The organism is Streptomyces violascens, from assembly GCF_014649955.1.
Lineage (GTDB): Bacteria > Actinomycetota > Actinomycetes > Streptomycetales > Streptomycetaceae > Streptomyces > Streptomyces violascens.
In genome coordinates this window covers 56,735-113,906 of sequence record NZ_BMUA01000014.1, presented here as the reverse complement: position 1 = coordinate 113,906, position 57,172 = coordinate 56,735, and the positions used below count along the sequence as shown (strand labels likewise).

Genomic DNA, 57,172 nt, shown 5'->3' with positions numbered 1-57,172 from the left:
GCGAAATCTCCCGGCCCAGCTGCGTCCCCACCGACCTCGCGAGCGAGCGAAAGATCCCGCTCCCCACCACCTGCTCCGCCAGCGACGCATCGCGCTTCCCGGGGCGCGCCGAACCCTTTGCGGACGGGGCGTCCAGTGCGGCCTCCACCGATGCCGCCTCCCTCGCCCGTTCCGCCTCCGAGAGCTTCTCGAAGGCCGATTCCCGGTCCACCGGTTCCGCGTAACGGGCGTACAGGAGGGAGGAGTTGACGGCCGCCTCCAGAGCGGCCGCATCAAGGGGGGCCATCAAGGACTGCGGGGCCCTCAGGCGCGTCGCCGCGACCGGGGTCGGCGCGCCGTTCTCGCTCAGTACGGTGACGACCGCCTCGCCCGTGCCGAGCCCGGTCAGGAGGTCCTCCAGGTCGTACGGAGAGTTCGGAAAGGTCCGCACCGTCGCCTTCAGGGCCTTCGCGTCGTCCGGCGTGAAGGCCCTCAGCGCGTGCTGGATGCGGTTGCCGAGCTGGGCGAGGACGTCGCCGGGGACGTCTTTGGGGGTCTGGGTCACGAAGAAGATGCCCACCCCCTTGGAGCGGATCAGCCGTACCGTCTGCGTGATCGACTCCAGGAACGCCTTCGACGCGCCGCTGAAGAGCAGATGCGCCTCGTCGAAGAAGAAGACGAGCTTGGGCCGGTCCACGTCCCCGACCTCGGGCAGCTTCTGGAAGAGGTCGGCGAGCAGCCACATCAGGAACGTGGAGAAGAGCTGGGGTTTGTCCTGGACGGCCGGCAGCTCCAGTACCGATACCAGGCCCCTCCCGTCCGGGGCCGACCGCAGCAGCTCGCTCGTGTCGAATTCCGGCTCTCCGAAGAACGATTCCGCCCCCTGCTGCTCGAACGCCGTGATCGAACGGAGGATCACCCCGGTGGTGGCGGATGACAGGCCGCCGATTCCTTTCAGTTCCGCCTTTCCCGTGTCCGAGACCAGGAAGCCGGCCACCGCCTTCAGGTCTTTCAGGTCGTACAGCTCCAGGCCCTTGCTGTCCGCGTAATGAAAGATCAGGCCCAGCGACTGCTCCTGGGTCTGATTGAGCTGCAGCACTTTCGACAGGAGAACCGGGCCGAAGCTCGTGACCGTCGCGCGCAGCGGGATGCCGGGGCCGATGCCGCCGAGGCCGTAGAACTCGCAGGGGAAGCCGGCCGCCTCCCAGTCCTGGCCGACCTGCGCGGACCGTTCGGCCACCTTGTCGCCGGGCTTGCCGGGGGCCGAGATGCCCGATACGTCACCCTTCACGTCGGCGAGGAAGACGGGCACGCCGTTGGCGGAGAGCTGCTCGGCGATGAGCTGGAGGGTCTTGGTCTTGCCGGTGCCGGTGGCCCCGGCGACCAGGCCGTGCCGGTTGAGCATGGAGAGGGGGATGCGGATCGGCGCGTCCGGGAGGCACTGGCCGTCCCAGAGCAACGCGCCCAGCTCCATTGCGGGGCCGCTGAAGGCGTATCCGGCGGCGATGTCGGCGGCGGGCTGCGGCAACGAGGCCGGGGCCGGCGGCACCGAGAGGGAGTCCTGAGGGGGCGCGGACGAGTCGGCGGGCGCCGGGTTCCGATCCCGCGCTCCGGTTTCATCCGGCCCGTCGGCGCCCACGGGCTCGGGCGCGGCCGCCGTCCGGTCGCTGTCGGTCATGACGGCCCCCCGCGTCGGGTTGCATCTGATTTGCCAGGTCTTGCCCAGGATTGCACTCGCGCTCCATGGCTGCGCCCGGAGCCGCTGGCCCGGTAGGCTTTCCGTGTGATCTTCAAGCGCATCGGAAGCGGGCGGCCCTACCCCGACCACGGCCGGGAAAGCACCCGGCAGTGGGCGGACGTCGCGCCGCGCCCGGTCCGGCTCGATCAGCTCGTGACCACCAAGGGGCAGCTCGACCTGGAGACCCTCCTCGCGGAGGACTCCACGTTCTACGGCGACCTCTTCGCGCACGTCGTGAAGTGGCAGGGCGACCTCTACCTGGAGGACGGGCTTCACCGGGCGGTTCGGGCGGCGCTCCAGCAGCGCCAGGTTCTGCACGCCCGCGTACTCGAAATGGACTGAGTCCGACAGCCGGGTGAGCCTTTCGGACCCTTTGAGGCGCATACGGGCGCACACGCGCGTCAACCGTTGATCATTTAGTAGGCATCATCACGGGTCGGCACTACCCTGCGCCTATGAGCATGCTCACTCCCCCCGGCATGGGCGGAAAGTACCGCATCAAGGGTGACGCTTACCCGCGGATGCGACGTCCCCGAAAGCGCGGCCGGCTGATCCTCGCGCTGGTGGGCGCGATCGTGGCCCTCGGCCTGATCGGCTGGGGAACGCTCCAGCTCATCGACGTGTTCGGTGGCGGCGGGAAGTCGCATGCTGCCGCTGACCACAAGAAGGACTGCCCGTCGCCCGGCACCTCGGGCGCCCCCCAGGCGCTGCCGAAGCCCGCTCAGATCACCGTCAACGTCTACAACGCGACCCCGCGCGCGGGCCTGGCCAAGACGGTCGCCGACGAGCTGAAGAAGCGCGGCTTCGCGATCGGCAAGGTCGGCAACGCGCCCGGGGAGTACGACAAGAAGGTCCCGGGCAACGGAATACTGCTCGGCGCCCCCGCGGCCACCCGCGGCCCCTTCTCCGTACTCGGCACCCAGCTCAAGGGCGCCGCGCAGAAGACCGACACGCGCGACACGCCGGACGTCGATCTGATTCTGGGGACGACGTTTGCCGACCTGAACACGCCGAAGGACGCGGACACGGCCCTGGCCGCCCTGGCCAAGCCCGCACCCGCGCCCTCGGGGAAGTGCTGAGAACCCTGCAAGGGCCCTTGGGAGGGACCTAGTCGGCGGTCCCGTACATGCGGTCGCCCGCGTCGCCCAGGCCCGGCACGATGTAGCCGTGCTCGTTCAGGCGCTCGTCGACCGAGGCGGTCACCACGGTCACCGGCGTGCCCGCCAGCTCGCGCTCCATGACCTCGACGCCCTCGGGGGCGGCGAGCAGCACCACGGCGGTGACGTCGTCGGCGCCCCGCTTGATCAGTTCACGGATGGCCGCCACCAGCGTGCCGCCGGTCGCCAGCATCGGGTCCAGGACGTACACCTGGCGGCCCGAGAGGTCCTCGGGCATGCGGGTCGCGTACGTGGAGGCCTCCAGGGTCTCCTCGTTGCGGATCATGCCGAGGAAGCCCACCTCGGCGGTCGGCAGCAGGCGCACCATGCCGTCGAGCATGCCGAGGCCGGCCCGCAGGATCGGGACCACCAGGGGACGCGGGTACGAGAGCTTCACGCCCGTCGTCGGCGTCACCGGGGTCTCGATGTCCACCTGCTCGGTGCGCACGTCCCGGGTGGCTTCGTAGGCGAGCAGGGTGACCAGCTCGTCGGCGAGCCGCCGGAAGGTCGGGGAGTCGGTGCGCTTGTCGCGCAGCGTGGTGAGCTTGTGCGCCACGAGAGGGTGGTCGACAACATGGATCCGCATGACGTCCACAGTAACCGGGGCACAGCGGCCCCGCGTCCCACCTGCTGCTCTTCGGCGCTGGCGTCAAGCACCCGAACGGGGGGAAGGTGGGAGGCAGGAAACGACCCCGGGGCGGTGTGAGCCAATGCCGGACGAGCACGACGACGAGCGGCAACCGGAGAGCGACGCGGATCGCCGGCGGCGGCGCGCCCAGTTCCTGCGCGAACTGCACGAGGCGAAAGCGCTGCGCGACCGGGTCCAGCCCCGGCGCGCCCGCGCCGCCCGGATGCGCCAGGCCATGCGCATGCGGACCTTCCGCTGGTGACGCCCGAAACGGCGCCCCGGGCCCGTGATCGCGGCGATCGGGACCCCTTGGCCGTGGCGGCCCGCAGGCCGTGATCCCGGCGCGTCGCGCCTCGTGATCACGGTGCGTCAGACCCCGTGATCACGAGGGGTCGAACCCCGCGTTCGCGACGACCGGAAAAACGCAACCGCGGAAGAACTCTCGCAACCGCGGTGTTTTCTGCCACGATTCCGAATGAAGCCACAGCCGGGGGGACCCCCAACCGGCACGCCTATGACCAGTGGGAGAGTCACGGTGTACTTCGCCGCACTGCTCGCGCGCACCGAAGACGGGTGGGAAGCGAGCGACACAGAGCTCGACGATGTGGAGACGCTGTCCGATCTGGCCGACCTGGCCCGGGAAGCAGCAGCCGACGGGGCCGACGACACGGTGCTCGTCTTCATCGAGCAGGAGGACGCCTGGTTCGGCGTCGTCCGCGTCGACGGCGAGGAGGACCCGCGCGTCTTCGTCTCGAACGCCGCCGTCGCCGCCCGCTCCTCGTACGGGGCCATGCTCACCGACGAACTGCTCGGCCACGACCAGGACGACGAGGAGGACGAGCTGGACACCCTTGACCTCGACGGCACGGAGGACGGCTACGAGGACGACGCGTCCGGGGCCGCGGACGAGGCGGACGGCGACGACCCGTCGGACGGCGCCGCACCGGCCGGGCCGCTCGGCGAAAGCGCGATCCTCGCCGACCTCGGGGTGAGCGAGCGCCGCCTCCTGGCACTCGACGGCGACGCCCTCGTGACGATCGCGGACGCGCTGGGCGCGGCCGAGGTCCTGGAGGCCGTCCGCTAGTGCTCCGCCCGCACGATCCCGTACGCGAACGGTGGGCGGAGCCGATGCGCTCCGCCCTGGCCGGGGCCGCGCAGGCCGAGTCGGCCGGCGATGTGCCGGTCGGCGCGGTCCTGCTCGCCCCGGACGGCGCCTTTCTCGCGGCCGGGCACAACGAGCGCGAGGCGACCGGCGATCCGACCGCGCACGCGGAGGTCCTCGCGATCCGGCGCGCGGCGCAGAAGACCGGCGAGTGGCGGCTGACCGGCTGCACGCTCGTCGTCACCCTGGAGCCGTGCGTGATGTGCGCGGGCGCCATCGTGCAGTCCCGGATCGAGAGGGTCGTCTACGGGGCCCGCGACGAGAAGGCGGGCGCGGCCGGTTCGCTGTGGGACCTCATACGCGACCAGCGCCTCAACCACCGTCCCGAGGTGATCGCGGGCGTCCTCGAGGAGGAGTGCTCGGCGCAGCTGACGGCCTTCTTCCGGCAGCGGTGACCCAGGTCTCGCAGAACCGATTTCAAACCACGGCCCACCTTGGGCTAAGCTCTCTCTCGGTAGCGTGTCCGAGCGGCCGAAGGAGCTCGCCTCGAAAGCGAGTGTGGGGAAACTCACCGAGGGTTCAAATCCCTCCGCTACCGCTTCTGAAGGGCCCCGACAGTGTCGGGGCCCTTCTTGCGTGCCCGGTCCCGCGCCCCCGCCCCCCCGGCATACGGACGCGAAGAAGCCCCGGTCGGGGGAAGTGACCGGGGCTTCGACGTTGGGACGGGGGAAGCGGCATCGGGGGGACAAGCCGCTCCCCCCGACGAGAACAGAACCTGCAAGTCCTGCGCCGCAGTCAGGGGGAAGCGCGCGGCGCGGACCCCGCAGTGAGGTCCTGTTCCTCGCCCGCCGCATTCCTGCCAGATGGGGCGGGCTCAAGAACCATCCTGCTCTCCCGTCACGTCCTTACCGTCGGGCAAAGGGCCCCGATCACCAGGCCCTTGGTCCTTAAAGGCCGGGTGAGTACCGGCCAGGTGGCGGTTAGACTCACCCGACCGAACAGGGGTACGCCGTCGCCGGGGAGGGGCAAGGCACAGTGGACGTCAAGAAGGTCCTGCTCTATATCGCCGTGGTGTTCGTGCTGTACACGATCATCACGTCGCCGGTGCAGGCCGCAGGGATGGTCCAGACCGGGTTCGAGGGCATATCCAGCGCGGCCAAGGGCGTCGGAGAGTTCATGACCAACCTGGTCCGTTGAGCCCGTCCAACCTGTCGCTACAGACGCAGCCGTAGGAGAACTCATGATCCGCCACCTGGTCCTGTTCAAGCTCAACGAGGGCGTCGAGCGCGACGACGAGCGTGTGGTCGCCGGCGTGAAGGCCTTCCAGGAGCTCGACGGGATCGTGCCCGAGATCGAGTTCTGGGAGTGCGCCTGGAACATCACCGACCGGCCGATCGCGTACGACTTCGCCATCAACTGCGCCGTGGCGGACGCGGACGCGCTGAAGCGGTACCTCGAGCACCCCGCCCACCAGGCCGCGGCCGGCCAGTGGCGCGAGTTCGCCACCTGGGTGATCGCCGACTACCCGTTCTGAGCGGGCACCCCGTCCTCTGACGGGTCCGGTACGCAGCCCGGCCCCGCGCCTGAGAGGTGCGGGGCTTCTTCGTGCTCGCGTCACCCTCAGGCGGGGGCCATCTGCCCCAACTTGCCCTCAACACGTGGTTATACGGTGCTTGCACACAGTGGACATGTCTTGTGATGCTATGACCGCTTTTGACGGATGAGTTGACCGAGGACTAAGGGGTGGCGTGACCGTGCCGGCCAGTACTACGCCTCAAGTGCCGCCCCAGAACGAGCCCCAGGACGCCCCCGAAGTGCCCGCCCAGGACTCCTCGGAGGGCCCCAGGGGCCCTGCCAGAACGTCCACCAGGGGCGCCGACACCCGCGCCCTCACCCAGGTGCTTTTCGGCCAGCTCAAGGAGCTCACGCCGGGCACCGAGGAGCACAGCCGGGTGCGCGGGGCGCTGATCGAGGCCAATCTGCCGCTGGTTCGGTACGCGGCCTCCCGCTTCCGCTCCCGCAACGAGCCCATGGAGGACGTCGTCCAGGTCGGCACGATCGGACTGATCAACGCGATCGACCGGTTCGACCCGGACCGCGGCGTCCAGTTCCCGACCTTCGCGATGCCCACCGTCGTCGGCGAGATCAAGCGGTATTTCCGCGACAACGTCCGCACCGTGCACGTCCCGCGCCGCCTGCACGAGCTCTGGGTGCAGGTGAACGGCGCCACCGAGGACCTCACGACCCTGCACGGACGCTCCCCCACCACCGCCGAGATCGCCGAGCGGCTCAGGATCGGCGAGGACGAGGTGCTCGCCTGCATCGAGGCGGGCCGCTCGTACCACGCGACCTCGCTGGAGGCCGCCCAGGAGGGCGACGGGCTGCCCGGTCTGCTCGACCGGCTCGGTTACGAGGACCCCGCGCTCGCCGGTGTCGAACACCGCGATCTGGTCCGCCACCTTCTCGTACAACTGCCCGAACGCGAACAGCGGATCCTGATGCTCCGCTATTACAGCAATCTGACGCAGTCCCAGATCAGTCAGGAATTGGGAGTGTCGCAGATGCATGTGTCAAGGCTCCTCGCCAGGAGCTTCGCCCGACTTCGATCCGCAAATCGAATCGAGGCATAACCGGTTCGAGTGAGCCGGGTTCCCGTCTCGGGCCGGTAAAAAATTTCTGACCGAAAAACCCCACACCCCCTGTTTCCTGCACGTACTCCGGCCCATCTTGTCGACATGTCACTACAGCGTGTTGCCGACATGTGACATTCTGCGGAAACCGCGTTTGCCGCAGCCCCGCCTCCGGTATTCAGGTGGAGGCTGCTTCCTCCGATGGTCGTGGCCCAACGCGACCGTCCGCGACCTCAAGGGGGTGGCATGTCCGCAGAACAGGGCAGCTCGAAGGTGCTCACGCTCACCAAGAGCGCACCCGCACCGACCGTGCGCCGACACGCCGCAAACACCGCAGCCATCGACACCCGCACGCTGTCCCGCTCCCTGTTCCTGCGCCTCGCCACGCTGGACACCGACAGCCCGGAGCGTACGTATGTGCGCGACACACTCATCGAGCTCAACCTGCCGCTCGTGCGGTACGCGGCGGCTCGTTTCCGCAGCCGCAACGAGCCGATGGAGGACATCGTCCAGGTCGGCACGATCGGCCTGATCAAGGCGATCGACCGTTTCGACTGCGAACGCGGCGTGGAATTCCCGACGTTCGCGATGCCCACCGTCGTCGGTGAGATCAAGCGGTTCTTCCGCGACACCTCGTGGTCGGTACGGGTGCCGCGCCGCCTCCAGGAACTGCGGCTCGCCCTCACCAAGGCCAGCGACGAGCTCGCCCAGAAGCTCGACCGCTCGCCGACCGTCCCCGAACTGGCCGCCGTTCTCGGCGTGTCCGAGGAGGACGTGGTCGACGGGCTCGCGGTCGGCAACGCCTACACCGCCTCCTCGCTCGACTCGCCCGCCACCGAGGACGACGGCGGCGAGGGCTCGCTCGCGGACCGGCTCGGCTACGAGGACACGGCGCTCGAAGGCGTCGAGTACCGCGAGTCGCTGAAGCCGCTGCTCGCCAAACTCCCGCCCAGGGAACGGCAGATCATCATGCTCCGCTTCTTCGCGAACATGACGCAGTCGCAGATCGGCGAGGAGGTCGGCATCTCCCAGATGCACGTCTCACGCCTGCTCACCCGCACCCTGGCCCAGCTCCGCGAGGGCCTCATCTCCGACTGACCCTCCCCGACTCCCGTTCCCCCCTGGTTAATTGACGCTCCGTCAGACACACTGGCGCGATGCGACGACGTGCTGCGCTGATCGGTGTCTCGGCGGTGGTGGTACTGGGCCTGGGCGGCACCCTCGCCGCCTGCGCCGGCGGCGGGGAGCGGGCCGGGTACGTGGCGGTCGGGGCCGCGGGTCCCGGCTCCTCGGCCCCGGATCACGCGGTGCCGCCGCGGGACGGGGTCCAGCTGGTCCCGCTGGACGGTTCGTCCGCGCCGGGACCGTCCGGGCCGGCGGGTTCGGGTCCTGGTGCGAGCCCCGGTAGTGATCCCGGCACTGGTACGCCTTCGACGCCGCCGCGGTCCGGTGCCCCGGCCGGGCGGACGCCTGCGACACCGGTGGTTCCGGATCCCGCCAAGTCGCCGTCAACACCCGGGCGTTCGGGCTCGGGCGGCTCATCGGGCACGCCCACAGCCCCGGGTACTCCTGCCTCCCCGTCCGGTACGCCCTCCGGCTCCGCCGAGCCCGCCGGGCCCGCGGTGCTCAGCCTCGGGGCGCCCAGCCGTTCGGCGGGGGATCACCGGTGGTGCGAGAAGGTCACCGTCCCGTTCCGCAACAGCGGGGGTACGGCGGTGAAGTCGGGCAGCGTCGTATTTGCGACGCACGTTATCGGGATGCTCGGGGTGGACTGGGCGACCATTACCTCCAGCCAGGCTCTGCCGCTGCCGATCCCGGCGGGTGGGGTGGTCTCACATACGTACGGGGTATGTGTGGAGGCGTGGCGGGTGCCGCTGGGGATGCATGTGGAGACGCGGTCGGTTACGGCCAGTTGGGGGTAGGGGGTTCGGATTCCCCACCCGCCTCGCGCAGGCCGGATAGGCTGGATTTGGCCCGCCCCGGCCAAGGCGCCGCAAGGGGCTGGGCTTGTCTAGCCCAGCGCCAGCCAGGCCACCGCCGCGAGGACGACGATCACCGCGACCACTCCGACGATCAGGCCGACGCGCGGGCCTGCCGGAGCCGCCGCCGGGGTTGCCGCCGCCTGGCGGCCCTGCGGGGCGCCCTCGTCGACGAAGGCGCGGAACATCTGCGTGGAGCCCGCCGGGTCGTAGTTGCCCTCGGGACCCTGGGGCGCGTGGGGGTTGTGTGCCATGGGGCAGGACCCTAGCGAAGATGGGGGTCCGGCCCAACCCCCGCCCCCGCGCGAACCCCTCCGGGGGCTGGAATTGGGATAGGAAGCCGGGTTTCCCGGGGCCCCGCCCCGGCCCCGTTCGCACCTATGAGGATGCTCGTCCTCAAATTCCCCCAAGGCCTTGAGGCCAGGGGGACCCCCATGACGGGCTGAAGGTGCTCGGTGCGGGCCGGCATGGACGCAGCCAGGGGCGCGGGGAACTGCGCGAGCACCACGCACGGCCCGCGGCCGAAGGCAGGTTGAGGGGCGCAGGAACCGCGCGACCAAGCCGCATGCGAGCCGCGCCCGAGCACCCCGCACCACCCCCCACCTGCAACTTAACTTTCCGCATGCAAAGGCTTTGCTCACCCTTTGCCGACCTGGAGGGGATTTCGTTTGCCTTCGGCAACCAACAATCTTATGGTTGCCCGAAGCAACAAGATGTCGGGAGGTGTCGTCCATGGCCGCACAGAGCCTTTACGAGGAGCTGGCCCGGCAGCTCAGCGCCATCGGGGCCGTCAAGCGCGGGCTCGCGCGGATCCTGCCGCCCGAGTGCCCGGGCGGGTCCGCCGCCGTACTCACCCTCCTGGAGCGGCACGGCGAGATGCGGATCAGCCGACTCGCCGAACTCCTCGCTGTGGACATGTCGGTGACGAGCCGTCATGTCGCGCACGTCGCGCAGCGCGGCTGGATCGAGCGGTCCGCCGACCCCGCCGACAAGCGCTCGCGGATCCTGCGGCTCACCCCCGCCGGCCAGGTCATGATCGACGATCTCGGGCTGCGCACCACGGAGATGTTCGCGCACACCCTCAAGGACTGGACCGACGACGAGGTCGGGCAGCTCAACACGATGCTGGCCCGCCTGCGCGACTCCTTCGGGGACTGCCGGGCGCCCCACGTCCGGGCACCTGAGCCGCTTCGGGCCCCAGAGTCCCGCACACCCGCTTAGCACCACCAGAACCATCAGCACCACACCCGTACACCTGCCCAACAGACGTACAAGACAAGGAACTTCATGGCTACGACCACACCAGCCGGTGTGCGGGGCGGCCACGCCAGGCACGGCGGGCACGCACCCGCCGGTGACGGCGCGCCGATGACTCACCGGCAGATCATGGAGGCGCTGTCCGGGCTGCTGCTCGGCATGTTCGTCGCCATTCTGTCCTCGACGATCGTCTCCAACGCCCTGCCGCACATCATCAGCGACCTGGGCGGCGGCCAGTCCGCGTACACCTGGGTCGTGACGGCCTCGCTCCTTGCGATGACCGCGACCACCCCGCTCTGGGGCAAGCTGTCCGACCTGTTCAGCAAGAAGCTGCTGGTTCAGATAGCCCTGGTCATCTACGTGTCCGGCTCGATCGTGGCCGGTCTGTCCCAGAGCTCGGGCATGCTCATCGCCTGCCGGGTCGTCCAGGGCATCGGCGTCGGCGGGCTCTCCGCGCTCGCCCAGATCATCATGGCCGCCATGATCTCGCCGCGGGAGCGCGGCCGTTACAGCGGCTACCTCGGCGCCACGTTCGCGGTTGCGACGGTCGGCGGACCGCTGCTCGGCGGCCTGATCACCGACACCGACTGGCTCGGCTGGCGCTGGTGCTTCTACGTCGGTGTGCCGTTCGCGATCATCGCGCTCATCGTCCTGCAGAAGACCCTGAAGCTCCCCGTCGTGAAGCGGGACGTCAAGGTCGACTGGACCGGCGCCTTCCTGATCAGTGCCGCGGTCTCGCTGCTCCTGGTCTGGGTGACCTTCGCGGGCAACAAGTACGACTGGATCTCGTGGCAGACGTACGCCATGGTCGGCGGCTCGATCGTCCTTGGCGCGCTGTTCGTGTTCGCCGAGTCGAGGGCCAGCGAGCCGATCATCCCGCTGCGCCTCTTCCGCAACCGCACCATCACCCTCGCCTCGCTCGCCTCGCTCTTCGTGGGTGTCGCGATGTTCGCCGGCACGGTCTTCTTCTCCCAGTACTTCCAGCTGGCGCGCGGCAAGACGCCGACGATGTCCGGCGTCATGACGATCCCGATGATCGGCGGACTCTTCATCGCGTCCACCGTCTCCGGACAGGTCATCACCAAGACCGGCAAGTGGAAGGCCTGGCTGGTCAGCGGCGGTGTGCTGGTGACCGCGGGCCTCGGTCTGCTCGGCACGATGCGCTACGACACCCCGTACTGGCACCTTGCGATCTACATGGCGCTGATGGGCCTCGGCATCGGCATGATGATGCAGAACCTGGTGCTCTGCACCCAGAACCAGGTCTCCCCCGCCGACCTCGGCTCGGCCTCCTCCGTCGTCGTCTTCTTCCGCTCCCTCGGCGGTGCGGTCGGCGTCTCGGCACTCGGCGCGGTCATGGCCAACCGGGTCACCCACTACGTCACCGACGGCCTCACCGCGCTCGGCCCCCAGGGCGCCGCGGCGGCGAAGAGCGGCGGCGGCTCCGGCACCATCCCGGACCTGGCCACGCTGCCCGCGCCGATCCGCACCGTCATCGAGAGCGCGTACGGGCACGGCGTCGGCGATGTGTTCCTGTACGCGGCGCCGTGCGCGCTGCTCGCGTTCCTGATCACCCTGTTCATCAAGGAGATTCCGCTGCGTACGGCGGTCGGCGCGGCCAAGTCCGAGGCCGAGTCCGGGTCCGAGTCCGGGCAGGCGCCCGCCGCCGCCCCGGCTGCGGCGTCAATTCCCGCCCAGACGACGTCAGTTGAGGCTCCTGTTACGGAACGCCCGCTCGACGGCATTCCCGTGCGCGGTACGGTCCGGGCGGCCGAGGGGGCGCCCGTCGCCTCCGCCGCCGTCACGCTGATCTCGCTCGGCGGCAGCCAGCTCGGCCGCGCGGTGGCGGGGCCCGACGGCGGGTACCTGCTCGCCGCGCCGGGCGCCGGTTCGTACGTCCTGATCGCGGCCGCCGACGGCTTCCAGCCGCAGGCCTCGACCGTGGTCGTGGGCACCGAGGCGCTGGCGTACGACATCCTCCTGTCCGGCACGAGTGGCCTCACGGGTGCGGTGAAGGCGGCCGAGACCGGGGCGCCCGTCGAGGGCGCGATGGTGATCGTGACCGATGTGCGCGGGGATCTGCTTGCCACCGGCAAGTCGGGCGCGGCGGGCGAGTTCACCTTCGGTGAGCTGGTTCCGGGCCAGGTCACGGTGGCGGTCAACGCGGACGGGTTTCGCCCGCTGGCGCTGCCGGTGGAGATCGCGGGGTACGGCGTGACCCGTATCGAGGCCGCGCTCCAGGCCGGCGCGCTGGTCCAGGGCACGATCCGGGGCGGCGGCGACCGGCGTCCGCTGGCGGATGCTCGGGTCACGCTGCTGGACGCGGCGGGCAACGTGGTCGCCGGCGCGACGACGGGCGACGACGGCGCGTACGCCTTCGCCGACCTGAACTCCGGCGAGTACACGCTGATCGCGACCGGCTACCCGCCGGTGGCCGGCTCGCTGACCGTGACCGGCCGCGGCGTGGACGGTCACGACATCGAACTCGCCCACCCGGGCGAGTAGTTCACAGACCCCCGGGTGCGGTGTGTCGCTTCGAGCGGAGGCGGCGTTCGTACCCGGCGCGGAAATGGGCCCCGGGGAAGGGGCGGCGGGCAGGGGACGGCCGGCCGCCCCGCCCCCGGGGCCCGGCCTTTTGCACTTGGCCTTTTGTACTTGAGGAGAGAAAACGGGATGGGACTGCGGGCACAGGTACGGACGCGCGACGGCTGGGCGGTTTCGCACGCCGTGGTGACGATGACCGACATGACCGGCACGCAGGTGCTGCGCGCCTCGGCGGCGGAGGACGGCTCGGTCGCGGCGGACGTGGCGCTCGCGCCGGGCCCGTACACGGTGATCGTGACGGCCGTCGGGTACGCGCCCGCCGCCTCGACCGCGCTGGTCACGGCGAGCGGCCGGGCCGCGGTCGGCACGGTGGTGCTGGCCCGCCAGGGCGGCGTGGAGCTTCCGCCGCCGGGCCCCTGGACGATCGACCCGGCGCACTCGTCGGTCGGCGCGGTCGCCCAGCACCTGGGGATCTCCAGTGTGCACGGGCGGTTCGGGGAGTTCGGCGGGCGGATCGAGATCGCGGAGGACCTGGAGAAGTCCCGGGTCGAGGCGGTCATCGGGGCGGCGTCCATCGACACGGGCAACGCGATGCGCGACGGGCACCTGAAATCCCCCGACTTCCTGGACGTCGAGCGCTTCCCGGAGATCACGTACCGCAGCACGGACCTGGTCCCGGCGGGGCCGGACCGCTGGACGGTACGGGGTTCTCTGTCCCTGCACGGAGTGCTCCGCGAGGTCGACCTCGACCTCACGTACCTGGGTACGGGGCCGGACCCGTGGGGCGGGGTGCGGGCCGCCTACCGGGCGACGGCGGAGCTTCGGCGCGAGGACTTCGCGATGAATTACAACCAGGTTGTGCAGGCGGGGATCTCGGCGATCGGCACGACGCTGCGGGTCGAACTGGACATCCAGACCGTACAGGGTGCGACCCTGCCGAGCGTCTGACCCTGCCGCGCGTCTCACCCTGGCGGGTGGGGGGTGCCTTTCGGCTGCGGGCCGGTGGGGGCTGGTCGCGCAGTTCCCCGCGCCCCTGAACCCGCCTTCGGCCGCGGGCCGTACGTGGTGCTCGCGCAGTTCCCCGCGCCCCTAGCAGCGTGCATGCCGGCCCGCACCGAGCATTTCAGGGGGGTCCGGGGCGGAGCCCCAGGGGTCAGGCGGGATCCTGGGTGGCCAGGGCCTCGATACCCGCCACCAGGAGCGACAGCGCGAAGTCGAAGTCGCGCTGTCGCATCTCCGCCACCGTCTCCCCGCCCCGCGCGGCCATGAGCTCCTCCGCCTCCTCGAACTGCGCCCGGTACTCCGGCCGTTCGGTCAGCGCCCCCATCGCCTGGGCGAAGTACTCGTCCTGCGTGATCCCCGCATCCGCACACCGCTGCACGAACGTGCCCTCGATCGTGCCGAACCCGTACACGAACTGGAAGACCGCGGAGAGCCCGCCCATCTGCCCGTGCGGCGGAAGCCCCGTACGGGCCAGGATGCGCAGGGCCGCGCGCGAGAAGGCCATCGCGTGCGGCCCGATGTTGAGGTAGCGGCCGATCAGCGCGGACGCCCAGGGGTGCCGGACGAAGACCGCGCGGTAGCCGACGGCGATCGAGCGGAGCTGGTCGCGCCAGTCGGCCGCCTCGTCCTGCATGTCGGGCAGCTCGACCTCCGAGAACACCGAGTCGAGGGCGAGTTCGAGGAGGTCGTCCTTGGTGTCGACGTACCAGTAAAGGGACATCGCGGTGACCCCGAGCTCGCCTGCCAGGCGCCGCATGGAGAACTTCACGGCGCCCTCGGCGTCGAGGAGCCGTACGGCCTCGGCGGTGATCCGGTCCCGGTCGAGGGCGGGCTGACCGGCCTCGGGGTCCGCCCGCCGCACCCGGTTCCCCGCCTTGCTGCCGAGCCACACGCTGGTACGCGCCGCATCCTTCGTACGGTCCGCCGCCGACACCATCGCCGCCCTCCTCGGGCCTCGGTCCTGCCGACCCCTGAGGGTCCTGTCCGTAAGGGCCACGCCCCGCAGGGGGGTATGTCCGGAATTCGGGGATCTCACCCCCCTCGATGCTATGCGGCGGGAGCCGCCCCGGCGGGAGCGGGAGCGGTTCGTTCCGCGCGGTGCAGCAGGACCGCCGCGAGCAGGCCGCCCGCGAGCACCGCGACCGCGCCGACCAGCTGGCTGGTCTCCAGGCCGGAGGCGAACGCGTCCGCGATCCGGCCCCGTTCCGCGTCGTCGCGGGCGGCGGCGAGCGCGGCGGGCAGAGAAGCCGCCGCGACCGGCACCAGCGCCGCGAACCGCGAGTTCAGCACCGCGCCGAGCACCGCCACGCCGAGCCCGTTGCCGAACTCGCCAAGGGTGCCGTTCACGCCCGCGCCCACGCCCGCCTTCTCCGGCGGGATCGCGCTCATGATGGCGTTGGCCATGGCCGGCATGGAGAGCGCGATGCCCGCGCCCATCACGACCAGGCCGAGCAGCGTGCCCCCGTAGCTGTGCCCGCCGAGCAACGCGATCGAGGCGAGCCCCGCCGCGTTCGCGGTCATGCCGATGGCTATGGAACGCGGCGTGCCGACCTTGGTGACCAGCTTCGCGCCGACCCCCGACATGTTGAGCACGACGACGCTGAGCGCGAGCGGCGCGGTGCGCACGCCCGCCTCCAACGGGCCGTATCCGAGCACGAACTGGAGGTGCTGGGTCAGCAGGAACAGCGAGCCGCCCATGCCGAACGCGACCAGGATCGAGCCCGCGACCGCGCCGATGAACTTCTGGTTCCGGAAGAAGTGCATGTCCAGCATCGGGTGCTCGATGGACAGCTCCCAGCGTACGAACGCCGCGAGGAACACGAGGCCGACGGCCGCCGAGGCCAGCACATGGCCGGAGAGCCAGCCGTGGCCGGGCCCGGAGATGATCGCGTACACGACACCGGTCATCCCGATGGTGGAGAGCAGCGCCCCGAGCAGGTCGGGCCGGTCGCCCTGAGGGTTCTTCGACTCCGGTACGAGGGCTACGACGGCGACCAGGCCGAGCACCGCGACCGGGATGTTGACCAGGAAGATCGCGCCCCACCAGAAGTGGTCGAGCATGACCCCGCCGATCAGCGGCCCGGCGGCGAAGCCGAGCGAGTTGACGGTGGCCCAGATGCCGATGGCCTTGACCCGGGACTCGTTGTCGAAGATCTGGACGACGACGGCGAGGGTGGTGGTCATGAGCAGCGCCCCGCCGACGCCCATGCCCGCGCGGGCGGCGATGAGCTGTCCGGAGTTCTGCGCGAGGCCCGCGGCCAGCGAGCCGATGCCGAAGAGGGCGAGGCCCGCCGCGAGCATCTTCTTGCGTCCGTAGCGGTCGGACGCGCTGCCCGCGGTGAGCAGCAGGCCCGACTGGACCAGCGAGTACGCGTTGATCATCCACTGGATGTCGGCGGTGGACGCGCCGAGTGAGGTGGTGAGCGAGGGGATGGCTACGTTGAGGACGGTGTTGTCGAGCAGCACCGTCAGCTGGGCCACGCAGATGACGCCGAGGATCAGCCAGCGCTGCGGGTGCCCGGTGGGGGTGGTCGGATTCTCGGCTGTCGTTGCCGTCATTGCGGCTCCCTGGCTCCTTATACGGTGTAAGTGGGCGAGCGATGTACACCGTAAGGGAGTTTCTTCTACGCTGTAAAGCGATTTATGGGCGACGCGGACCGGGTGGGTGTCCGAGCGAGGAGACCACCGCGCCGAGGCGCGCCGGTCCAAACCCTCGAACGCGTCAACTGCCCTCCGCAACAGGCTCGCTGAAGCCTGCGCTCGCGCCCGCAGCGCATGCGACCCCGGTCCGCCGGGAAGCCCCCCAGGCTGCGCTGGGGCTCCGCCCCAGACCCCGTATCGCGCCTTGAGGCCGCTCGCCCTCAAACTCCCCCAAGGCCGTAAGGGCCAGGGGGGACCCCATGACAGGCTAGAAATGCCCCCTGCCAGGGTCGATCGTGCTAGCAGCAACCCTGGCAGGGGCGCGGGGTTGTGACACGTGCGGCTCCGCCGCGTGGGCGCGACCAGCCACGCACGGTCCGCAGGCTGACGGCAGTCGGGGGTACGGGGCACACCCCGGGGAAGCCCGCACCGCAACCCGCCAAGGGGCGCGGGGTTGTGACACGTGCGGCTCCGCCGCGTGGGTGCGACCAGCCACAGACGGCCCGCACCGAACCCCACCACCCGCGGAAGCGCCTAACTCACCCGCGCCGTCAGGTCGTAGAACGTCCCCGTCCCCACCGTCACCTTCTTGAAGGACGACTCCACCCAGCTGCTGATCCCGCTCCCTCCGCCACCCATCATTCCCCCGCCACTGGCGATGAAGTAGTGGACCTTCCCCTCGGCCACGTACCTCTTGAACTGCTCCAGCGTCGGCGACGGGTCGCTGCCGTTGAACCCGCCGATCGCCATCACCGGCTTCCCCGTGGCAAGTTGGTAGCTCGCGGCGTTCTGCGAGCCGATCGCGGCCGCGGCCCAGGTGTACCGGTCCGCGTCCTTCGCCACGAGCGCCTCCGCCTCCGCGCTCACCTTCGCGCCGTCGAGCAGACCGCCCATGTCGCCGCCCATGCCGCCTCGCTCCCCCTGCGCACCGCCGGGCTGCTGCCCCATGCCGCCACCCGGCATGCCCTGAACCGGGCCCTGGCCCGGGCCCGGCCGGCCGCCGTTCTGCCCACCGGTCTGCCCAGCACCCGCGCCCCCGCCGAACCGCATCCGCCCGCCGCCTCCCCCGGGCCCGCCCACGCTCGCCCCGGCGGGACCCGCCGTCACGATCGAGCCGGTGTGGCCGGTGCCGAGCGTGCTCACCGCGTACGCCGCCGGGCCGGCCAGCGCGGCCGCGAGGCCGAGCCCGGCCGCCCCCAGCGCCGCCCTCCGGTCCAGGCGGCCCGCGAGCGCGAGGCCCAGCGCCGCCGCCAGGCCACCGGTCAGTACCGCCCAGCGCAGCCACGGCAGATAGTCCGGGGTGCGTCCGAGCAGTACGTAGGACCAGACGGCCGTGGCCGCCATCGTCACCCCGAGCACGAGAGCCGCCCAGAGACGCCAGCGCTCCTCCCACAGGACCGTGACGCCCATGCCGACGAGCGCCGCGATGTAGGGGGCCAGGGCCACCGTGTAGTACTGGTGGAAGATCCCCGCCATGAAGCTGAAGATCACGGCGGTCATCAGGAGCGCCCCGCCCCAGGCGAGGAACGCGGCGCGCGCGGTGTCGGTGCGCCCAGGGCCTGTCCGGCGGATCTTGCCTGGGACGCGCGGCCCTGGCACGCCCTCCCCCAAGGCCCAATGGGCCAGGGGGGACCCCCACGGCGTTGTCGTCGGTTGCCCACTCCCCCAAGGTCTCGACTCCGCTCGACCAGGGGGGACCCCCATCGCGTCGCCGCCCTCCTCCGCCTCGCAGCTGGACGCACCAGGCCCCCGCTCACCAGCACTGAAGTACTGAGCCGCACTGCGGGCGACCAGATCCGCCGGACAGGCCCTGGTCTTCCAGGTGACGACGAGGCCCGCGATCAGCAGGAGCAGGGCCGCGGGAAGCAGCCACGAGATCTGGCTGCCGATCTCGGAGTTGAACATGCGCCCGAGGCCCGTCTCGCCCCAGCCGCCACCGCCTCCTCCGACACCGCCCCCCGCACGCATGGCGCCCGGAAGTTCCAAGCCGCCCGCCCGCGCGGCGCCGCCGCCGACGCTGCCCGTCTCGTCGCCGTTGATGCGGCCGAGCCCGTTGTAGCCGAAGGTGAGCTCAAGGAAGGAGTTGTGCTGCGAGCCGCCGATGTACGGGCGCGACGACTTGGGCCACAGCTCCACGGCGGCCACCCACCAGCCGCCCGACACCGCCAACACACCGGCGGACAGGGCGAGTTGGCCGATCCGGCGGCGCATGGACGTGGGCGCGCACACCGCGTACAGGACGGCCAGCGGCGGCAGGACCAGGAAGGCCTGCAGGGTCTTGGTCAGGAACGCGAAACCGATCGCGACCCCGGCCCACACCAGCCACTTCGTACGGGCGTCCTCAAGGGCACGCAGCACGCAGCACACCGTGACCGTCATCAGGAGCGCGAGCAGCGCGTCCGGGTTGTTGAAGCGGAACATCAGCGCCGCGACCGGGGTCAGAGCCAGTACCGCGCCCGAGATGAGGCCCGCCGCCGGGCTGAACCGGCGCCGCACCGCCGCGTACAGGACGGCGACCGTGCCCACCCCCATCAGCACCTCGGGCAGCAGGATCTGCCAGGAGCCGAGGCCGAAGAGGCGTACGGACAGGGCCATCGGCCACAGCGAGGCCGGGGGCTTGTCGACGGTGATCGCGTTCGCCGCGTCGAGCGAGCCGAAGAAGAAGGCCTTCCAGCTCTGGCTGCCGGCCTGGACGGCCGCCGAGTAGAAGGAGTTCGCGTACCCGGAGGCGCTGAGGTTCCACAGGTACGCGGCGAAGGTGGCGGCGAGCAGCGCGAGGAGCGCGGGCCGCACCCAGGCGGGGTCGTCGGGGCGGCCGCGCCACAGTCGGCTGCGGGCGGCCCGGTGCCCGACCGCCGCGACCCCCTCGCGCGGATCGGTCCGAGAGGAGGTCGTGGTCATCGCGCGTCGCCCTTCGATTCATCGGGAGAAGTGGTGCGGTCCGGGAAGACCCAGGCGCGGAACAGCAGGAAGCGCAGGACCGTCGCCGCGAGGTTCGCGGCCAGCAGGACGGCCACCTCGGTGGAGTGCGCGGCGTCCGGGTTGGCCGCATCCAGCGCCGCGAGCGAGCCGCTGGTGAGCGCGAGGCCGATGGCGAACACCGCGAGGCCCTGCGCCTGGTGGCGCACCGCCCGGTCCCGGCCGCGCACCCCGAAGGTGAGCCTCCGGTTGGCCGAGGTGTTCGCGACCGCCGACACCAACAGGGCTGCCCCGTTGGCGAGTTGGGGACCCATCGCGGTGCGCGAGAGCGCGTACAGGAGAAGGTAGAAGAGCGTGGAGAGCGCGCCGATCACGCAGAAACCGACGAGCTGACGGGCGAGCCCGCCCGGCACCCCGCTGAGCTGCCGGTCCCTCGGGTCGTCGCCGAACGGCCGCGAGAGCCGGTCGAGCGGCAGCGCCCCGACGGCCAGCGCCCGCCCGACGCGCCACACCCCCTTGAGGTCGTCCATCGCCGTCCTGGCGATGTGCACGGTGCTGGCAGGGTCGTCGACCCAGTCCACCGGCACCTCGTGGATCCTGAGCCCGGCCCGCTCGGCGAGCACCAGCATCTCGGTGTCGAAGAACCACCCGGTGTCCTCGACCATCGGCAGCAGCCGCTGCGCCACATCGCGCCGGATCGCCTTGAACCCGCACTGCGCGTCGGAGAACCGCGCCGCGAGCGAGCCGCGCAGGATCAGGTTGTACGTACGCGAGATGAACTCCCGCTTGGCGCCGCGCACCACTCGCGAGGACCGGGCGAGCCGCGAGCCGATGGCGAGGTCCGAATGCCCGGAGATCAGCGGCGCGACCAGCGGAAGCAGCGCGTTGAGATCGGTGGACAGGTCCACGTCCATGTACGCGAGCACGGGCGCGTCCGAGGCCGACCACACGGTACGCAGCGCCCGCCCGCGCCCCTTCTCCTCCAGGCGGAAGGCCCTCACCTCGGGAAGCTCGCGCTCAAGTCCCGCCGAAATCAAGGGAGTCGAGTCGGTGCTCGCATTGTCGGCGACCGTGATCCGGAAGCCGTACGGGAAGGTCCGCGCGAGGTGGTCGTGCAGCCGCCGCACGCACCGCTCCAGGTCCTGCTCCTCGTTGTGGACGGGGATCGTCACGTCGAGTACGGGGGCGCCGGCCGGCTGGACGGGCAGGTGCCGGCGGGCCGGCAGGGCCACCGGATGCGCCGGGTTCGCCGCGTGCGGCGCGGGCGCGGCGCTCGGGGAGCACACGGCACGGGCCGTACCGGCGGCGCTCGTGGCAGAGGGTTCGGTTCGCATGCCGCGACCCTCGCGAGGGCCGCTGTCACACCTGTGTGGCCGGGCTGTGGCCCGGCTGTGAGAGGCGGGATTCGGCCTTCACGGGGTGGATCGGCGGGCTTTGGGCATCGGGCGCGCCCGGCAGCTCCACCCCGAACACCGTCCGCCCAGGACCGCTTCGCACCGTCACCCGCCCGCCGTGCGCGGCGACGACGGCCTGCACGATGGCGAGGCCGAGGCCGGTGGACCCGGCGTTGCGGGAGCGGGACGCGTCACCACGGGCGAACCGTTCGAAGACGTGCGGGAGCAGCTCGGGCGGGATGCCGGGCCCGGTGTCCTCGATCTCGACGACGACCCGGGGCCCGCGCACCTCGACCCGGGCGGTGACGGTGGTGCCGGGCGGGGTGTGCGTACGGGCGTTGGCGAGCAGATTGACCAGGACCTGCTGCAACCGCTCCCGGTCCCCGCGTACGGCGACGGGCTCGCCGGGCAGTTCGAGCAGCCACTTGTGGCCCTGGCCCGCGGCATGCGCGTCCCCGACCACGTCGACGACCAGCGCGGAGAGATCGGTGCTCTCGTACGAGAGCGGGCGTCCGGCATCGAGGCGGGCGAGCAGCAGCAGGTCCTCGACGAGCCCGGTCATCCGGGCCGCCTCCGACTCGATGCGGCCGAGCGAGTGCCTGGTGTCGGGCCCGACGTCCTCGCGGCCGCGCCGGGTGAGCTCGGCGTAACCGCGGATGGAGGCGAGCGGGGTCCTGAGCTCGTGGCTGGCGTCCGCGACGAACTGCCGCACCCGCGTCTCGCTCTCCTGCCGCGCGCTGAGCGCCTCGTGGACGTGATCGAGCATCCGGTTGAGCGCGGCGCCCACCTGGCCGACCTCCGTGCGGGCATCCGCCTCGGCCCCCGGCACACGTTCGTGCAGCGCGACTTCCCCGCTGTGCAGGGGGAGTTCGGACACCCGGGTCGCGGTGGCGGCGACCCGCCGCAGCGGCCGCAGGGCCACCCCGACGATGGCCGCGCCCGCTATCGCGGCGGCGACGAGCCCGGCGGCGGTCACGCAAATGACCACCAGGACAAGGGTGTTGACGGTGGCGTCGAGCCGGTCGGTGGGGAAGCCGAGCACGAAGGCGCGGTCCGGATCCCACACGGCCCGGTAGTCACCGAGGCCGGGGATCGTGACGGAGTGCACGTGGCCGTCCTTGGGGACGGCGGCCAGGGCCCGGATCTGCCCGTCGGACAGCGGCCCGGTGCGGCTCTCGCCCTCGTGTTCCGGCTGGGTGCTCCGCAGCCCCGACAGCCGCGTCCCGCCGGGCAGCACGCCCGCGCCGACCGTGTGCAGCGGCTGCCCCGGCCTGGACACGATGAAGTCGAGCCGGTCGCCGTCGGGCTTGACCTGCCCCGGGCCGCCGTACCCGAGCCCCCGCACGGGCAGCCCGGCCCGCAGCTGGTCGTCCAGCTGACGCTGGAGGTTGGCGCCCATGGCGAGCACGGTCACCGTGCCGATGACCGCGCCGACCACCGCGAGCAGGGCCACGGCCGACACGACCAGCCGGGTACGGAGCGACCACGGCCGCCGGAACCCGCCCCGGATCCTGCCCACGCGCCGCTACTCGCCGGGCTTGATCAGATACCCCGCGCCGCGCCGCGTGTGGATCATCGGGGAGCGCCCGGCGTCGATCTTCCGCCGCAGGTAGGAGATGTACAGCTCGACGACGTTGGCCTGGCCGCCGAAGTCGTACGACCAGACCCGGTCGAGGATCTGCGCCTTGCTGAGCACCCGGCGCGGGTTGCGCATGAGGAAGCGGAGCAGCTCGAACTCGGTCGCGGTGAGGTGGATGTTGACCCCGCCCCGGGTCACGTCGTGGCTGTCCTCGTCGAGCGTGAGGTCTCCGACGGCCAGCACGGACTCGCTGCGCAGGGCGGCCGTGCCCGAGCGGCGGATGAGCCCGCGGAGCCGGGCCACGACTTCCTCCAGGCTGAACGGCTTGGTCACGTAGTCGTCGCCGCCCGCCGTGAGCCCGGCGATCCGGTCCTCCACGGAGTCCTTGGCGGTGAGGAAGAGCACCGGCACGTCGGGGAGCTCGCGACGCAGCCGCCCGAGGACGGCGAGGCCGTCCATGTCGGGCAGCATGATGTCGAGTACCACCGCGTCGGGCCGGAAGTCCCGGGCGTCGCGCACCGCCCCGGCCCCGTCGCCGGCGCTGCGCACGTCCCAGCCCTCGTAGCGCAGCGCCATGGAGAGCAGCTCGCTGAGCGGTGCCTCGTCGTCCACGACGAGCACTCGGACGGGGCTGCCGTCCGGCCGCAGCATTTCGGTCCGCCCCTGGGGCGAGGAGGTAACGGTCATGGCCCCACCCTGTGAGCGGGCGGTGAGAACATCCTTGCCCGATCCTGTGATTTGCCTGAGAAAGTGGGCGGGGGCCAGAACCCAGGGTGCTCAGCCGGGCAGCGGGTCCGGGCCCGGCAGGGTGCGGCCCGCCAGCCCGAAGAGGCGGGCCCCGTTCCCGTAACAGACGGCCCGAAGCCACTCGTCCCCGAGCCCGAGCCGCTCAAGGGCCTCCAGCTGATGGAGATAGGGGTACGGAATGTTGGGGAAGTCGGACCCGAAGAGAATCCGCTCCCCCAGATCCATCAGCCGCCCCCGCTCGCTCACGGGGAAGGGCGCGGTGCGCTCGCTGAAGTCGGTGAAAGCCATGGTCGTGTCGAGCATGACCGAGCCGTACGTGTCGGCGAGGCCGAGGAAGTCGGCGTACTCCGGCATCCCCATGTGCGCGACGATCAGCCGCAGCCGGGGGTGCCGCGCGAGCACCCGCCCGACGGGGCCGGGCCCGGTGTACTTCCCGGCCGCGGGCCCGGACCCGCAGTGGATGACGACCGGCACGCCGGCCTCGGCGAGCAGTCCCCAGACGGGATCGAGCAGCGGGTCCCCAGGGTCGTAACTCCCCACCTGCACATGGGACTTGAAGACACGAGCACCGGAGTCGAGGGCGTCCCGAACGTATCCGGCGGCCCCGGGCTCGGCAAAAAAGGTAGAGGTGTGAAGACAGCCGGGAGTCCGTCCGGCGAACCCCGTACTCCACCCATTGAGCCACTCGGCCATCCGAGCCTTGTGGGGATAGATCATCGAGGTGAAGGCGAGCACCCCGAACTCCTCCCGGAGCAGCCGCACCCGCTCGGCCTCCTCCTCCCGGTAGGTGATGGGCCACTCGACCCCGCCGACGAGCTCCCCGGCGGAGTCGAAGTACTCCCACACCTTGTCGAGCACGCGCTCGGGCATGAAATGGGTGTGGACGTCGACGAGTCCCGGCAGCCCGAGCCGCCCCCAGAAGGCCCGAACGGCACCCCCGCCACTGCTTCCGCTCACATCCACCACTCCGCTCGACCTTGGCGACCTGGACGCTGGAGCCGCCGTACCACTCGGCCCGCCCGCGCCGCCGCGCCCGCTGCTGCCCGACGCGCCCCGCCAGGGCACGCATCACCCCCGTCCGCGCCCGCCCCCTCAGACTCAGACTCAGACTCAGAACAACTGATCCTGCACCCCCTCCTCCTTGGGCACCTCCCGCACCGGCACACTGACACCACCGCCCTCGCCCGCACCGACCGCGGCAAGATCCCACCCGCTCATGAGCCGCGTGTCCAGTACGAGAACGGCGCCCGACACCTCCAGGTGGAGGTCGGGCCCGGCGGCAGCGACGAGCCGCCCGCCCACGACCCCGCCGTCCACCAGCTCGGTGACCACCCCGGAGGCCGGCGCGAGCCCGGCGAGTCCGAACTCCCGCGCATGGTCGACCACTTGGCACTCGATCCGCTCCAGTGACTCGGGCCAGCCGGTGAGCGCGAGGGCCCGCGCGTGCAGCCGGGCGACCTCCGCGGCCCGCTCGTCCACCCCGGGAAGCCCTGCCCGTACGGCCCGCTTCTCGGCGTACGGGATCCGGTCCGGCACCCCGAGCGCGGCCCTGAGCAGCTCCTCGCAGCGCCGGGCCGCCATCAACGGCCCCCGCCCGAGCCAGCCGAAGGCCACCGCCCCCTGTTCGAGCAGCCGGGCCGAACCCCGCTCCTCGGCGGTGATCCCGACCTTGACCATGCCGCTCCCGAACCAGGCGAGGTAGACGCGATAGGTCCGGGGATCGTCGAGGTACGTATCGGCGGCGACGGAGTGCGCCCGGTCGAGCCGCGCACACTCGGCACACCGCGCCTGAGTACTCCGCGCCGGCACGCCCGCCGCCACCGGACACCGATTCCCCCGAGCCCCCACACAGCTCCGCTCCCCCACCACCCGAAACGTCAGATCCCGCCCATACCCGAGCGGACTGCTCCGCCCCTCCTCCCAAAGCAGCCGGGGCCCCTCTTCGCCCCACCGAACCCCAACACACCGCCACAACCCAGCCACGCCCCGAAGCTACCTCCCGGCACTGACAACGGGCAGCACAGGGAAGGCAGGAAGACCCCGGGATCGCTCAGGGCTCACTGTTCGCAAAATCTGAGCCCGTGGCTCAGGCACCCACGTTGGCCAACACACAGACGTACTGAGGGGGTTGCGCACCGCCATCGTTCGGGAAGTCCAGGACGGCCGGGTAGGTCATCCTGGTGTCCGGGTAGGACTCTGTGCAGTCCGAGGGGATGGCAGAGAAGACGGACGTGCCGTCCGGGTGAACCGCCTGCCCGTCCGCACCGACCAGAGCAGCACCGCACTGGTATCCGGGTGCGTTCATCAGGAGAACGGCGTCCTTCCCCACGCCCTCGCCGCTGCCTGTCCAGGCGAGGCAGAAGCTGGAGCCGGGATCTCCCCCGGTGGGCGGCTCCGAGATGATGTGAACGGCCTGGAGAGGCGCGGGTCCCCCGCACAACGCCTCGATGTCGGCCAAGTACCAGGGCGCCCCTGGGGCGCAGATGTCCGCCTTCGACCGGCAGTCGGCAGGGCCGCCGGGCATCTTGAACCTCACAGGAAGGCAGGACGCAGTTCTGCTGACCGAGGGGGACGGGGCCGCCCTCACTGAAGAGGACCTCGTCGCGGAAGGGGAGGCGACCGCGGCCTTCACCCGCTCGGTCGGTACGGCGCCAGGCGTGCTCCGGGCATGGGCTTCGGCGTCGGCCACCTGCCCGTTCGGCGCTGGGTGGTCCAGGAGCAGCGCGGCGCAAAAGCCTACGACGATCGCGACGGCTCCCATGGCCATCGTGGCCTTCCAGGGGAAGCGCTGAGGCGGAGCCTCCCGTATGACGGGGATGTTCCCCAGCGTGTCGCCGTTGTGGAAGGCGAGCACTTCATCCGGACGCGGCGGCCTCTGCGGCTGGTGCGACGTACCCATGGTGCCCCCCTGCTCGCTGTCCGTGTCGGCCACGGTAGGACACAGCGGTCGCCGACGTGGCAGAACCAGCCGGAAGAGCAACCCTCGCGATGCGGCCGCTGGGGCAGGCATCGCCCCGGTCATGCGGTGTGCCGTCGCCGGCCATGTGCGAGTTGGCCAAAAGGCCTGCTTGTCCGTCTTCCGCGCGCCTCCTCACAATTTCGGCATGGTGTACCGGTGCCGTGCACAGACAGCCGATCGGACGTTGTGCAAGAACCGAGTGACCGGCCCGGACGTACGGTGCCACCTCCACCGGGGCAGGCCTGCGGGCCGTGTGCCAACGCCCCGCAAGCAGCCCGCAAAGCGGCCCCAGATCCCCCGTCAAGCTCGGCGGTCGACCACATCCAGGGCTACGAATCCGCCTCGACAACGCCCCCCGCGCCCCATACAAGGTGCCCGGGAGCGCCTGATGGCGGAGGAGGCCGCAAAGGTGTGCCTGGACGTCATGGAACGCGGTGGCACCGCAGTCATCGCCGACCGCGCGTCCGCATACGTCTCGGACGAGACGTGGAAGAAGCTCGTGAGGCAGCATCGCAGGAGGGACTGCGACGATCTCGCCCGACTGGCTCGCAGCATCCTCGAGGGCAAGGAACGATTGCACGACGTCGTTGCCCGCACCGCAGGCGGCCTCCTTGCGTGGTTGGGGCGCCCCAAGATCGAGCGGGTCTTCGCACAGGAACTGGCTCGCAGCATCCCGCTACCTGTCGACGCACAACTCTCCACAGCCGCACGGGGCTTGCAGATCGCCGGCATATACGTGTGCGTCGTCGGCGGTCGGGACCTCGCCGACTGTGCCTGCCTGCGTGATGTGCTCAGGGTTGAGGGCGAGGAACGTTTACGCCAGCTGCTGCAGGGCGCGATGCAGGACTGGCAGTCGCTTCCCCGACGAATGCGGGACGACGCAGACGGGTGACGGGAGTCTCGGAACGGCTGGGACGTCAGCGTTGAAAGGCGGCCGACCTGGCCGGCCAATCGGTTTGGCCAGTCCCCGCGCCATGGCTGATGCCTTCTCAGTCCGCCGGACGAGGGGCCCAATTGGGCCTCGGAGACCCATATGGCAGCCTCGGTGAGCGGTGTGGGAGATATCGGATTAGCCTCCGAAATGAGCGCAAAGTGGATCTTTTGATGGTGCGCTCCACTGACCCCAGGAGGAAAAATGCGCAAGCTTCACAAGGCCGCTGTCGCGGCCGCCATGCTGGGGACCCTGAGCCTCATAGCCACCGGCACAGCCACCGCTCAGGAAGCGGGCGGGCGTGGGGGCGGCGGTGGCCATGGCCACTGGTGCAAGACCCATGACCTGAACATCGACATCCTTGGCCAGGTCGGGATTCTCAACGGACTGCTGGGCAACGCGCTCAACGGCGAGGGGAATCCAGGCGCACAGTTCGACGGCGTCGGCTCCAGCTGCTGACACCGCCGTTACTGGGCACCAGGGAATCGCGTCACGCAATTCACCGAAATGGGGCTCGGCGCCCGGGACACAAGCCCGGCGCCGGGCCCCTGCTCTGTGCGGGCCGTGATCGGCCACGATCGGCCGGTCGGCCGTAGCCATGCCGGGCGGGCCGGCGGGCGCCCGATTCCGTTCGCCGCCGAAGGCCGCGGGCGCTGATCCGCTTCGGCGTCGTACACCCAACGCAAGAGGCCCCGGACTCTCGTCCGGGGCCTCTTGCCTATGTGCACTCGGCAGGATTCGAACCTGCAACCTTCTGATCCGTAGTCAGATGCTCTATCCGTTAAGCTACGAGTGCTTGTGCTTCCGGGGTTTTTTCTGCCCCGTCGGCGTTGCGAGAACAACATTACATGACCTGCGCCGTGACGCGAAATCCGTTAACCCCACCGCCTCTGACCTGCGGAAATGTCTCTGCGTGAGCAACCACGGGGACGCCGGGCGGGGTCGGGCACAGGGCGAGGACGGCCCCGGAACGAGTCACGGGCGGGGCTGAAACGGCCCGGCGGAGGCCGACGGAGACTCGGCGAGGGCTCGGCGAAGGCGCAGGGAGAACGGCCCGGGGAACGGCCGAAGCCCCGGCCGTGGGGCCGGGGCTTCGGGTCTTGCTGGCGGAGGCGGAGGGATTTGAACCCTCGATGGGCTTTAAGACCCAAACCGCATTAGCAGTGCGGCGCCATAGACCGGACTAGGCGACGCCTCCAGCACACCGTCGCGTGCGCGAGTGGTGCGTGCAGATGATGACACAGCCTTGCGGGCCGTCACCAATCGCACCCCACGGTACTAGGCAGGTGGCCACCAGAGCAAAGCCGTTCTGCGGCGCAACGCCGGGCGTTGACGCGCGTTAGACCGCTGAAGCCTTCAGGGGGCCTCAGGAGCCCCCGGGGCCCGGACCCGTCCGCAGAAAGTCCGCCCGTACGACTGGAGATACGAGACCCATGCTGCGTCGCCTCGCCGTCACCGCCGCCGCCTCCCTCACCGCGCTCGCCGCCGCGCCCGCCGCCTCGGCGGGCCCCCTGCCCGTCCCGCTGTCCCTGCTCGGCGAAGGCCACACCGAGGACCGCCTCACCGTCACCGTCGAGCACAACCCCGGTGTCGAGGGGAAGTACACGCTGGAGTGCCACCCCGCGGGCGGGAGTCATCCGCGCCGCCAGCAGGCCTGCGACAAGCTCGACTCCGTGACGACCTGGGGCAAGGATCCCTTCGCTCCGGTGCCCAGGGACCGGATCTGCACGATGATCTACGGCGGTCCCGCCACCGCCCACATCACCGGCAGCTGGGCCGGGCGGCCCGTCGACGCTACGTACAGCCGTGCCAATGGGTGCGAGGTTTCGCGGTGGGACGACCTGGTGCCGGTGCTGCCGAGCGCCAGGTAGGAGACCCCGTACGCCCACCGCGCGTACCTCTTGGTCACACAACCTTGGTGAGAGCTCCCCCTCATCCGCCGTCGCTCGCGCATCCCCAGCCTTTAGACTCCCTCCCAGTGACAGGCCGCAAGGTGCAGTGGTTCAGGGAGGAAGCGTCGTCGTGAGCAGCAGGCCATCCCGAGGCGCTGCTCGCCTCGCAGCCATACTTGACGCCCTTCCGGACGGGCTCCTGCTCGTCAACTGCAACGGCACGGTCGTCAACGCCAACACCGTCGCGCTGGAAATGCTGGAGGCGCCCGGTACCGGGCTCGTGGGGCGGGGAGTTCTCGATCTGCTGCCCACCTTCGACTCCAAGCTCATCCCCGGCTCCATGCGCCGGCCCGAGAGCGAGGACGACCAGGGCCGCACCAAGCCCACCCGAATGATCGCGCGCCGCACCGACGGCACCGAGTTCCCGGTCGAGGTGACCAGCGCCAACCTGGAGGACGGGCGGGACGCGTACGCCTCCTACGGAAGCGGCGGCGGGCCCGGCTCGTACTCCGGCGACGAACTCCTCATGCTCGTCCTGCGCGACCTCTCCGGCACCGTCGACACCGAGGCGGAGCTCGCCCGTTCGCAGCGGCAGACCGAGATGATCCTGCGCGCGGCGGCCGAGGGCGTCGTCGGCACCGACACCGACGGGCGGGTCGTCCTGGTCAACCCGGCGGCCGCGCAGATCCTCGGCTACCGGGCCAGCGACCTCGGCGGGCAGGAGCTCCACCCGCTGGTGCTGCACTCGCGCGAGGACGGCGAGCCGTTCCCGTACGAGGGGAGTCCGCTCGCCGACACCCTCAAGTCCGGGCGCAAGCACCGGGTGCGCGGGCAGGTCATCTGGACCAAGAGCGGCGCCCAGGTGCCGGTCGACCTCACCACCGCGCCGGTGCGCGACGGCGACCTGCTCGTCGGCGCCGTCATGACCTTCACCGACCGGCGCCCGTTCGAGGAGCAGGCCGCCAAGCACGCGGAGGTCCTGGAGCGCGAGACCGCGCGCTACGACGCGCTCGCCGCCCGGCACCAGCAGCTGCTCTCGGTGCTCGCGGGCTCCCTGCGCGGGCCGCTCGACGAGCTGCGCGCCGAACTCGCGGCCCTCGCCGCCGACGACGCGGGCCAGCTGTGGCCCGAGGCCAACCAGGTCCTGCACCACCTCGCCGCCGGCTACTCCCGCATCACCACGCTCGTCGACAACGTCCTCGGCTACCAGCGGCTCGACGCCGGCAGCGAGGAGCTCAAGAAGACGAAGGTGCTTGTCGATTCGGTGGTCGGCGCCGGTGTCGACGGCGCCGTCGAGCTGATCGGGCCCGGGCGCGCCCAGTTCGCCGTGCACACCCCGCCCATCGAGGCCGAGATCGACGCGCCCCGCCTGGCGACCGCCCTTGCCCACCTGATCGCGGACGTCGCCGGGGTGGACGCGACCGGCAAGGCGCCGGTCGCCGCCGGTGGCTACATGGACTCCACCGTGGTCGTCGCGGCCGCGGTGCGCGGCGAGGTCGTACGCATCGAGGTGCGCGGACCCTACGCGGGCGGCGACCCGGTGCACGGGCCCATCGTGCGCGGCATCGTGAAGGCGCACGGCGGCGTCCTGCAGACCGTGGACGTGCCGGGCATGAGCGGTTCGGCATACGTGCTCGAAGTACCGCTCGGCGCGGGCGCGGGAACCGTCGAGGCGCCCCCCGCGCAACCGCAGCCCGACGAGGCGCTGCTGCCCGCCCAGCAGGACGGCGGCGGGCGGCGGCGGGCCCGGCGGTCGTCCACGGACGCGTTCCTGGAGAGCCCGGTCAGCGAGGAGAAGTCCCCGACCGGTCGTCGGCGGGCCCGGGCCGAGGGCGGGGCTGGGGACGGGGCTGGTGCTGGGTCGGGGGCTGGTTCTGAGGCTGGGGCTGGTGGCGGTTCCGGTCCTGGTGGCGCCGGTGTCGGTTCGCCTGTCGGTTCCGGTTCCGGGGTGCCTTCTGGTTCTGGCTCCGGTGGTGCCGGGGAGAGTGACGGTCCCGGCGGGGAACTGGCCCGGACTCCGGGTCAGCAGAACATCGAGGGTGCGGGCGGACGCGGGGGTGCTTCCGGTTCCGGGGACGCGTCCGGGGCCCCGTCCGGGTCCGGGCGGCGGCGTGGGCGGCCCAGTCCTGCCGAGCAGGCCGTCGAGCGGGCCACCGAACAGGTCTTGGGGCAGGCCGCCGAGGGTTCCGTCGTCACCGGTGCGGAGAGCGCCCGCGAGTCGTCCGGCATGGGCCGGGCCGCGCTGGGCGAGACCGTGCCGCCGCAGGGTGTGCCCACCGAGGCCACGGGACGCCGGGCGCGCCGTGCGCTGCCCGCTACTTCCTCCGCCGAGACACCGGCCGGCTCTTCCTCCGGCTCCCCCGAGAACGCTGCCGAGCCGACCGGGCGCCGGGCCCGGCGCGCGCTGGGTGCCGCGCCGGGCGGGGGCAGCGCTGCGAGCGGTTCCGCGAGTGGTTCTGCGAGCGGGCAGGAGGGCTCGGTGCGGACCGCGTTCGCGCTGCCGCCCGCCGATGCCGACCGGGCGCCACATCCGGCTCCCGTTCCCTCGACCCCGACTCCAGCTCCGGCTCCGGCTCCGGCCCCGGGTGGTGCGGCCGGCGCTGCCGCGCCGGGGCGTCGTGACTCCGTACGTTCCACCGGTTCGGCACGTTCTGCGGAGGAGGCTGGGCAGGTCGGTGCTGGGCATGCGGGTGCGGGGCACATGGATGCTGCTGAGCATGTGGGTGCTGGGGCTGTGGGTGCGGAGGCCATGGGTGGCCGGGCTATGGGTGCCGGGCCTGTAGGCGCTGGGGCCATGGGTGTTGAGCCCACGGGTGCTCAGGCTGTGGGTGCCGGCCATGTGGATGGCGCCGACTCCATGGGTGCTGGCCCTATGGGTGCTGGCCCTATGGGTGGCGGCCACATGGGGGCTGAGCCCACCGGTGCCGGGCACATGGGGGCCGACCCCACTGGCCCCGCCGGGTCCACGGGGGCCAACCCCACCCCGGCCGGGCCGGGCCCGAACCTCCCCGGCCGCACCAACCCCGCCCCCGGCGACCCGCTGGCCGATCAGACCCCGCCTCAGCCGCACCCCGCCGAGCAGCCCGAGTGGGCGGCCCGCGCGGTTCCGGCGCCGGGTGCGGCCGGTCCCGTACCGCCGCACAACCAGAACCAGGCTCAGCCCAGCCAGGCTCAGGGCAACCAGCCCCAGCCCGTACCCCAGCCCTCTCCCGCCAAGCCCGCTCGACAGCCGCTGCCCGCCGAGACTCCGCCCGGGGGCATCCCGGTCGCCGGCGGGGACACACAGGGACGGGCGTTCAGTGTGCGGGCGCTCGGGCAGAACGCGCCGTTCAGCCAGGCGCAGGCCCAGGCATCGGCCCAGACCTCCGGCGGCTCGCTCGGCTCCGGGCGCCGGCGCAAGCTCGGCACGCCCCCCGAGGGCGTCGAGCGCCCAACCGAACCGGCCGCCCGGCCGCACCCCGTACTCCCCTCGCCCCCCTCGGAGGGCCGGGGCCGCGCGTACGCCATCGGGGCGCCCGACGAGGGTGCCGAGGGTCCCGAGCCGCTGGACGGGCCCGGCGGCGCCGTCGAGGTGGCCAACCGGCCGCAGCCGCAGCCCATCGACGACGAGCTGCCCCCCGAGCCGCTCGACAACCCGCGCCGGCTGCTCGTGTGGCCCGCGCCCGACGTCTCCACCCAGCAGGCGCTGAGCGAGCGCGGCTACCGGCCCGTGGTCGTGCACTCCCGCGAAGAGGTCGACGCGCAGATCGCCGCGTTCCCCGCCGCCCTGTTCGTCGACCCGCTGACCGGCCCGATCACCCGTACCGCGCTCCAGTCCCTGCGGCAGGCGGCGGTCGCGGCCGAGGTTCCCGTCCTGGTCACGGCGGGGCTCGGGCAGGCGACGCGGGAGGCGGCGTACGGCGCCGATCCCGCCGTCCTGCTCAAGGCCCTCGCGCCGCGCGACAGCGAGCAGCACCCGTCGCGCGTCCTGCTGATCGAGGAGCACGAGGAGATCGCGCTCGCGCTCACCGCGACCCTTGAGCGGCGCGGCATGCAGGTCGCCCGCGCCGGCACCGACTCCGAGGCCGTCACCCTGGCGGCCCAGATGCGGCCGAACCTCGTGGTGATGGACCTCATGCAGGTACGCCGCCGACGTGCCGGAATCGTCGACTGGCTGCGCGCCAACGGCCAGTTGAACCACACCCCGCTGGTCGTCTACACCTCGGCCGGCATCAACCAGGCGGAACTCCCGAAGCTCTCGTCGGGCGAGACGGTCCTGTTCCTGGCAGAACGCTCCACGAGCAGCGAGGTCCAGGGCCGCATCGTGGACCTTCTGGCGAAGATCGGAACGAACTAGCCTCGCGGTCGGGGGGCTGGCTGAGGCCGGACAGTCGGCCGCGGGTCGGCCGCGGCTGCTCGCGCAGTTCCCCGCGCCCCCAGGGGTTCTGCCAGTCCCGGTCAGCCGCTCAGCCAGCAGCCCATGTCGGCAGGCCGACGGACATCAGGTGCGCTTCAGGGGCGCGGGACCGCGCGACCAGCCGCGGGCGGCCCGCACCCGAACATCCCGCACCCAGCGGAGCGCCTAGCGGAGCAGGGTCACATCCAGCTCCCCATCCGCGTACTGCCGCCGGATCACCTTCTTGTCGAACTTGCCCACGCTCGTCTTCGGCACCGCCTCGATGAGCGCCCAGCGCTCAGGGAGCTGCCACTTGGCGATCTTTTCGGCGAGGAAGGCCTTCAGGACCGCGTAGTCCGCGGTGGCGCCCGGCTTCAACACGACCGTGGCGAGCGGGCGTTCGCCCCATTTGTCGTCCGGGACGGCGACGACCGCCGCCTCGGCGACCTCGGGGTGTGCCATCAGCGCGTTCTCCAGCTCCTGGCTGGAGATCCATTCTCCGCCGGACTTGATGACGTCCTTGGCGCGGTCGGTGAGGGTCAGGTAGCCGTCGGGGCTGATCACGCCGACGTCGCCGGTCCGCAGCCAGCCGTCCGGGCTGAACTTGTCGTCCGGGCGGAAGTCCTCGCCGCCCACACCGCCGAAGTACGCGCCCGCGATCCAGGGGCCGCGCACCTCCAGCTCGCCCGCCGACTCCCCGTCCCAGGGCAGGAATTCGCCGCCGGGCCCGGCAAGGCGCGCCTCGACCCCGGCGGGGAAGCGGCCCTGCGTGATGCGGTACGGCCACTGCTCCTCGGCGCTCAGCCCGGCCGGCGGGTTGGACATCGTGCCGAGCGGCGAGGTCTCGGTCATGCCCCAGGCGTGGCAGAGCCGTACGCCGAGCTTGTCGTACGCCTCCATCAGCGACGGCGGACAGGCCGCGCCGCCGATCGTGACCCGCCGCATCGAGGTGAGGTCGCGCGGACGGGCGGTGACCTCGGCGAGCAGGCCCTGCCAGATGGTGGGCACGGCGGCCGCGTGCGTCGGCTTCTCGCGCTCGATCATGTCGGCGAGCGGCGCGGGCTGCAGGAAGCGGTCGGGCATGAGCATGCTCACGCCGGCCATGAAGGTGGCGTGCGGCAGACCCCAGGCGTTCACATGGAACTGCGGCACCACGACCAGCGTCGTGTCCGCGTCGGTGAGCCCCATCGACTCGGCCATGTTGACCTGCATGGAGTGCAGGTAGATCGAACGGTGGGAGTAGACCACGCCCTTGGGGTCGCCGGTCGTGCCGGAGGTGTAGCACATGGCGGCGGCGCTGCGCTCGTCCAGCTGCGGCCAGTCGTACGTCGTCGGCCGGCCGGCGAGCAGTTCCTCGTACTCGTGCACCTGCGGGCCCGCGCCGTCGATGTCGTCGAGCAGCGAACGGTCGCCGGGCCCGGACACGACGAGGTGCTCCAGCGTCGGCAGGTGCGGGAGCAGCGGGGCGAGCAGCGGCAGCAGCGAACCGTTGACGATCACCACGCGGTCGGCGGCGTGGTTGACGATCCAGATCAACTGCTCGGCGGGCAGCCGCAGGTTGAGGGTGTGCAGCACGGCGCCCATGGACGGGATCGCCAGGTACGCCTCGACGTGCTCCGCGTTGTTCCACATCAGCGTCCCCGCCGCCTGGCCGTCCTCGACGCCGAGCTCGCGCAGGGCGTGGGCCAGCTGAGCGGCCCGGGCACCGATCTCGGCGAAGCTGCGGCGGTGCGGCTCGGCCTCGCCGGTCCAGGTCGTGACCTGGGACGTGCCGTGGATCGTCGACCCGTGGGTCAGGATCCGCGAGATCAGCAGCGGTACGTCCTGCATGGTGCTCAGCACGGCGTCCTCCCGGTGAGCGCTACGGTGCGCTCTGCGGCGATAGGGGTGTGCCGAATTCTGCTCACGTACCGCGCGGTATGTCACTACCCGGGAGTAGTTTCAGCCGCGGATCCGCGAAGTTACCTGCAGAAACCTTGGCCGGGCGCCCGGTCCGTGGCCAAGCCCGTCACACCGCGTCACCGTGAACGCGTCCCACCGACGCCGGGCGGGCGTCAGCGTATGGGCTCCAGCTCCGGGTCCTCGCGGAGCTTGCCGAGCGCGCGCGACACCGCGCTCTTGACCGTGCCGACCGAGACCCCGAGCACCTCGGCGGTCTGCGCCTCGCTCAGGTCCTCGTAATACCTGAGGACGACCATGGCCCGCTGGCGGTCGGGGAGCTTCATGACCGCCCGCCACATCGCGTCGTGCAGCACCTGCCGGTCGGCCGGGTCGGGGCCGGGCACGGCCTCCGGCTCGGGCAGCTCGTCGCAGCAGAACTCGTCGACCTTGCGCTTGCGCCACTGGGAGGTGCGGGTGTTGAGCAGCGCGCGGCGCACATAGCCGTCGAGCGCCCGGTGGTCCTCGATCCGGTCCCAGGCGACGTACGTCTTGGTGAGCGCCGTCTGCAGCAGGTCCTCCGCATCGCTCGGGTTCGCGGTCAGCGAGCGAGCGGTGCGCAGCAGCACGGGGCCCCTGGCGCGGACGTACGACGAGAACGACGAGTACGCGTGGTAGGGCGTCGCCGCTCGGGAGGCGCTGGTGCAGACGGGCGTTGTCATGTCTCCACGCTATGAGCGCCGAGGCCCGCCGGGATCGGCCCCAGGTCCCGAAGCGGTGTCCGCCTCAGGTTGTAGGGGTGGGGGTGGCCACACCTCCTGAAGGTGGAGGACGCATCCCCGGCCCTCAGGGTTCACCCTCCCGGTCGGACGCCGCGCCGGCCCGCGCGCGAGCGGCCGGAACGCCCTCCGGCACAGCCGGTGCGGCGGGCTCCCGACCACCGGTTCAGCCGGTCCGGGCGAGGTGGAGGCACCCCGGCCCCCGGTCCGGCCGAGGTGCAGACCGACGGGCCTCCCTCGGCCCATCCGGTCAGCCGATCCGGACGACTCCGGACGACTCAGCCGATCCGAGCTACTCAGCCGATGCGGGCGACGGGTGCGTCGACCTGGTTGCGGTCCACGACCAGCCGGTATCCGCCGTGCGACTCGGCGGCATCCCCCGCGTACTGGTGGATCCGCATGTGCTGCCAGGCGTTCTTGTGCAGCGACGCCTCCTGGTAGATGGCGGGGCCGGTGTGCCAGCGGGCGAACCAGATCGCCGCCGGAAGGTCCTTCACCCCCGCCAGCCTGGCCTGCTCCATCTGCCGTACGCCGGAACCCGCGCTGCTGTAGAACCCCGGCAGGTAGCCCCGCGCGCGCACCTCCCGGTTCCAGGCCCGCACGAAGTCGAGCGTGGTCCGGGCGCAGGAGGCATTGCCCACGTTGTACGCCTCCAGGTCGAGGTAGAGCGGGCTGCCGGACAGGATGCCGAGCGCCCGCGCCGCCTGGACGGCCTGGCCCCCTTCGGACCTGCCCTGCTTCACCGGCTGCTTGCCGATCCGCACTCCCTTCTTGTTCTGCGCGTACACACACGGAGACTGCGAGCCCACGAACACGGGCAGCACCTGCCAGCCCATCCGGTGCACCTGGGTCACCCAGCTCTTGTTCAGGTTCCGCTGCACCGGGCAGTGCCGGCCGCGGCCCGCGTAATAGACCCCGACGGCGCGGTACGGCGAACTCCGCCAGGCCCGCATCGCGGCCGACGAGGGCGCGTTGCAGATGTCGAAGGCCGCGCCCTTGAAGGGCGGGGCGGCCAGCGCCGCCGCCTGTTCCTCCTGCCTTTCGTCCTGCCACTCGTCCGCGACCGCGGCGGGGGCCGGCAAAGCGGCGAGGGTGAGCAGAGTGGCGGCGAAGGTGGCGAGGGTCAGCTTGAGACGGCGCATGGCCCGAGTGAACGACCGCCTGCCCGGACCGGCCACCGCTCGGCCCACCGCCTCCGCCGTCCGAGCACAGGATCAGTCGGCCGGGCCAGTTTCGGCCCGGTGACCGGCCGGCCGATCCGGGCCAACCAGCCGGGGGTCATGAGCCCCTGATGCTCCCTCAGTCCCCGCTGATCGTGTCCTGACGGATCCTCAGCCGTCCCTTCCCAAGACGAGCCCCGACGTCGGGACGCCCGTACCCGCCGTGACCAGGACGTGGGCCGCGTCGGATATCTGGTTCACGGACGTGCCCCGGATCTGGCGGACCGCCTCCGCAATCCCGTTCATCCCGTGCAGGTATGCCTCCCCCAGCTGCCCCCCGTGCGTGTTGAGCGGAACCCCGTCCGCCGCCACGAAGTCGGCCGCCTCACCCGGTGTGCAGAAACCGAACTCCTCCAGCTGCATCAGCACGAATGGCGTGAAGTGGTCGTACAGGATCGCCACGTCCATCTCGGCGGGGGTGAGCCCGGACGTCCGCCACAGCTGTCGCGCGACCACCCCCATCTCCGGCAGCCCGGCAAGCTCGTCCCGGTAGAAGCTGGTCATCGCCTCCTGTCGGCGGCCGGCCCCCTGCGCGGCGGCGGTGATCACGGCGGGCCGCTGCCGCAGGTCCCTGGCCCGCTCCGTGGTGGTGACGACGAGGGCCTGGCCGCCGTCGGTCTCCTGGCAGCAGTCCAGGAGCCGCAGCGGCTCGACGATCCAGCGCGATGCCGCATGGTCGGCCAGGGTGATCGGCTTGCCGTGGAAGTAGGCCGCCGGGTTGTTCGCGGCATGGCGGCGGTCGGTGACCGCGACGTGGCCGAACGCCTCGGGCGTCAGGTTGTAGGTGTGCAGATAGCGCTGGGCGGCCATGGCCACCCAGGACGCGGGTGTGAGCAGCCCGAACGGCAGCGACCAGCCGAGCGCCGCCCCCTCCGCCGACGGCTCACGCTGCTGCACACCCGAGCCGAAGCGTCGACCCGAACGCTCGTTGAACGCCCGGTAGCAGACCACCACTTCGGCCACACCGGTCGCCACCGCGAGGGCCGCCTGCTGCACGGTGGCGCAGGCCGCGCCGCCCCCGTAGTGGATCCTCGAGAAGAACGACAGCTCGCCCATGCCGGCCGCCTGCGCGACGGTGATCTCCGGGCTGGTGTCCATGGTGAACGTGACCAGGCCGTCCACGTCCGAGGGCGCAAGACCCGCGTCGTCGAGCGCCGCGTGAACCGACTCGACCGCCAGCTTCAGCTCACTGCGCCCCGAGTCCTTGGAGAACTCGGTCGCCCCGATCCCGGCGACGGCCGCCCGCCCGCCGAGCGAATCGGCCTTGCGCACGCTCATGACTCACCCCCGGCGCGCCCGGGGACAGCCACCCGCACCGTGCCCGTGACGTGATTCCCCAGCCCGTTCGCCCCCGTCACCCGCACCTCCGCGACCTCCCCCTCCACGGCCGTCACCGTGCCGGTCAACGTCATGATGTCCCCCGGGTAGTTGGGTGCGCCGAGCCGTATCCGCACGGACCGCAGCCGGGCCGTCGGACCGAAGTGGTCCGTGATGTACCGGCCGACCAGGCCGTTGGTGGTCAGGATGTTCATGAAGATGTCCGGAGACCCCTTCTCGCGCGCGATCTCCGCGTCGTGGTGCACGTCCTGGTAGTCGCGGGAGGCCACCGCCCCGGCCACGATCAGCGTCCTGGTGATCGGGATCTCCAGCGGCGCCAGCTCGTCTCCGGCCTTCACGCCCCCACCCCCTCTCCCCTGTCGGCCCCCTCGGCCGAAGGCCGCGCCTCAGCCGCCTCCGCCAGCTTCTCCGTCACAATCAACTCACCCAGTTCCGCGAGGAGTTCACCCCCGCACCCCAGATACGCGTCGAGCTGCCGCCCCCACAGGAAGTGCCGGTGGACAGGGTGTTCCAGGTCCGCGCCGAGGCCGCCGTGCAGATGCTGGCCCGCGTGCACGACGCGGGTGCCCGCCTCGGACGCCCACCACGCCGCCGTCAGCGCGTGCGTCCCGTACCGCAGCCCCTCGTCCCGCCGCCAGGCCGCCTCGTAGGAGGTCACCCGTATCGCCTCGGTGTCCATGTACGCGTCGGCGGCGCGCAGCAGCACGCCCTGGTTGGTGGAGAGCGGCCGGCCGAACTGCTCCCGGGTCGTGGTGTGCCGGACCGCCCTGGCCAGCGAGCCCGCACACACCCCGGCCTGGAGCCCCGCGAACGCCGTCCGGGCGGTGGCCAGCACGTCCTCGTACGCCTCCGCTCCGCCCACCCGCTCGGCCGGGGTGCCGTCGAGCGTGAGCCGCCCGGCCGACCAGGGCGCGGTCGTCTCCACGGCCTCGGCCCCCGCATCGGCGACCCGCACCAGCCACAGGCGGCGCTCCTCGTCCGGGACCAGCACATGCGTGGCGTCCCGCAGCCACGGCACGAGCGGCACGACCCCGGTCAACTCGCCCTCCGCCGTCGCCCGTACGCGCCCTCCGGACGCGGGGAACGCCCCGGTCGCCACGGCGCTGCCCTCGCGCAGGGTGGGCAGCAGCCGTTCGCGCTGTTCTGCCGTGCCGTGTGCCGTGAGCGCGAGCACTCCGTAGACGCAGCTCGCCGCGAACGGGACCTGGGCCGTGGTCCTGCCCTGCTCCTCCAGGGCGAGGACCAGGCCGAGCAGCCCGACCTCCTCGACGGCCGCCACGAGGCCCGCCCCGCACAATGCCTTCCACAGCTCGGCATCGGTCCCCGTACCGGCCGCGGCCAGCCGCTCGTGCGTCGAAAGGTCGCCGAAGATCTGCCCGGCGAGCTCGCGGACCGCCGACTGCTCCTCGGTGGGCGTGAAGTCCATCAGGCCACCTCCGCCCGGAACACCGGGAGCTCCAGCTCATCGTCCACTCGCCGGAATTCGAGCCGCACCGGCATCCCGATCCGCACCTCGTCCGCCGCCACCCCGACCACATTGCTGATGATCCGCACGCCCTCCGCGAGCTCGATCAGGCCCACCGCATACGGCGGGTCGAAGGCAGGGAACGGGGGGTGGTGCATCACGACGTACGAGAAGACCGTGCCGCTGCCGCTCGCCCCGACCGTGTCCCACCGCCCCGAACCGCAGGCGTTGCACCCCGGCAGCCAGGGGAAACGCAGCTCGGCGCACTCCTCGCAGCGCTGGATCAGCAGCCGGTGCTCGGCGATGCCCGCCCAGAACCCGGCGTTGTCCCGGTTGATGACCGGCCGGGGCCGCAGAGCTCGCAAAGGCGCCTGTTCCGCCTCCCTCCCCTCGGCCCGGCCGGGCCCCTTTCCAGGCGAACTCCGTTGCGCGGGCGCGTACTTGAGAATGCGGAAGCGGTGCGTGCCCGCGAGCTCGCCGTCCACCGAGACATCCATCCGTGTGGTGACGAAGTGCCCGGTCCCCAGCTTGGTGGTCTTGCGCTCGGACACCGTCTCGATCACCGCGTCGTAGGAGACGCGGTCGCCCGGCCTCAGGTCACGGACGTACTCCTGCTCGCAGTCCGTCGCCACCACCGAGGTGAACCCGGCGCCGTCGAGCAGCTCGAACAGCTCTTCGTAGCCGGAGGTGCGGCCCGTGCCGTCGCCGTGTCCGGAGAGGCCGCCCATCGTCCACGCCTGGAGCATCGTGGGCGGCGCTATGGCGTCCGGCCCCGTATACGCGGGATGCGTGTCGCCCATGGCCTCGCACCAGTGCCTGATCATCGGCTCGTTGACGAGGTCCTTGCCGACCCCCGCGGTCGCCGCCGGCTGTCCCTCGAACTTCTTCAACCGGCCAAGGAAATCCGCCTCGTTCACCCCGCTCACCTCTTCCCCCGTTTCATCCCGAGCCGCATCGTCGCGACGATCTCCCGCTGCACCTCGCTCACCCCGCCCCCGAACGTGTTGATCTGTGCCGCCCTGTTCATCCGCTCCAGCTCCCCGTCCCCGAAGGCGCCGGGCGAACCGCCCCTGATCAGGCCCGCGTCCCCCACGATTTCCCGACACATTCGATACGTTTCGACCGCGGACTCCGTTCCCGTGAACTTCACGCCGCTGGCGTCTCCGGGCGCGAGATTCCCGGCCCCCACATCGCCCACCAAACGCCAGCTGAGCAGGCGATTCACCGCCAGCCGGGCATGCGTGGCGGCCACCTTCGCCCTCACCCATTCATGGTCAACCGGGCGCCGAGAAGTCACCGGATCGGGCGTACACGCATACGCCAGCGCGGCCTCGTAGAAGTCCTCGGCCTGCATGCCGATCGCGGCGAGCGCGACCCGCTCGTGGTTGAGCTGGTTGGTGACAAGCCCCCAGCCCGCGTTCTGCTCGCCGACCAGGTTTCCCAGCGGCACCCGGATGCCGTCGTAGTACGTCGCCGTGGTGGTCAGGCCGCCGACCGTCTCGATCGGGGTCCAGGAGAATCCGGGCGCGTCCGTCGGCACCAGGATGATCGAAATCCCCTTGTGCTTGGGTGCGTTGGGATCGGTGCGGCAGGCGAGCCAGATCCAGTCGGCGTTCTGCGCGTTGGAGGTGAAGACCTTCTGCCCGTCGACCACCCAGGACTCCTCGTCCCGTACCGCCTTGGTACGCAGCGAGGCGAGGTCGGTGCCTGCCTCCGGTTCGCTGTAGCCGATGGCGAACACGAGGTCGCCGCTCAGGATCCTGGGCAGGAAGTACGCCTTCTGCTCGGCGGTCCCGTACTTCATCAGGGTCGGGCCGACCGTGTTCAGGGTGACCATCGAGACGGGTGCCCCCGCCCGGTAGGCCTCGTCGAAGAAGACGAACTGCTCGTCGGGGCCGCGCCCCTGGCCGCCGTACTCGACGGGCCAGCCGAGCCCGAGCAGCCCATCGGCGCCGATCCGGCGCAGCAGCGCCCGCTGCTCGTCCGGTCCCGCCCCGAGCGGGGGACCTTCGGGCAGCAAGCGGGCGAAGTACGTGCGGAGTTCGGCGCGCAGCCGCTCCTGTCGCTCGGTCGGGGCGAGGTGCACGACGGCGGCCTTTCCGTGCGTACGGCGACTCCGTGGGTCCGTCCGCACACGGCACGGACAGATCCACGGACCAGGGTTTCTGACTGTCCGTCAGATTCAGCCCCACTGTCAATGCCCCGGGCAACGGCCGGCGTCGCCGCCCGCATGCGAGCGGCCCGGGTGACGGTGCCGAAGCACTGTCACCCGGGCCGCCGATCACCCCATGGACCGGACCCCGCGACGGGGGAGGAGGCTCACCACAGGCGGGAGAAGTTCACGGCGACGTTCCCGTTGCCCTGGTTGATCGACGTGAAGGCCGAGTCGTTCACCTGGGCCGTGTTGCTCTGGTTGGTGGCACCTGCTCCGACGGCCTGCTGCTGCGTGGTGGACGAGTTGCCACTGTTGTCGTGGCCGACCCCGCTGCCGCTGACGGTGGCTACCGCCGCGTTCGATCCGTGGCCCGCGAGGGCGCCGTTGTCGGCGGTGGCCACACCCGAGAAGAGGGCAGCGGCCAGAGGCAGCGAGGCAACGGCGGCGAGGACGCGGGCGGTACGGATGCTTGCCATGTCAATTCCTCCAGGAACCAGAAGTACGGGTAGTTCGGCTCGTTCCAGGTCGGGCCTACTGGCTGTAAGTACGGCCTGGTCCAAGGCAGTTGGCCGACCGCCCCGGACGCTGTGACGACGTCGCGAGATCAGAGTTGCCCACCGAATCCCCGGCGAACCAGTCACCGCAGCATCTTTCGCCCGCAAGCGTGAGGACATGTCGATAAACCCTCAATGCGCTCCCAAAGCTCCGGCCACGGCTCGATCGCGGGCGCCGGAGCCGCCCCCACGCAAGCGAAGAACCGTTTCAGCTCGGATTCGGCCAATCTTCGACCGCCATCGAAAACTCGCCCGGAGGACACCGATACGGCACCGGATCGCCGTGCAGGCCGTCCCGGACAGCTCCGGAATCGCGCCGGTCACCCCTGGAAGGGATTCCCTTTCTCGAACATTCGTACGAACATGGAGCCATGGCCACCATCGACCGGCAGGCCGCCACCCTGGCCCTCGCCCACGCCCTGTCCGCCGCCGAGCGCGGCCTGCCCGTCATCCCGCTGTCCCGCACCAAGCTCCCCGCGCTCCCCTCGCCGCACCGGGAGGAGCCCCGGCCGGTGCTCTGCCGGGGCGAGTGCGGGCTCACAGGGCACGGGGTGCACGACGCCACCACCGACCCGACCGCGGTGCGCGCGCTGTTCGCGGCCGCACCCTGGGCCACCGGCTACGGCATCGCCTGCGGGCGCCCGCCGCACCACCTCATAGGCATCGATCTCGACACCAAACCCCCGGCGGCCGATGCGACGGCCGCGCTCCAGCACCTGGCGCTGCGGCACCTGTTCACGATCCCCGAGACCGTGGTCGTGATCACTCCGAGCGGGGGCCGGCACATCTGGCTGACCGGGCCGTCCGGCGCTGTCGTGCCGAACTCCGCGAGCCGCCTCGCCCCCGGCATCGACATCCGGGGCGCCGGCGGCTATCTGGTCGGCCCCGGCTCGCTGAGCACCCGGGGCGTCTACCGCCTCGCCCCCGGCACCGCCCACCTCGGCCCGGCCCCCTGCCCCGGCGCCCTCCTGGACCTGCTCACGCCCGCCGCGCGCCCTCACCATCCGCAGCAGCATGGTGATCACCAGGGGCAGGGCCTGGTCCAGTTCGTGCTGGCCGCCCACGAGGGCCAGCGCAACACCCGGCTGTTCTGGGCGGCGTGCCGCGCGTACGAGAACGGCATCGGCGAGGAGCTGACCGGCGCGCTGGTATCGGCCGCGACACGTACGGGCCTCACCGAACGCGAGGCCCTCGCCACGATCGCGTCGGCGGCCAGGATGACCACGGCCCGGTGACGGGCCGGGGCGCCGAGGAACGTGGCGGGCATGCGAAAGGGGCGCCCCGGACATCCGGAACGCCCCTTCTCCGCAGGCCCTTGGGCCGGCACACGCGGTGGGTGTGGGATTTGAACCCACGGTGACTCGCGCCACGACGGTTTTCAAGACCGTTCCCTTAGGCCGCTCGGGCAACCCACCCACGCCCCGCCGACCAGCGGCGGAAGCGGCTACAGCCTACCGGCAACGGGTCAGTTGCTGTCGCCCTTGCGTTCGCCGAGGGTGATCGTGACCGTGGTCTCCTTGCCGTTGCGCTGGTACGTGAGGGGGACCTGGTCGCCCGGCTTGTGCGTCCAGATCTCGCTGATCAGCGTCGGACCGCTGTCGATGGGCATGTCGCCGAACTTGGTGATGACGTCGCCGGGCTTCAGACCCGCCTTGTCCGCCGGGCCGCCCGGGGTGATGGGCTGCTGGCTCGCATTGCCCTGCGTGGAGATCTGGGCGCCGTCCGCGCCGCCGCCCGGGGCCGCGCCGTTGCCCTGCTGGATGCCGACCGAGGCGCCGATCACCGGGTAGACCGGCTGGCCGGTCTTGATGAGCTGCTCCGCGACGTTCTTCGCCTGGTTGATCGGGATGGCGAAGCCGAGACCGATCGAACCCGCCTGGGACTGGCCCATGCCGCCGGTGCCCGCCGACTGGATCGCCGAGTTGATGCCGATGACCGCGCCTGCCGAATTGATCAGCGGGCCGCCCGAGTTGCCCGGGTTGATGGAGGCGTCGGTCTGCAGGGCGCTCATGTACGAGGCCTTGGAGTTCTGGCCGTCGCTGGAGGCCACCGGACGGTTCTTGGCGCTGATGATGCCGGTGGTGACGGTGTTGGAGAGGCCGAAGGGAGCGCCGATCGCGATCGTCGAGTCGCCGACGGCCACCTTGTCGGAGTCGCCCAGGGCCAGCGGCTTCAGATCCCCCGGGGCGTTCTTCAGCTTCACGACGGCCACGTCGTAGCCCTGCGCCCGGCCCACCACTTCGGCGTCGTACTTCTTGCCGTTGGAGAAGGTCGCGGTCAGCTTGCCGCCGCCGCTCGCCGCGGAGGCCACCACGTGGTTGTTGGTGAGGATGTGGCCTTCCTTGTCGTAGATGAAGCCGGTGCCCGTGCCGCCCTCACCGTCGGTGCCCTGGGCGTCTATCGTCACCACGCTGGGCAGCGACCTGGCGGCCACGCCCGCGACCGTGCCCGGGTCGCGCTTGAAGTCCTTGGGGGTGTCCGAGGACGCGACCGTGGTGGAGCCCGAGCCGTTGCCGTCCCGGTCCGCGGCGAAGTAGCCGATGGCTCCGCCGATGCCGCCGGCCACCAGGGCGGCCGCGACCACCGCGGCGATCAGCCCGCCGCCGCGCCTGCGCGGGGCCGGGGGCTGCGGGGCGCCCCAGGGCTCGCCTCCATGGCCCGCGCCGCCGCCTCCGTAGGAGGGCAGCGTGGGCGGGGGCGGCGGCCAGCCCGCTCCGCCGCTCTGCGGGGGCGCCGACTCGTGCGCCGCGTACGCCGGCTGGGCCGGGGCTCCCGGCGTCGCCGGCATCGGCTCGGTGACCGGGTCCGGGCCCGGCTGCGGGGCCGGCGCGGACGCCTGCGGTACGGCCTCGTGGACCGGCGTGCTCTCCGCCTCGCCGGCTGCGGCATCCGAGTGAGCGGGGGCAGCGGGAGGTGCAGCAGGTGCAGACGACGGGGCAGGCGGGACGGCCGGGACCGCGGTGCCCTCGTTCTCGGTGCTCACAGCTTGCTCTCCTCGGTTTCCACTCGGCCCTGGGGGCGGATCGTCGGGCTGGCTGATGTCGGTGGTACGGGTGGTGCTCGGTGTGCGGGTGGTGCTCGGTGGTCGTGCCGGGCGCCGGCGTGGAGCCTCGGCGACAACCATGGTGCGCCAGGGGTCCGACATCGGATCCTGCACTGTGCGGATGACCGCGCTCAGCTTTTCCCACCGCACGTCAGGCCACTGTAAGCAGGAGCTGTGTATTCGTGCGCCAACCTGTGACCCGTCGGTGGCACGATGACGCGGTGACCCATGCACGGCAGCACAGCCCGCACACCCCAGACCCCGCCCGCGTCCAGGTGGTAGCCCATCGAGGAGCCTCCGAGGACGCCCCCGAGCACACTCTCGCCGCGTACATGAAGGCGATCGAGGACGGGGCCGACGCCCTGGAATGCGATGTCCGCCTCACGGCCGACGGGCATCTCGTCTGCGTCCACGACCGGCGCGTCAACCGCACCTCCAACGGCCGCGGCGCCGTGTCCACCCTGGAGCTCTCCGAGCTCGCGGCGCTCGACTTCGGCTCCTGGAAGGACAGCGAGGAGAGCCCGGACTGGGGGGACCGCGAGTTCACCTCCGTACTGACCCTGGAGCGGCTGCTCGAACTCGTCGCGGACGCCGGGCGCCGGGTGGAGCTCGCCATCGAGACCAAGCACCCCACCCGCTGGGCCGGGCAGGTCGAGGAGCGTCTCCTCGACCTCCTCAAGAGGTTCGGCCTCACTGAGCCGCCGCCGGCCGGTGAAACCTCCCCGGTCCGCATCATGAGCTTCTCGGCGCGCTCCCTGCACCGGGTCGCGGCCGCGGCCCCCGACATCCCGACCGTCTACCTGATGCAGTTCCTCTCCCCGCGGCTGCGCGACGGGCGGCTGCCGGCCGGGGCGCGGATCGCGGGCCCCGGCATGCGGATCGTGCGCAACCACCCGGCTTACATCGAGCGGCTGCACCGCGCCGGGCACCGCGTGCACGTCTGGACGGTGAACGAGCCCGAGGACGTGGATCTGTGCGTAAGCCTCGGAGTGGAGGCAATCATTACCAACCGCCCGAAACAGGTCCTGTCCCAACTGGGCCGCATGTAACGCCCCTTACAGGGAGTGCACCGGCGCGTTCGCTCCGTATCCGATCGTGACGAATGCGTCGCCCGTCGTCGGTTGGCCGGTTTCCGGTCCAGTCCATTGGGGCATCCACACCGTGGCGTGGGGCGAAGGAGGTCTCGGGGGTGGCGTTGGTGGTGGCACAGGAGGTGCCCACGTCGTCGAGCATGGCCGTACCCCATGGCCCTGCGGGCGTGGGCAAGGCGAGACACCGGATGCGTGAGCAACTGCTCGGCAGCGGGGTGTCCGAGCCGGTCGTGGACGATGCCGTTCTGATCCTTTCCGAACTGCTCAGCAATGCCTGCCGGCACGGCAGGCCGCTGGGGCGGTCGGACATAGGCGACGGCGACATCGAGGCAGCTTGGCGAATCGACAAGACAGGGCGGCTGACGGTCGAGGTGACGGACGGGGGCGGACCGACACGGCCCGTCCCGTCGACGCCGTCGGTGACCGCGCGCGGCGGCCGGGGGCTGAACATCATCAGCGCCCTCGCCCAGGACTGGGGCGTCCGGGACAGCGCGTCCGGCGAGGTCACCGTGTGGGTGATCCTCACCACGGGGCATCGTCACGACGATTTCGCTACGCGCGTCACAGGGCCGGGAGCTGCGGTGGCGGGCCTGGAGTTCGCGGACGCGTTCGACGACCTGGACTGAACAACCCCGGGCCAGGGGTCTGGCAGGCGCGTACGACCGGGGCAGCGCGCGTTACGGCACCCGGAGGCATGCCGACCGCCTCCGGGCCGGGCCGGGCAACCGGCGCTGCCGCCCCTGGCCGTTCCCTACGGCTAGGCTCGCGCCCGACACAGCGACACCGCACCACCGCAGTCGGGAGAGAGCCACACCATGGCCAAGAAGCGTCCCCAGGCGAAGGCCGTCAAGCCGCAGATCAGCGACGGGGAAATCCCGGTCGTCGGGGCTCGTGAGCCCTGCCCCTGCGGCTCCGGCCGCCGTTACAAGGCCTGTCACGGGCGGGCCGCCTCGCATGCCGTGACCGAGCTGGTCCAGCGCCCCTTCGAGGGCCTGGCCGGCGAGTGCGACTGGGTCGCGCTGCGCGAACTGGTCCCGGCCGCGACCGTCCCGCTGACCCTGAAGGACGGGCTGCCCGAGGGCGTGCCGTCCGTGACGCTGGCGACCGTGCTGCCGATGGCGTGGCCCGCACTGCGCCGCGAGGACGGGTCCGTGCTGATCGGCCTGCAGAACGAAACCCCCTCCGGCGACATCAGCCGCGACCTCGCCGACACGCTGAAGCGCGCGCTGGTCGCCGAGCCCGGCTCGCCGGTCGCCGCCCGGCGCGCCGAGTCCGACGGCGTACGCCTGCAGGACCTGCTCGACCCGGCCGCCGCGTTCGAGCCGGAGGTGCACACCGGCTTCGAGTTCTGGGTGCCGGACGCCGACAGCGCCGCGACCGAGGTGGCCGCCTCCCTGGAGCGCGCCAACGCCGCCGCGATCCCGACCGTACGACTGAAGTCGGTCGACTCCTCGTACTGGTGCGAGACCCCCGAGAAGAACCACCTGCGATGGGTCATGCCCTACCCCGAGGAGAAGCTCCTGGACGCGCTCGCTCGGCTGCACGCGGCGGGGACGTCCTCGCTCGGCGAGGGCACCCGGCTCGTCGGCTCCTTCCGGGCACACGGCCTGACCGTGCCGGTCTGGGACCTGCCGAGCGACATGGGCGCCGAGGAGTGCGAGAAGCCGGCCGCCGAGTTCGCCGAGCGGCTCGCCGGGGCGCTCGCCAACGAGGAGCCGCTCACCGCGGACGAGCGCCGGGCCCGTGGCGGGCTCACCAACCGCCAAGTGACCCTCAGCTGAGAGTGACGGCGGGGACGGTTTCGGTCGACCGACAGGTGACTCCTGTCACAACTCACCGTACGCACAGGTAAATCGGTGTCCGAATTACCGAGATCGAATTTGCGAACGACAGATCTCTTGTTACCGTTCTAAGAGCCCGGTCGCTGGTGCATCCCCCGTCGCCAGCGATCGGGCCCTTCCATTTACCGGTTCGGGTCAACGAGCCGTGGGTTCCGTGGAGTTGCTACCGGAACGCAGGAGCAGCGGTGAGTCCTCTCGCGCCCCGGAGAACTCCGACACCGCCGAATACGCCTCCGCTCCGGCGAACCGCCCCCGCTCGTTCTGGTGCGGGGTTTCACAGGAATCCGGCTGGTCGTCGGCCGCCACCTGGCAGTTCGTCTCGACGGTCCGGCCGTCCGGGCCCATCAGCGTGAGGACCGCGCGCAGCTCCTGGCCGGTGGCGTTGCGGTAGTAGGCGCGCGCCCAGATGTCGCGCCCCTGGTTCAGTACGCAGGTCTGCGCCTCGACCCCTTCGGGAGAGACCAGTTCGGGTCCGCAGTGCGCGGCGGCGTCCTCGGGAGCCGGCAGCAGTGGCTTGTTCACCCGCGCGAGGGCGTGGCTCAGGGGGCTTTTTGCGTCATCCGACGCGCCCCCGCTCTCGGGCCCTCCGGCGGGCCCGGCGGAGGCTGCCAGCGGGAGCAGCACGGTACCCACCACTACGGCCGTGAGTCCGGCCATGCGGAGGTGCTGGAGATTCATGGAGGGACCCACCTGCTCTGGAATTCCTGATGGTGGGCCGAAGGTATCCACGGAAACCGCGCGCCCCCTGGTGCGCTCCCCCAATTCCCCTACAACCAGGGCCCGCTCACACACGAAAGAGTGAAGGCGGCTCGGGAACCGAACCGCCTTCTCGCTCATTGGGCATCCCGGCTCCCGCGTGCTTCCGGGGCCGCCCGTTCTCAGTACGCCAGCCGGCTCCCGCCGTCCGGTGCGCTGGTGCTCGCCTCGACCAGCGCGTCCACCACCGTCTCCACGTCCGGCAGCCAGGGCCCCGCCGCTCCCAGCGGGGGACGCTCCCAGCGGATCTGGCCCTTGCCGGTCTGCGACGGGGGCAGCACCAGATATCCGCCCGCGCTGTGGAAGCGGAGCGAACTGGGCACCCAGTCCTTGGAGTAGAGCAGCTCGCCCAGGCGCTCCATCGAATACGGAGCGACCAGGAGCGACCACCGGGTGGGGGTCGCCACGACCGGGCCGAGCCGTACGCCCATGGAGTCGAGGGCGGCGAGCGCCCGGGCTCCGGCGAGGGCGGGGAGACTGATCGCGCAGGGCGCGCCTGCGCCGGTGGCGAGCAGGACCGGCGCGGCCGGCCGGTTCGTCCACCACCAGCGGATCATGCGCTCGTCGGTGGTCGCCGCGAGCAGTACGGGGTCGAAGGGGTGCGCCCCGGGCACCACACATTCGGCGTCGGGACAGGCACAGCCGCGCCCGCCCGCGGCCAGTCCCACACCGGGGAGCACGGGCCATTTCCATCGGGTCGCACAGGTCAGCGCGGCGCCGAGCTGAGCAGCCCTTTCACTGCGCCGGAACCGGAACCTGCGTCGCCTTCCGAGGATCTCGCGCATGGGCGCTCGTTCCTTTCCGTTGAACGCCGAGTCCACATCACACCATGTGTGCTTCTCTTCACTGCGCGTACTTGCTCTGTGAGCTTGAGCCTGCGGTACGGGGAGCCCGCCAGGACCGATCATGGGCGGTCACCACTGGCTGCGACGGCCACTGCCCGTAACCATTTAAAGCATGGCGAAGGGTGGCGCGTACGTGGCGCTTGCCGTCCTGTGTGCAAAAACCCGGCCGCTCGGGGATGAGGCGTGGCCGGTCGGCTCTTAAGACGCTCAGGCCGGCCGCAAGGTTCCGAGGCATCCTCAACTGCCCCGGACCACACCGATTACGTACCCAACGCGGTTGAAACGACGCACAGTTGAACGGCTTCAGTCGACCCCAGAGCTGGGCCACCAGGGTCATTTTTTGGCCAAGTTCAACGCCCCACGGACACCAATAGTCCCGCTATGACAATGCTGGACATCCCCTCACTTGTGCGTGTACATGTGGATGCATTGATAGCGGCGCAGAATGACATGGGGGTTTGCGATGCTATTGAGCAGAATCAACCAGTCGGAAAGCCGGCTGCCATGAGCGCCCCTCACCTGCCGAAAGTGGCTGGAATCGATCCAGCCGTTCCGCCCCCCGCGCACACTCGTGCGCCTCTGCCCTCACCCGCCGCCCACACCCCGCCCGGTGCGGTACTCCAGGACCGCCTCGCCGGCTGGGTCTCCGATCTCACCACGCTGCACGAACTCACCGAGCGGCTCGCCCGCACCACCGCTCTCGACGACGCCCTGGACGAGCTCCTCAAGGCCGGTGCCGCGCTGGTCGGCGCCCGGCGCGGCCTGGTCGTCCTGGAGCCCTGTGACGGCCTGGGCCCGGCCGTCACCACCGGCCTCGGGCTCGCCCACGCCGACCTCGGCCACATCGAGACCGTGCCGCGCAGCGCCACCGCGTACGGCCGGATCCTGGACGGCCTTCCGGACGCCGACGGCGGCCCCGACCTCATGGCGGACCCGGACGGCATCGACCCGCGCCACCGCGAGGTGGCGGCCCGCCTCGGCTACGCCGCCAGCTACGCGCTCCCCCTCACCACCGACGCCGCGGGCCGGCTCGGCGCCGCCGTCTGGTTCTACGACGAGAGCGCGGAGCCCGTCGAGCGCCAGCAGCACCTGGCCGGGCTCTACATCCGGTACGCGGCCGAGCACCTGGCCCGGCTCGTCGAACTGGAGCGGGCCCGCGCCCATGTGGCGACCGTCGCCGAGGAGCTGCTGCCCAGCCGACTGCCCCGGGTCGCCCACGTCCAGCTGGCCGCCCGCCACCGCACCGGGCCGCGTGGCGGCGGCGACTGGTACGACGCGCTGCCGCTGCCCGAGGGCGCGCTCGGGCTCGCGGTCGGCTCCGTGACCGGGTCCGGACCGAGTGCGGTGGCCGCGATGGGACGGCTGCGCGCGAGCCTGAGGGCGTACGCCGTCATGGAGGGCGAGGATCCCGTCGCCGTGCTCTCCGACCTCGAACTGCTGCTGCGCCTGACCGAGCCCGCTCGCTCGGCGACCGCGCTGTTCGCCTACTGCGAGCCTGCCCGGCGCAAGATCGTGCTCGCCGGGGCCGGACACGCCCCGCCGTTGATCGTCGGGGACCGGCGCACCGAGTTCGTGGAGACCTCGCTCTCGGCGCCGCTCGGCATGCTGGCCTGCTGGGAGGCGCCCAGCGTGGACATCTCGCCCGAGCCCGGCGAAACGGTGCTGCTGTACACGGACGGTCTGCTGCACCGCACCGGCGATCCCATGGACCGGGCCTTCGCCCGGCTGCACGCCGCCGCGGCGAGCGTCCCCAACGCGGTGCGCGACGACCCGGACGCCGTGGTCGACCACGTCCTGCGCACCGTGCTGCCCGACGGTCTCGACGAGGCGGACAGCACCGAGGACGTGGTGATTCTCGCGGCCCGCTTCGCCTAGCCGCGGTAAGAGGCACTTGGACCCTGGACCCCCTTCCGCACGCCCGTACGATGGAAGGCGCCCAGTGTCGTACCAAGGAGCAGACGTGTCTGAGGAGCTCAGCCCGACGGAGTCCAATTTTGCTGCTGCCGCAGCGGGCCCGGAAGAGACCACCGACGAGAAGCCGATCCAGCAGCGGAAGAACGGCCTGTACCCGGGCGTCTCCGACGAGCTGGCCGAGAACATGAAGTCCGGCTGGGCCGACACCGAGCTGCGTGACCTGGAGCCGATCGCGCAGGCCGGCCACACCGCCGACCGCCGCGCCGCGCTCTCCCGGCGCTTCCCCGGCGAGCGTCTGGTGATCCCCGCGGGCAACCTGAAGACCCGCTCCAACGACACCGAGTACAGCTTCCGCGCGTCCACCGAGTACGCGTACCTGACCGGCGACCAGACCGAGGACGGCGTGCTCGTCCTGGAGCCCAAGGGCGACGGGCACGAGGCGACGCTCTACCTGCTTCCGCGGTCGAACCGGGAGAACGGGGAATTCTGGCTGTCCGGCACGGGCGAGCTGTGGGTGGGCCGCCGCCACTCCCTGGCCGAGGCCGAGCAGCTGCTCGGGCTGCCCGTCAAGGACGTCCGCGAGCTGGCCGCCGCCCTCGCCGAGGCGACCGGTCCGGTGCGGGGCGTACGCGGCCACGACGCCTCCATCGAGGCCGCGCTGACCGACAAGGTCACCGCCGAGCGCGACGAAGAGCTGCGCGTGTACCTCTCCGAGGCGCGCCTGGTGAAGGACGCGTTTGAAATCGCGGAGCTGCAGAAGGCGTGCGACTCGACCGCCCGCGGCTTCGAGGACGTCGTCAAGGTGCTCGACAAGGCCGAGGCGACCAGCGAGCGCTACATCGAGGGCACGTTCTTCCTGCGCGCCCGCGTCGAGGGCAACGACATCGGCTACGGCTCGATCTGCGCCGCGGGCCCGCACGCCACCACCCTGCACTGGGTGCGCAACAACGGCGAGGTCCGCTCCGGCGACCTGCTGCTCCTGGACGCCGGCGTCGAGACCAACGAGCTCTACACCGCCGACATCACCCGCACCCTGCCGATCAACGGCACGTTCTCGCCGCTCCAGCGCAAGATCTACGACGCGGTGTACGAGGCCCAGGAGGCCGGCATCGCAGCGGTCAAGCCCGGTGCCCCCTACCGCGACTTCCACGACGCCGCCCAGCGTGTGCTCGCCGAGAAGCTCGTCGAGTGGGGTCTGCTCGGCGACCTGGACGTCGACAAGGTCCTGGAGCTCGGCCTCCAGCGCCGCTGGACCCTGCACGGCACCGGCCACATGCTCGGCATGGACGTCCACGACTGCGCCGCCGCGCGCACCGAGACGTACGTCGGCGGCGACCTGGAGCCGGGCATGTGCCTGACCGTCGAGCCCGGTCTGTACTTCCAGGCCGACGACCTGACGGTGCCCGAGGAGTACCGCGGCATCGGCGTCCGGATCGAGGACGACATCCTGGTCACCGAGGACGGCAACAAGAACCTCTCCGCCGCGCTGCCGCGCCGCGCGGACGAGGTCGAGGCGTGGATGGCCCAGGTCAAGCAGGCCTGATCCAGCACCGCTCACGCGCCCGGGGGCGCGCCGCTCAGGACACCTTGAGCAGCGCGCCCTCGCGCCATTTCAGGATTTTGTCGAAGCTGATCACCGCGCCCCGGCCGGGCCGGTTCCCGAAGTGCACGTGGTCGGCGAGCTGTTCGATCAGGCCGAGGCCCCTGCCGTGTTCGGCCAGGGCGCCGGTTCTGACCGGGACCGCGGCGCGCCGGCCGCGTCGTACCGGAAAGCCCGGCCCCGAGTCCGCCACCTCGATGCGGCACTTCTCGCCGTCGAGGTAGGCGGTCACCCGGTAGGCCGCCGACGCGCTGCCCGACACGGCGTCCCCGCCGTGCTCGACCGCGTTCGCGCAGGCCTCGCTCAGCGCGACCGACAGGTCGTAGGAGATGTCCGGGTCGACCCCGGCGGTCTCCATGGCACCGAGCAGAAGACGACGGGCGAGCGGAACGCTCGCAGCCTCGCGCCGCAAGTGGAGAGACCACCAGATGCTCATGCTCCAGCCTCCTGGCTGCGGCGCTGCGGCTCGACATTGTTCCTTCTCCCTACGGGCGCAGTATTGCCGCAAGTCCCGCTCCGTAAGCGCGCTCTTGACGTGATGGCGCCCATTCGGCGGATGCGCGCGACCCTCACGCCGGTGTAAAGCACCCCGGAACCCTCCCATCCGCTTCGTCGGAACCCCCGCCCCGTATCCAAAGGCGACCTTCCGGACCTGCCGTATGGAGCGGGTAAGGGCAGTGCGATGATGGCCCCGCCATGTCTACCCCCCACGCCCCAGCAGGCGCCGGTCTCCGGCTGCTCCGGGCCGCGGTGTTCGCCGCGGTCTGCGTCGTGCTGTCCGCGATGGGGCACGTCATGGCGGCCTGTGCGACCGTCCCCTGGTGGACGCTGCTCGCCGGCTTCCTCGGGGTGTTCGCGGTCGTGGCACCGCTCGCCGGACGCGAGCGCACGCTGCCGTCCATCGCGGGCGCCCTCGCGGCCGGACAGCTCGGCCTGCACACGCTCTTCGGCCTCGGCCAGCACACGGCGGCCGCCTCCGGCAACGGATCCACCGGGGACGTCCCGCTGGTCCAGTTCGCCGCGAAGCTGATCTGCGGCAGCGCCACCGCCCCGCTCAGCGCGGCCGACGCCCAGCGGATCGTGACCGACGCGGGCATCGACCCGTCCAGGGTCACCGGCGCGGGCCACGCCGCCATGGCCGGCATGCCCGGGATGACCGACATGATGTCCGGCATGGCGGGCAGCGGCCCGGGCTCGGCATCGCTGGCCGCATCCCTGCTGCCCACGCTCCCCATGCTGCTCTGCCACCTCCTCGCGGCGCTCGCCACCGGATGGCTGCTGCGGCGCGGCGAGATCGCCCTGTTCCGCGTGGTGCGCCTGGCCGCCGAGTCCGTCACGGCAGCGGCCGAGGCCACGACCGTACGCTCGCTGCGCCGCGCCCTGGCGTTCGTGGCGGCCCTGTGCGCCGGGCTCCTGACGGCCGCCGGCCCAAGCGTCCCCGTCGCGGACCGCCGCGAGACTCCTCCCCTGCCCGGGGCGGCACTTCAGCACTCGGTGATCAGGCGCGGGCCACCCGCGGCGTACGCCCTCGCAGCCTGAACGCGGCCCACTCCCCACACGTACCGCAGGGGTGGTGTCGCGGGTCCCCGCGCACCCGTGGCGCGGTGGACATCCCCACCCTTCCTGCTCACTGGAGTGTCTCTGCCATGAACGCTGCCCGTTCGCGCACCCGTCTCGCCGTCGTCGGCTCGGTTGCCGCCGGATCCGTCCTGCTGCTCTCGGGTACGGCCTTCGCCCACGTCACCGTGCAGCCGGAGGGCGCGGCCGCCAAGGGCGGTTACGCCGTCGTCGACTTCAAGGTCCCCAACGAGCGCGACAACGCCAAGACGGTCAAGCTGGAGGTCAACTTCCCGACCGACCACCCGCTGGCGTCCGTCATGCCGCAGCCGGTGCCGGGCTGGAACGTCGAAGTCACCAAGTCCAAGCTGGACAAGCCGCTGACCGTGCACGGCAAGCAGATCAACGAGGCCGTCACCAAGGTGACCTGGAGCGGCGGGACGATCGAGGCGGGCCAGTTCCAGAAGTTCCCGCTGTCCATCGGCTCGCTGCCCTCCGACACCGACCAGCTCGTCTTCAAGGCGCTCCAGACGTACGACAACAACGAGGTCGTGCGCTGGATCCAGGAGCCGCAGAAGGGCCAGCCCGAGCCCGCGAACCCGGCGCCGACCCTCAAGCTGACCGCCGCCGCGGCCGGCGGGGACGACGATGACGCGGCGCCCGCCGCCGACGCGAGCGCGACCGGCAAGAAGACCGAGGCCGCGTCCTCGTCGGACACCGACACCACCGCGCGCATCCTGGGCGTCGTGGGCATCGTCGTCGGCATCGCCGGAGTGGCCTTCGGCGTGTTCGCCGGACGCCGCCGCTCCGCGTAACCCGCCTCCTGCACACCTTCAACCGGAAAAGACCGGAAAATCACCCCATGCGCAACAAGACCGCGCTGACTGCCGCCGCTCTGGCGGCGGCAGCGGCGCTCACCCTGACCGCGTGCGGAAGCAGCGGTGACAGCGGCTCCAAGAGCCCTGTCGCCGATGTCTCCGCCTCGGCGAAGACCCAGGCCGCGACGCTGCTCGACCGGCCGTTCACCAAGCCCGACTTCGTCCTGACGGACACCAGCGGCAAGAAGTTCGACTTCCGCGCCGAGACCAAGGGCAAGCCGACGCTCATCTACTTCGGCTACACCAACTGCCCGGACGTCTGCCCGCTGACCATGGGCAACATCGCCGTCGCCAAGAAGGCGCTGCCCAAGGCCGACCAGGACAAGCTCCAGGTCGTCTTCGTGACCACCGACCCCGAGCGCGACACCCCCGCCTCGCTCGGCAAGTGGCTCAAGGGCCAGGACCCGTCGTTCATCGGCCTGACCGGCGACTTCCCCACCATTCAGGCAGGCGCCCGCCAGCTGGGCATCGGCATCGACCCGGCCGCCAAGGACAAGGACGGCAAGGTCGTCTCGATGCACGGGGCGCAGGTCATCGCCTTCTCCCCGAAGACGGATCAGGGCTACGTCCTCTATGGCGAGGACGCGACCGTGGCCGACTACACCAAGGACCTGCCGAAGATCATCAAGGGGGAGAACCCGTGAACCGCCGCACCACCCACGCCGCCCGCTACGCCCACCCGTCGCCCGACCTCCGCCCCTCAAGGAGCTTCGCGCGGCCTTCGATTGCCGCCGTCATAGCCCTGTCCGCGGGGCTCGCCCTCGCGGGCTGTTCCGGCAGCGCCGACGCCAAGCCGAAGCTCCAGG

At 71.4% G+C, this 57,172-nt stretch carries 52 protein-coding genes and 4 tRNA genes (2 of these 56 cut by a window edge); 28 read left to right on the top strand and 28 right to left on the bottom strand.

Annotated elements, in window-relative coordinates:
• Positions 1-1,453, bottom strand: the 5' portion of a protein-coding gene (locus IE206_RS25465; protein ID WP_226598988.1) for a helicase HerA-like domain-containing protein. Its footprint begins 29 nt before the window's first position; 1,453 of the gene's 1,482 nt are visible here — the first part of the coding sequence; the start codon lies at positions 1,451-1,453; the stop codon falls past the left edge of the window.
• A 309-nt stretch (positions 1,454-1,762) separates the two neighbouring features.
• Here IE206_RS25465 and IE206_RS25460 point away from each other — a divergent pair, with 309 nt between their 5' ends.
• Positions 1,763-2,059, top strand: a complete 297-nt coding sequence (locus tag IE206_RS25460) for a type II toxin-antitoxin system VapB family antitoxin (protein WP_053725882.1) — start codon at positions 1,763-1,765, stop codon at positions 2,057-2,059.
• Positions 2,060-2,172: 113 nt separating this feature from the next.
• Positions 2,173-2,796, top strand: a complete 624-nt coding sequence (locus IE206_RS25455) for a LytR C-terminal domain-containing protein (RefSeq protein ID WP_226598976.1) — start codon at positions 2,173-2,175, stop codon at positions 2,794-2,796.
• Positions 2,797-2,824: 28 nt separating this feature from the next.
• Here IE206_RS25455 and upp read toward each other — a convergent pair whose 3' ends face one another.
• Positions 2,825-3,460: a uracil phosphoribosyltransferase gene (gene upp / locus IE206_RS25450; RefSeq protein ID WP_114038765.1), complete on the bottom strand. Its 636-nt coding sequence runs from the start codon at positions 3,458-3,460 to the stop codon at positions 2,825-2,827.
• 124 nt (positions 3,461-3,584) lie between these two features.
• Here upp and IE206_RS25445 point away from each other — a divergent pair, with 124 nt between their 5' ends.
• From IE206_RS25445 to IE206_RS25405, 9 genes are all read left to right on the top strand, one after another.
• The gene (locus tag IE206_RS25445; protein ID WP_189965864.1) at positions 3,585-3,764 is read left to right on the top strand and encodes a hypothetical protein; all 180 of its coding nucleotides are present in this window, start codon (positions 3,585-3,587) and stop codon (positions 3,762-3,764) included.
• A gap of 273 nt (positions 3,765-4,037) precedes the next feature.
• Positions 4,038-4,586, top strand: a complete 549-nt coding sequence (locus IE206_RS25440) for a tRNA adenosine deaminase-associated protein (RefSeq protein ID WP_189966041.1) — start codon at positions 4,038-4,040, stop codon at positions 4,584-4,586.
• Between the two features lie 44 nt (positions 4,587-4,630).
• Positions 4,631-5,059: a tRNA adenosine(34) deaminase TadA gene (gene tadA, locus IE206_RS25435; protein WP_189966039.1), complete on the top strand. Its 429-nt coding sequence runs from the start codon at positions 4,631-4,633 to the stop codon at positions 5,057-5,059.
• A 58-nt stretch (positions 5,060-5,117) separates the two neighbouring features.
• Positions 5,118-5,202 (top strand) — tRNA-Ser (locus IE206_RS25430).
• Between the two features lie 437 nt (positions 5,203-5,639).
• A complete protein-coding gene (locus tag IE206_RS25425; RefSeq protein ID WP_189965863.1) occupies positions 5,640-5,801 on the top strand; it encodes a hypothetical protein in 162 nt (53 codons plus the stop codon).
• 43 nt (positions 5,802-5,844) lie between these two features.
• Positions 5,845-6,138: a Dabb family protein gene (locus IE206_RS25420; RefSeq protein ID WP_189965861.1), complete on the top strand. Its 294-nt coding sequence runs from the start codon at positions 5,845-5,847 to the stop codon at positions 6,136-6,138.
• Between the two features lie 220 nt (positions 6,139-6,358).
• On the top strand, positions 6,359-7,234 hold the full coding sequence (locus IE206_RS25415) for an RNA polymerase sigma factor SigF (RefSeq protein WP_189965860.1): 876 nt from the start codon (positions 6,359-6,361) through the stop codon (positions 7,232-7,234).
• Positions 7,235-7,480: 246 nt separating this feature from the next.
• Complete coding sequence (locus IE206_RS25410) at positions 7,481-8,332, top strand: RNA polymerase sigma factor SigF (RefSeq protein WP_053725878.1); 852 nt, start codon at positions 7,481-7,483, stop codon at positions 8,330-8,332.
• Positions 8,333-8,391: 59 nt separating this feature from the next.
• Complete coding sequence (locus IE206_RS25405; RefSeq protein WP_229853219.1) at positions 8,392-9,156, top strand: hypothetical protein; 765 nt, start codon at positions 8,392-8,394, stop codon at positions 9,154-9,156.
• Between the two features lie 89 nt (positions 9,157-9,245).
• On the opposite strand, the gene IE206_RS25400 is transcribed toward IE206_RS25405, so the two are convergent.
• Positions 9,246-9,467, bottom strand: a complete 222-nt coding sequence (locus IE206_RS25400; RefSeq protein WP_189965858.1) for a hypothetical protein — start codon at positions 9,465-9,467, stop codon at positions 9,246-9,248.
• A 478-nt stretch (positions 9,468-9,945) separates the two neighbouring features.
• Between IE206_RS25400 and IE206_RS25395 the strand changes: the two genes are divergently transcribed.
• The 3 genes from IE206_RS25395 to IE206_RS25385 all read left to right on the top strand — a co-directional run bounded on the left by IE206_RS25395 (position 9,946) and on the right by IE206_RS25385 (position 13,962).
• Entirely contained in the window at positions 9,946-10,434 is a 489-nt protein-coding gene (locus IE206_RS25395; RefSeq protein ID WP_189965855.1) for a MarR family winged helix-turn-helix transcriptional regulator, read from the top strand.
• Positions 10,435-10,581: 147 nt separating this feature from the next.
• Positions 10,582-12,975, top strand: coding sequence for an MFS transporter (locus IE206_RS25390; RefSeq protein WP_506005477.1), 2,394 nt, complete (start codon positions 10,582-10,584; stop codon positions 12,973-12,975).
• A gap of 168 nt (positions 12,976-13,143) precedes the next feature.
• Positions 13,144-13,962: a YceI family protein gene (locus IE206_RS25385; RefSeq protein WP_189965851.1), complete on the top strand. Its 819-nt coding sequence runs from the start codon at positions 13,144-13,146 to the stop codon at positions 13,960-13,962.
• Positions 13,963-14,167: 205 nt separating this feature from the next.
• On the opposite strand, the gene IE206_RS25380 is transcribed toward IE206_RS25385, so the two are convergent.
• The 9 genes from IE206_RS25380 to IE206_RS25340 form a co-directional block, all read right to left on the bottom strand.
• Positions 14,168-14,953: a TetR/AcrR family transcriptional regulator gene (locus IE206_RS25380; RefSeq protein WP_189965849.1), complete on the bottom strand. Its 786-nt coding sequence runs from the start codon at positions 14,951-14,953 to the stop codon at positions 14,168-14,170.
• Between the two features lie 110 nt (positions 14,954-15,063).
• The gene (locus IE206_RS25375; RefSeq protein WP_189965847.1) at positions 15,064-16,575 is read right to left on the bottom strand and encodes an MFS transporter; all 1,512 of its coding nucleotides are present in this window, start codon (positions 16,573-16,575) and stop codon (positions 15,064-15,066) included.
• A 615-nt stretch (positions 16,576-17,190) separates the two neighbouring features.
• Positions 17,191-19,557: an ArnT family glycosyltransferase gene (locus tag IE206_RS25370; RefSeq protein ID WP_189965846.1), complete on the bottom strand. Its 2,367-nt coding sequence runs from the start codon at positions 19,555-19,557 to the stop codon at positions 17,191-17,193.
• The gene (locus IE206_RS25365) at positions 19,554-20,909 is read right to left on the bottom strand and encodes a bifunctional glycosyltransferase family 2/GtrA family protein (protein WP_189965844.1); all 1,356 of its coding nucleotides are present in this window, start codon (positions 20,907-20,909) and stop codon (positions 19,554-19,556) included. Before IE206_RS25365 ends, IE206_RS25370 begins: the two co-directional genes overlap by 4 nt.
• 25 nt (positions 20,910-20,934) lie before the next feature.
• The gene (locus IE206_RS25360; protein ID WP_226598977.1) at positions 20,935-22,488 is read right to left on the bottom strand and encodes a sensor histidine kinase; all 1,554 of its coding nucleotides are present in this window, start codon (positions 22,486-22,488) and stop codon (positions 20,935-20,937) included.
• Between the two features lie 6 nt (positions 22,489-22,494).
• Positions 22,495-23,235, bottom strand: a complete 741-nt coding sequence (locus tag IE206_RS25355) for a response regulator transcription factor (RefSeq protein WP_308433950.1) — start codon at positions 23,233-23,235, stop codon at positions 22,495-22,497.
• A gap of 90 nt (positions 23,236-23,325) precedes the next feature.
• The gene (locus tag IE206_RS25350) at positions 23,326-24,258 is read right to left on the bottom strand and encodes an amidohydrolase family protein (protein ID WP_373300983.1); all 933 of its coding nucleotides are present in this window, start codon (positions 24,256-24,258) and stop codon (positions 23,326-23,328) included.
• 147 nt (positions 24,259-24,405) lie between these two features.
• The gene (locus IE206_RS25345; RefSeq protein ID WP_189965841.1) at positions 24,406-25,278 is read right to left on the bottom strand and encodes a DUF2797 domain-containing protein; all 873 of its coding nucleotides are present in this window, start codon (positions 25,276-25,278) and stop codon (positions 24,406-24,408) included.
• Positions 25,279-25,381: 103 nt separating this feature from the next.
• Entirely contained in the window at positions 25,382-26,149 is a 768-nt protein-coding gene (locus IE206_RS25340) for a hypothetical protein (RefSeq protein WP_189965840.1), read from the bottom strand.
• 493 nt (positions 26,150-26,642) lie between these two features.
• Here IE206_RS25340 and IE206_RS25335 point away from each other — a divergent pair, with 493 nt between their 5' ends.
• The gene (locus tag IE206_RS25335) at positions 26,643-27,146 is read left to right on the top strand and encodes a hypothetical protein (protein ID WP_189965839.1); all 504 of its coding nucleotides are present in this window, start codon (positions 26,643-26,645) and stop codon (positions 27,144-27,146) included.
• Between the two features lie 243 nt (positions 27,147-27,389).
• Positions 27,390-27,644, top strand: a complete 255-nt coding sequence (locus IE206_RS25330) for a hypothetical protein (protein WP_189965837.1) — start codon at positions 27,390-27,392, stop codon at positions 27,642-27,644.
• A gap of 264 nt (positions 27,645-27,908) precedes the next feature.
• Here IE206_RS25330 and IE206_RS25325 read toward each other — a convergent pair.
• Positions 27,909-27,981, bottom strand: a tRNA-Arg gene (locus tag IE206_RS25325).
• Between the two features lie 308 nt (positions 27,982-28,289).
• Positions 28,290-28,383, bottom strand: a tRNA-Ser gene (locus IE206_RS25320).
• A gap of 235 nt (positions 28,384-28,618) precedes the next feature.
• Here IE206_RS25320 and IE206_RS25315 point away from each other — a divergent pair.
• Both IE206_RS25315 and IE206_RS25310 read left to right on the top strand, forming a co-directional pair.
• Positions 28,619-29,056 carry an SSI family serine proteinase inhibitor gene (locus IE206_RS25315; RefSeq protein ID WP_189965836.1) on the top strand — a complete coding sequence of 146 codons (438 nt, stop codon included), beginning with the start codon at positions 28,619-28,621 and terminating at the stop codon, positions 29,054-29,056.
• Positions 29,057-29,207: 151 nt separating this feature from the next.
• Positions 29,208-33,413, top strand: coding sequence for a PAS domain-containing protein (locus tag IE206_RS25310; RefSeq protein WP_189965834.1), 4,206 nt, complete (start codon positions 29,208-29,210; stop codon positions 33,411-33,413).
• A 225-nt stretch (positions 33,414-33,638) separates the two neighbouring features.
• On the opposite strand, the gene IE206_RS25305 is transcribed toward IE206_RS25310, so the two are convergent.
• The 9 genes from IE206_RS25305 to IE206_RS25265 all read right to left on the bottom strand — a co-directional run bounded on the left by IE206_RS25305 (position 33,639) and on the right by IE206_RS25265 (position 42,763).
• Positions 33,639-35,294, bottom strand: a complete 1,656-nt coding sequence (locus IE206_RS25305) for a long-chain fatty acid--CoA ligase (RefSeq protein ID WP_189965833.1) — start codon at positions 35,292-35,294, stop codon at positions 33,639-33,641.
• A gap of 212 nt (positions 35,295-35,506) precedes the next feature.
• The gene (locus IE206_RS25300; RefSeq protein WP_189965832.1) at positions 35,507-36,052 is read right to left on the bottom strand and encodes a SigE family RNA polymerase sigma factor; all 546 of its coding nucleotides are present in this window, start codon (positions 36,050-36,052) and stop codon (positions 35,507-35,509) included.
• Between the two features lie 353 nt (positions 36,053-36,405).
• Positions 36,406-37,251, bottom strand: coding sequence for a DUF1906 domain-containing protein (locus IE206_RS25295; RefSeq protein ID WP_189965830.1), 846 nt, complete (start codon positions 37,249-37,251; stop codon positions 36,406-36,408).
• Between the two features lie 189 nt (positions 37,252-37,440).
• Entirely contained in the window at positions 37,441-38,607 is a 1,167-nt protein-coding gene (locus tag IE206_RS25290; protein ID WP_189965828.1) for a lipid-transfer protein, read from the bottom strand.
• Positions 38,604-39,005 (bottom strand): MaoC family dehydratase, encoded by a 402-nt coding sequence (locus IE206_RS25285; protein WP_189965826.1) that lies wholly within the window; start codon positions 39,003-39,005, stop codon positions 38,604-38,606. Before IE206_RS25285 ends, IE206_RS25290 begins: the two co-directional genes overlap by 4 nt.
• On the bottom strand, positions 39,002-40,093 hold the full coding sequence (locus IE206_RS25280) for an acyl-CoA dehydrogenase family protein (protein WP_189965824.1): 1,092 nt from the start codon (positions 40,091-40,093) through the stop codon (positions 39,002-39,004). Before IE206_RS25280 ends, IE206_RS25285 begins: the two co-directional genes overlap by 4 nt.
• Positions 40,093-41,049: a bifunctional MaoC family dehydratase N-terminal/OB-fold nucleic acid binding domain-containing protein gene (locus tag IE206_RS25275; protein WP_308433948.1), complete on the bottom strand. Its 957-nt coding sequence runs from the start codon at positions 41,047-41,049 to the stop codon at positions 40,093-40,095. The genes IE206_RS25280 and IE206_RS25275 overlap by 1 nt, the downstream gene beginning before the upstream one ends.
• A gap of 5 nt (positions 41,050-41,054) precedes the next feature.
• Positions 41,055-42,218, bottom strand: a complete 1,164-nt coding sequence (locus IE206_RS25270) for an acyl-CoA dehydrogenase family protein (RefSeq protein ID WP_189965820.1) — start codon at positions 42,216-42,218, stop codon at positions 41,055-41,057.
• A gap of 233 nt (positions 42,219-42,451) precedes the next feature.
• Positions 42,452-42,763, bottom strand: coding sequence for a hypothetical protein (locus IE206_RS25265; protein ID WP_189965818.1), 312 nt, complete (start codon positions 42,761-42,763; stop codon positions 42,452-42,454).
• A gap of 449 nt (positions 42,764-43,212) precedes the next feature.
• On the opposite strand from IE206_RS25265, the gene IE206_RS25260 reads away from it, so the two are divergent.
• The gene (locus tag IE206_RS25260; protein WP_189965815.1) at positions 43,213-44,076 is read left to right on the top strand and encodes a bifunctional DNA primase/polymerase; all 864 of its coding nucleotides are present in this window, start codon (positions 43,213-43,215) and stop codon (positions 44,074-44,076) included.
• Between the two features lie 95 nt (positions 44,077-44,171).
• Here IE206_RS25260 and IE206_RS25255 read toward each other — a convergent pair.
• Both IE206_RS25255 and IE206_RS25250 read right to left on the bottom strand, forming a co-directional pair.
• Positions 44,172-44,256, bottom strand: a tRNA-Ser gene (locus IE206_RS25255).
• Between the two features lie 50 nt (positions 44,257-44,306).
• Positions 44,307-45,824, bottom strand: coding sequence for a S1C family serine protease (locus tag IE206_RS25250; protein WP_226598980.1), 1,518 nt, complete (start codon positions 45,822-45,824; stop codon positions 44,307-44,309).
• A 281-nt stretch (positions 45,825-46,105) separates the two neighbouring features.
• Here IE206_RS25250 and IE206_RS25245 point away from each other — a divergent pair, with 281 nt between their 5' ends.
• The 3 genes from IE206_RS25245 (at position 46,106) to IE206_RS25235 (ending at position 48,756) form a co-directional block, all read left to right on the top strand.
• Positions 46,106-46,933 (top strand): glycerophosphodiester phosphodiesterase, encoded by an 828-nt coding sequence (locus tag IE206_RS25245; RefSeq protein ID WP_189965813.1) that lies wholly within the window; start codon positions 46,106-46,108, stop codon positions 46,931-46,933.
• 53 nt (positions 46,934-46,986) lie between these two features.
• Positions 46,987-47,601, top strand: coding sequence for an ATP-binding protein (locus tag IE206_RS25240; RefSeq protein ID WP_189965811.1), 615 nt, complete (start codon positions 46,987-46,989; stop codon positions 47,599-47,601).
• 189 nt (positions 47,602-47,790) lie between these two features.
• On the top strand, positions 47,791-48,756 hold the full coding sequence (locus IE206_RS25235) for a DUF5926 family protein (protein WP_189965809.1): 966 nt from the start codon (positions 47,791-47,793) through the stop codon (positions 48,754-48,756).
• A gap of 195 nt (positions 48,757-48,951) precedes the next feature.
• Here the strand turns inward: IE206_RS25235 and IE206_RS25230 are convergent, their stop codons facing one another.
• Complete coding sequence (locus IE206_RS25230) at positions 48,952-49,494, bottom strand: hypothetical protein (RefSeq protein WP_189965807.1); 543 nt, start codon at positions 49,492-49,494, stop codon at positions 48,952-48,954.
• Positions 49,495-49,694: 200 nt separating this feature from the next.
• Entirely contained in the window at positions 49,695-50,357 is a 663-nt protein-coding gene (locus tag IE206_RS25225) for a bifunctional DNA primase/polymerase (RefSeq protein WP_189965805.1), read from the bottom strand.
• A 447-nt stretch (positions 50,358-50,804) separates the two neighbouring features.
• On the opposite strand from IE206_RS25225, the gene IE206_RS25220 reads away from it, so the two are divergent.
• Positions 50,805-52,292 carry a PP2C family protein-serine/threonine phosphatase gene (locus IE206_RS25220; protein WP_189966029.1) on the top strand — a complete coding sequence of 496 codons (1,488 nt, stop codon included), beginning with the start codon at positions 50,805-50,807 and terminating at the stop codon, positions 52,290-52,292.
• An 85-nt stretch (positions 52,293-52,377) separates the two neighbouring features.
• A complete protein-coding gene (locus tag IE206_RS25215) occupies positions 52,378-53,874 on the top strand; it encodes an aminopeptidase P family protein (RefSeq protein WP_189965803.1) in 1,497 nt (498 codons plus the stop codon).
• A 34-nt stretch (positions 53,875-53,908) separates the two neighbouring features.
• On the opposite strand, the gene IE206_RS25210 is transcribed toward IE206_RS25215, so the two are convergent.
• On the bottom strand, positions 53,909-54,367 hold the full coding sequence (locus IE206_RS25210) for an ATP-binding protein (RefSeq protein WP_189965801.1): 459 nt from the start codon (positions 54,365-54,367) through the stop codon (positions 53,909-53,911).
• A gap of 260 nt (positions 54,368-54,627) precedes the next feature.
• On the opposite strand from IE206_RS25210, the gene IE206_RS25205 reads away from it, so the two are divergent.
• The 4 genes from IE206_RS25205 to IE206_RS25190 form a co-directional block, all read left to right on the top strand.
• On the top strand, positions 54,628-55,470 hold the full coding sequence (locus IE206_RS25205; protein ID WP_189965799.1) for a hypothetical protein: 843 nt from the start codon (positions 54,628-54,630) through the stop codon (positions 55,468-55,470).
• Between the two features lie 107 nt (positions 55,471-55,577).
• Complete coding sequence (locus IE206_RS25200) at positions 55,578-56,303, top strand: YcnI family copper-binding membrane protein (protein ID WP_189965798.1); 726 nt, start codon at positions 55,578-55,580, stop codon at positions 56,301-56,303.
• A 47-nt stretch (positions 56,304-56,350) separates the two neighbouring features.
• Positions 56,351-57,010: an SCO family protein gene (locus IE206_RS25195; RefSeq protein WP_189965797.1), complete on the top strand. Its 660-nt coding sequence runs from the start codon at positions 56,351-56,353 to the stop codon at positions 57,008-57,010.
• Positions 57,011-57,090: 80 nt separating this feature from the next.
• Positions 57,091-57,172, top strand: partial view of a copper chaperone PCu(A)C gene (locus IE206_RS25190; protein ID WP_226598989.1) — the beginning only. 353 nt of this gene lie beyond the right edge of the window; the window shows 82 of its 435 coding nt (coding positions 1-82); the start codon lies at positions 57,091-57,093; its stop codon lies off the right edge, out of view.

Coding starts and splice junctions, on each gene's coding strand:
- IE206_RS25455 (WP_226598976.1), top strand. CDS start 2,173: ATGAGCATGCTCACTCCCCCCGGCATGGGCGGAAAGTACCGCATCAAG.
- upp (WP_114038765.1), bottom strand. CDS start 3,460: ATGCGGATCCATGTTGTCGACCACCCTCTCGTGGCGCACAAGCTCACC.
- IE206_RS25445 (WP_189965864.1), top strand. CDS start 3,585: ATGCCGGACGAGCACGACGACGAGCGGCAACCGGAGAGCGACGCGGAT.
- tadA (WP_189966039.1), top strand. CDS start 4,631: ATGCGCTCCGCCCTGGCCGGGGCCGCGCAGGCCGAGTCGGCCGGCGAT.
- IE206_RS25420 (WP_189965861.1), top strand. CDS start 5,845: ATGATCCGCCACCTGGTCCTGTTCAAGCTCAACGAGGGCGTCGAGCGC.
- IE206_RS25410 (WP_053725878.1), top strand. CDS start 7,481: ATGTCCGCAGAACAGGGCAGCTCGAAGGTGCTCACGCTCACCAAGAGC.
- IE206_RS25405 (WP_229853219.1), top strand. CDS start 8,392: ATGCGACGACGTGCTGCGCTGATCGGTGTCTCGGCGGTGGTGGTACTG.
- IE206_RS25400 (WP_189965858.1), bottom strand. CDS start 9,467: ATGGCACACAACCCCCACGCGCCCCAGGGTCCCGAGGGCAACTACGAC.
- IE206_RS25395 (WP_189965855.1), top strand. CDS start 9,946: ATGGCCGCACAGAGCCTTTACGAGGAGCTGGCCCGGCAGCTCAGCGCC.
- IE206_RS25390 (WP_506005477.1), top strand. CDS start 10,582: ATGACTCACCGGCAGATCATGGAGGCGCTGTCCGGGCTGCTGCTCGGC.
- IE206_RS25385 (WP_189965851.1), top strand. CDS start 13,144: ATGGGACTGCGGGCACAGGTACGGACGCGCGACGGCTGGGCGGTTTCG.
- IE206_RS25380 (WP_189965849.1), bottom strand. CDS start 14,953: ATGGTGTCGGCGGCGGACCGTACGAAGGATGCGGCGCGTACCAGCGTG.
- IE206_RS25375 (WP_189965847.1), bottom strand. CDS start 16,575: ATGACGGCAACGACAGCCGAGAATCCGACCACCCCCACCGGGCACCCG.
- IE206_RS25370 (WP_189965846.1), bottom strand. CDS start 19,557: ATGACCACGACCTCCTCTCGGACCGATCCGCGCGAGGGGGTCGCGGCG.
- IE206_RS25365 (WP_189965844.1), bottom strand. CDS start 20,909: ATGCGAACCGAACCCTCTGCCACGAGCGCCGCCGGTACGGCCCGTGCC.
- IE206_RS25355 (WP_308433950.1), bottom strand. CDS start 23,235: ATGACCGTTACCTCCTCGCCCCAGGGGCGGACCGAAATGCTGCGGCCG.
- IE206_RS25335 (WP_189965839.1), top strand. CDS start 26,643: ATGGCGGAGGAGGCCGCAAAGGTGTGCCTGGACGTCATGGAACGCGGT.
- IE206_RS25330 (WP_189965837.1), top strand. CDS start 27,390: ATGCGCAAGCTTCACAAGGCCGCTGTCGCGGCCGCCATGCTGGGGACC.
- IE206_RS25315 (WP_189965836.1), top strand. CDS start 28,619: ATGCTGCGTCGCCTCGCCGTCACCGCCGCCGCCTCCCTCACCGCGCTC.
- IE206_RS25300 (WP_189965832.1), bottom strand. CDS start 36,052: ATGACAACGCCCGTCTGCACCAGCGCCTCCCGAGCGGCGACGCCCTAC.
- IE206_RS25295 (WP_189965830.1), bottom strand. CDS start 37,251: ATGCGCCGTCTCAAGCTGACCCTCGCCACCTTCGCCGCCACTCTGCTC.
- IE206_RS25290 (WP_189965828.1), bottom strand. CDS start 38,607: ATGAGCGTGCGCAAGGCCGATTCGCTCGGCGGGCGGGCGGCCGTCGCC.
- IE206_RS25280 (WP_189965824.1), bottom strand. CDS start 40,093: ATGGACTTCACGCCCACCGAGGAGCAGTCGGCGGTCCGCGAGCTCGCC.
- IE206_RS25265 (WP_189965818.1), bottom strand. CDS start 42,763: ATGGCAAGCATCCGTACCGCCCGCGTCCTCGCCGCCGTTGCCTCGCTG.
- IE206_RS25260 (WP_189965815.1), top strand. CDS start 43,213: ATGGCCACCATCGACCGGCAGGCCGCCACCCTGGCCCTCGCCCACGCC.
- IE206_RS25240 (WP_189965811.1), top strand. CDS start 46,987: ATGCGTCGCCCGTCGTCGGTTGGCCGGTTTCCGGTCCAGTCCATTGGG.
- IE206_RS25235 (WP_189965809.1), top strand. CDS start 47,791: ATGGCCAAGAAGCGTCCCCAGGCGAAGGCCGTCAAGCCGCAGATCAGC.
- IE206_RS25230 (WP_189965807.1), bottom strand. CDS start 49,494: ATGAATCTCCAGCACCTCCGCATGGCCGGACTCACGGCCGTAGTGGTG.
- IE206_RS25225 (WP_189965805.1), bottom strand. CDS start 50,357: ATGCGCGAGATCCTCGGAAGGCGACGCAGGTTCCGGTTCCGGCGCAGT.
- IE206_RS25220 (WP_189966029.1), top strand. CDS start 50,805: ATGCTGGACATCCCCTCACTTGTGCGTGTACATGTGGATGCATTGATA.
- IE206_RS25210 (WP_189965801.1), bottom strand. CDS start 54,367: ATGAGCATCTGGTGGTCTCTCCACTTGCGGCGCGAGGCTGCGAGCGTT.
- IE206_RS25205 (WP_189965799.1), top strand. CDS start 54,628: ATGTCTACCCCCCACGCCCCAGCAGGCGCCGGTCTCCGGCTGCTCCGG.
- IE206_RS25200 (WP_189965798.1), top strand. CDS start 55,578: ATGAACGCTGCCCGTTCGCGCACCCGTCTCGCCGTCGTCGGCTCGGTT.
- IE206_RS25195 (WP_189965797.1), top strand. CDS start 56,351: ATGCGCAACAAGACCGCGCTGACTGCCGCCGCTCTGGCGGCGGCAGCG.